Source organism: Patiriisocius sp. (genome assembly GCF_051252435.1).
In the GTDB taxonomy this organism is placed as follows: domain Bacteria; phylum Bacteroidota; class Bacteroidia; order Flavobacteriales; family Flavobacteriaceae; genus Patiriisocius.
Window position 1 is genome coordinate 1 of sequence record NZ_JBPOFW010000003.1, and the last position, 57,035, is coordinate 57,035.

Annotated in this window: 62 protein-coding genes and 1 tRNA gene; 45 read left to right on the forward strand and 18 right to left on the reverse strand. The window is 35.9% G+C overall.

Annotated elements, in window-relative coordinates; genetic code table 11:
* Positions 1-254 precede the first annotated feature (254 nt).
* The 8 genes from ACSHW7_RS07445 (at position 255) to ACSHW7_RS07480 (ending at position 4,854) form a co-directional block, all read left to right on the forward strand.
* Entirely contained in the window at positions 255-713 is a 459-nt protein-coding gene (locus ACSHW7_RS07445; RefSeq protein ID WP_435678715.1) for a transposase, read from the forward strand.
* Positions 659-1,507 carry an IS3 family transposase gene (locus ACSHW7_RS07450; protein ID WP_435679126.1) on the forward strand — a complete coding sequence of 283 codons (849 nt, stop codon included), beginning with the start codon at positions 659-661 and terminating at the stop codon, positions 1,505-1,507. Before ACSHW7_RS07445 ends, ACSHW7_RS07450 begins: the two co-directional genes overlap by 55 nt.
* 142 nt (positions 1,508-1,649) lie before the next feature.
* Positions 1,650-2,012 carry a transposase gene (locus ACSHW7_RS07455; RefSeq protein ID WP_435678716.1) on the forward strand — a complete coding sequence of 121 codons (363 nt, stop codon included), beginning with the start codon at positions 1,650-1,652 and terminating at the stop codon, positions 2,010-2,012.
* Between the two features lie 4 nt (positions 2,013-2,016).
* Entirely contained in the window at positions 2,017-2,709 is a 693-nt protein-coding gene (locus ACSHW7_RS07460; RefSeq protein ID WP_435678717.1) for a transposase, read from the forward strand.
* Positions 2,694-2,870 (forward strand): integrase core domain-containing protein, encoded by a 177-nt coding sequence (locus tag ACSHW7_RS07465; protein ID WP_435678718.1) that lies wholly within the window; start codon positions 2,694-2,696, stop codon positions 2,868-2,870. Before ACSHW7_RS07460 ends, ACSHW7_RS07465 begins: the two co-directional genes overlap by 16 nt.
* A gap of 39 nt (positions 2,871-2,909) precedes the next feature.
* Positions 2,910-3,728: a toxin-antitoxin system YwqK family antitoxin gene (locus ACSHW7_RS07470; protein WP_435678719.1), complete on the forward strand. Its 819-nt coding sequence runs from the start codon at positions 2,910-2,912 to the stop codon at positions 3,726-3,728.
* A gap of 279 nt (positions 3,729-4,007) precedes the next feature.
* Positions 4,008-4,448, forward strand: coding sequence for an aldo/keto reductase (locus ACSHW7_RS07475; RefSeq protein ID WP_435678720.1), 441 nt, complete (start codon positions 4,008-4,010; stop codon positions 4,446-4,448).
* Between the two features lie 19 nt (positions 4,449-4,467).
* On the forward strand, positions 4,468-4,854 hold the full coding sequence (locus ACSHW7_RS07480; RefSeq protein ID WP_435678721.1) for an aldo/keto reductase: 387 nt from the start codon (positions 4,468-4,470) through the stop codon (positions 4,852-4,854).
* A gap of 264 nt (positions 4,855-5,118) precedes the next feature.
* Here ACSHW7_RS07480 and ACSHW7_RS07485 read toward each other — a convergent pair whose 3' ends face one another.
* Together ACSHW7_RS07485 and ACSHW7_RS07490 are read right to left on the reverse strand one after the other, a co-directional pair.
* The gene (locus ACSHW7_RS07485) at positions 5,119-5,541 is read right to left on the reverse strand and encodes a hypothetical protein (RefSeq protein ID WP_435678722.1); all 423 of its coding nucleotides are present in this window, start codon (positions 5,539-5,541) and stop codon (positions 5,119-5,121) included.
* A 135-nt stretch (positions 5,542-5,676) separates the two neighbouring features.
* The gene (locus ACSHW7_RS07490) at positions 5,677-6,351 is read right to left on the reverse strand and encodes a class I SAM-dependent methyltransferase (RefSeq protein WP_435678723.1); all 675 of its coding nucleotides are present in this window, start codon (positions 6,349-6,351) and stop codon (positions 5,677-5,679) included.
* A 144-nt stretch (positions 6,352-6,495) separates the two neighbouring features.
* Between ACSHW7_RS07490 and ACSHW7_RS07495 the strand changes: the two genes are divergently transcribed.
* The 7 genes from ACSHW7_RS07495 to ACSHW7_RS07525 all read left to right on the forward strand — a co-directional run bounded on the left by ACSHW7_RS07495 (position 6,496) and on the right by ACSHW7_RS07525 (position 12,697).
* Complete coding sequence (locus tag ACSHW7_RS07495; RefSeq protein WP_435678724.1) at positions 6,496-6,951, forward strand: tRNA (cytidine(34)-2'-O)-methyltransferase; 456 nt, start codon at positions 6,496-6,498, stop codon at positions 6,949-6,951.
* Positions 6,952-7,080: 129 nt separating this feature from the next.
* Positions 7,081-7,665: a tRNA-(ms[2]io[6]A)-hydroxylase gene (locus tag ACSHW7_RS07500; RefSeq protein ID WP_435678725.1), complete on the forward strand. Its 585-nt coding sequence runs from the start codon at positions 7,081-7,083 to the stop codon at positions 7,663-7,665.
* A gap of 29 nt (positions 7,666-7,694) precedes the next feature.
* Complete coding sequence (locus tag ACSHW7_RS07505) at positions 7,695-8,219, forward strand: CIA30 family protein (RefSeq protein WP_435678726.1); 525 nt, start codon at positions 7,695-7,697, stop codon at positions 8,217-8,219.
* Positions 8,220-8,486: 267 nt separating this feature from the next.
* Complete coding sequence (locus tag ACSHW7_RS07510) at positions 8,487-8,963, forward strand: hypothetical protein (protein WP_435678727.1); 477 nt, start codon at positions 8,487-8,489, stop codon at positions 8,961-8,963.
* A gap of 75 nt (positions 8,964-9,038) precedes the next feature.
* The gene (locus tag ACSHW7_RS07515) at positions 9,039-9,770 is read left to right on the forward strand and encodes an SIMPL domain-containing protein (RefSeq protein ID WP_435678728.1); all 732 of its coding nucleotides are present in this window, start codon (positions 9,039-9,041) and stop codon (positions 9,768-9,770) included.
* Positions 9,771-9,794: 24 nt separating this feature from the next.
* On the forward strand, positions 9,795-10,133 hold the full coding sequence (gene arsC / locus ACSHW7_RS07520) for an arsenate reductase (glutaredoxin) (RefSeq protein ID WP_435678729.1): 339 nt from the start codon (positions 9,795-9,797) through the stop codon (positions 10,131-10,133).
* Between the two features lie 86 nt (positions 10,134-10,219).
* Positions 10,220-12,697 carry a TonB-dependent receptor domain-containing protein gene (locus ACSHW7_RS07525; RefSeq protein ID WP_435678730.1) on the forward strand — a complete coding sequence of 826 codons (2,478 nt, stop codon included), beginning with the start codon at positions 10,220-10,222 and terminating at the stop codon, positions 12,695-12,697.
* 70 nt (positions 12,698-12,767) lie between these two features.
* Here ACSHW7_RS07525 and ACSHW7_RS07530 read toward each other — a convergent pair whose 3' ends face one another.
* Entirely contained in the window at positions 12,768-13,010 is a 243-nt protein-coding gene (locus ACSHW7_RS07530; protein WP_435679134.1) for a hypothetical protein, read from the reverse strand.
* A 52-nt stretch (positions 13,011-13,062) separates the two neighbouring features.
* On the opposite strand from ACSHW7_RS07530, the gene fumC reads away from it, so the two are divergent.
* The 10 genes from fumC (at position 13,063) to ACSHW7_RS07580 (ending at position 23,223) form a co-directional block, all read left to right on the forward strand.
* Positions 13,063-14,457: a class II fumarate hydratase gene (gene fumC, locus ACSHW7_RS07535; RefSeq protein WP_435678731.1), complete on the forward strand. Its 1,395-nt coding sequence runs from the start codon at positions 13,063-13,065 to the stop codon at positions 14,455-14,457.
* Between the two features lie 140 nt (positions 14,458-14,597).
* Positions 14,598-15,836 carry a 7TM diverse intracellular signaling domain-containing protein gene (locus tag ACSHW7_RS07540; protein ID WP_435678732.1) on the forward strand — a complete coding sequence of 413 codons (1,239 nt, stop codon included), beginning with the start codon at positions 14,598-14,600 and terminating at the stop codon, positions 15,834-15,836.
* Between the two features lie 206 nt (positions 15,837-16,042).
* The gene (locus tag ACSHW7_RS07545) at positions 16,043-16,696 is read left to right on the forward strand and encodes a TrmH family RNA methyltransferase (protein ID WP_435678733.1); all 654 of its coding nucleotides are present in this window, start codon (positions 16,043-16,045) and stop codon (positions 16,694-16,696) included.
* Between the two features lie 84 nt (positions 16,697-16,780).
* The gene (locus ACSHW7_RS07550; RefSeq protein WP_435678734.1) at positions 16,781-17,194 is read left to right on the forward strand and encodes a hypothetical protein; all 414 of its coding nucleotides are present in this window, start codon (positions 16,781-16,783) and stop codon (positions 17,192-17,194) included.
* Positions 17,195-17,199: 5 nt separating this feature from the next.
* Complete coding sequence (locus ACSHW7_RS07555; protein ID WP_435678735.1) at positions 17,200-17,574, forward strand: VOC family protein; 375 nt, start codon at positions 17,200-17,202, stop codon at positions 17,572-17,574.
* A 44-nt stretch (positions 17,575-17,618) separates the two neighbouring features.
* On the forward strand, positions 17,619-18,188 hold the full coding sequence (locus ACSHW7_RS07560) for a non-canonical purine NTP diphosphatase (RefSeq protein WP_435678736.1): 570 nt from the start codon (positions 17,619-17,621) through the stop codon (positions 18,186-18,188).
* A gap of 320 nt (positions 18,189-18,508) precedes the next feature.
* Positions 18,509-20,368 carry a DEAD/DEAH box helicase gene (locus ACSHW7_RS07565; RefSeq protein ID WP_435678737.1) on the forward strand — a complete coding sequence of 620 codons (1,860 nt, stop codon included), beginning with the start codon at positions 18,509-18,511 and terminating at the stop codon, positions 20,366-20,368.
* 285 nt (positions 20,369-20,653) lie between these two features.
* On the forward strand, positions 20,654-21,421 hold the full coding sequence (locus ACSHW7_RS07570) for a carboxypeptidase-like regulatory domain-containing protein (RefSeq protein WP_435678738.1): 768 nt from the start codon (positions 20,654-20,656) through the stop codon (positions 21,419-21,421).
* Between the two features lie 100 nt (positions 21,422-21,521).
* Complete coding sequence (locus tag ACSHW7_RS07575) at positions 21,522-22,883, forward strand: aldehyde dehydrogenase (RefSeq protein WP_435678739.1); 1,362 nt, start codon at positions 21,522-21,524, stop codon at positions 22,881-22,883.
* A 28-nt stretch (positions 22,884-22,911) separates the two neighbouring features.
* Entirely contained in the window at positions 22,912-23,223 is a 312-nt protein-coding gene (locus ACSHW7_RS07580) for a DUF6122 family protein (protein WP_435678740.1), read from the forward strand.
* A gap of 54 nt (positions 23,224-23,277) precedes the next feature.
* Here the strand turns inward: ACSHW7_RS07580 and ccsA are convergent, their stop codons facing one another.
* Positions 23,278-26,448: a cytochrome c biogenesis protein CcsA gene (ccsA, locus tag ACSHW7_RS07585; protein ID WP_435678741.1), complete on the reverse strand. Its 3,171-nt coding sequence runs from the start codon at positions 26,446-26,448 to the stop codon at positions 23,278-23,280.
* A gap of 91 nt (positions 26,449-26,539) precedes the next feature.
* On the opposite strand from ccsA, the gene ACSHW7_RS07590 reads away from it, so the two are divergent.
* From ACSHW7_RS07590 to ACSHW7_RS07625, 8 genes are all read left to right on the forward strand, one after another.
* Positions 26,540-27,295 carry a Rossmann-like and DUF2520 domain-containing protein gene (locus ACSHW7_RS07590; protein ID WP_435678742.1) on the forward strand — a complete coding sequence of 252 codons (756 nt, stop codon included), beginning with the start codon at positions 26,540-26,542 and terminating at the stop codon, positions 27,293-27,295.
* A gap of 32 nt (positions 27,296-27,327) precedes the next feature.
* Entirely contained in the window at positions 27,328-27,855 is a 528-nt protein-coding gene (locus ACSHW7_RS07595) for a KdsC family phosphatase (protein WP_435678743.1), read from the forward strand.
* A gap of 9 nt (positions 27,856-27,864) precedes the next feature.
* Positions 27,865-28,773 carry a geranylgeranylglycerol-phosphate geranylgeranyltransferase gene (locus tag ACSHW7_RS07600; protein WP_435678744.1) on the forward strand — a complete coding sequence of 303 codons (909 nt, stop codon included), beginning with the start codon at positions 27,865-27,867 and terminating at the stop codon, positions 28,771-28,773.
* Between the two features lie 9 nt (positions 28,774-28,782).
* On the forward strand, positions 28,783-29,376 hold the full coding sequence (locus tag ACSHW7_RS07605; RefSeq protein WP_435678745.1) for a Maf family nucleotide pyrophosphatase: 594 nt from the start codon (positions 28,783-28,785) through the stop codon (positions 29,374-29,376).
* 97 nt (positions 29,377-29,473) lie between these two features.
* Positions 29,474-30,391 carry a septum formation inhibitor Maf gene (locus tag ACSHW7_RS07610; protein WP_435678746.1) on the forward strand — a complete coding sequence of 306 codons (918 nt, stop codon included), beginning with the start codon at positions 29,474-29,476 and terminating at the stop codon, positions 30,389-30,391.
* A 199-nt stretch (positions 30,392-30,590) separates the two neighbouring features.
* Entirely contained in the window at positions 30,591-33,083 is a 2,493-nt protein-coding gene (locus ACSHW7_RS07615; RefSeq protein WP_435678747.1) for a PIG-L family deacetylase, read from the forward strand.
* Positions 33,084-33,104: 21 nt separating this feature from the next.
* Positions 33,105-33,233: a hypothetical protein gene (locus tag ACSHW7_RS07620; RefSeq protein WP_435678748.1), complete on the forward strand. Its 129-nt coding sequence runs from the start codon at positions 33,105-33,107 to the stop codon at positions 33,231-33,233.
* Positions 33,233-34,936 (forward strand): sodium:solute symporter, encoded by a 1,704-nt coding sequence (locus ACSHW7_RS07625; RefSeq protein ID WP_435678749.1) that lies wholly within the window; start codon positions 33,233-33,235, stop codon positions 34,934-34,936. The genes ACSHW7_RS07620 and ACSHW7_RS07625 overlap by 1 nt, the downstream gene beginning before the upstream one ends.
* 54 nt (positions 34,937-34,990) lie before the next feature.
* On the opposite strand, the gene ACSHW7_RS07630 is transcribed toward ACSHW7_RS07625, so the two are convergent.
* Positions 34,991-35,413, reverse strand: coding sequence for a hypothetical protein (locus ACSHW7_RS07630; RefSeq protein WP_435678750.1), 423 nt, complete (start codon positions 35,411-35,413; stop codon positions 34,991-34,993).
* A gap of 95 nt (positions 35,414-35,508) precedes the next feature.
* Positions 35,509-36,351 (reverse strand): DUF2911 domain-containing protein, encoded by an 843-nt coding sequence (locus ACSHW7_RS07635; protein WP_435678751.1) that lies wholly within the window; start codon positions 36,349-36,351, stop codon positions 35,509-35,511.
* Between the two features lie 124 nt (positions 36,352-36,475).
* Here ACSHW7_RS07635 and ACSHW7_RS07640 point away from each other — a divergent pair, with 124 nt between their 5' ends.
* From ACSHW7_RS07640 to ACSHW7_RS07660, 5 genes are all read left to right on the forward strand, one after another.
* Positions 36,476-37,141, forward strand: coding sequence for an MIP/aquaporin family protein (locus tag ACSHW7_RS07640; RefSeq protein WP_435678752.1), 666 nt, complete (start codon positions 36,476-36,478; stop codon positions 37,139-37,141).
* A gap of 349 nt (positions 37,142-37,490) precedes the next feature.
* On the forward strand, positions 37,491-37,952 hold the full coding sequence (locus tag ACSHW7_RS07645; RefSeq protein WP_435678753.1) for an SRPBCC family protein: 462 nt from the start codon (positions 37,491-37,493) through the stop codon (positions 37,950-37,952).
* Positions 37,953-38,053: 101 nt separating this feature from the next.
* Entirely contained in the window at positions 38,054-38,749 is a 696-nt protein-coding gene (locus tag ACSHW7_RS07650) for an SDR family NAD(P)-dependent oxidoreductase (protein WP_435678754.1), read from the forward strand.
* Positions 38,750-38,765: 16 nt separating this feature from the next.
* Complete coding sequence (locus tag ACSHW7_RS07655) at positions 38,766-40,091, forward strand: cryptochrome/photolyase family protein (RefSeq protein WP_435678755.1); 1,326 nt, start codon at positions 38,766-38,768, stop codon at positions 40,089-40,091.
* A 137-nt stretch (positions 40,092-40,228) separates the two neighbouring features.
* Positions 40,229-40,831 (forward strand): tRNA (guanine-N1)-methyltransferase, encoded by a 603-nt coding sequence (locus tag ACSHW7_RS07660; protein WP_435678756.1) that lies wholly within the window; start codon positions 40,229-40,231, stop codon positions 40,829-40,831.
* Positions 40,832-40,928: 97 nt separating this feature from the next.
* Here ACSHW7_RS07660 and murA read toward each other — a convergent pair whose 3' ends face one another.
* The 3 genes from murA to ACSHW7_RS07675 are packed head-to-tail and all read right to left on the reverse strand — an operon-like array spanning position 40,929 to position 43,279.
* Positions 40,929-42,239, reverse strand: coding sequence for a UDP-N-acetylglucosamine 1-carboxyvinyltransferase (murA, locus tag ACSHW7_RS07665; protein WP_435678757.1), 1,311 nt, complete (start codon positions 42,237-42,239; stop codon positions 40,929-40,931).
* A gap of 18 nt (positions 42,240-42,257) precedes the next feature.
* On the reverse strand, positions 42,258-42,929 hold the full coding sequence (locus tag ACSHW7_RS07670; protein WP_435678758.1) for a DUF4290 domain-containing protein: 672 nt from the start codon (positions 42,927-42,929) through the stop codon (positions 42,258-42,260).
* 59 nt (positions 42,930-42,988) lie between these two features.
* Entirely contained in the window at positions 42,989-43,279 is a 291-nt protein-coding gene (locus tag ACSHW7_RS07675; protein ID WP_435678759.1) for a DUF493 family protein, read from the reverse strand.
* Between the two features lie 167 nt (positions 43,280-43,446).
* Between ACSHW7_RS07675 and ACSHW7_RS07680 the strand changes: the two genes are divergently transcribed.
* The 5 genes from ACSHW7_RS07680 (at position 43,447) to ACSHW7_RS07700 (ending at position 48,131) form a co-directional block, all read left to right on the forward strand.
* Positions 43,447-43,989, forward strand: coding sequence for an AAA family ATPase (locus tag ACSHW7_RS07680; RefSeq protein ID WP_435678760.1), 543 nt, complete (start codon positions 43,447-43,449; stop codon positions 43,987-43,989).
* Entirely contained in the window at positions 43,990-45,888 is a 1,899-nt protein-coding gene (locus tag ACSHW7_RS07685; RefSeq protein WP_435678761.1) for a RecQ family ATP-dependent DNA helicase, read from the forward strand.
* Positions 45,889-45,976: 88 nt separating this feature from the next.
* A complete protein-coding gene (gene fmt / locus ACSHW7_RS07690) occupies positions 45,977-46,990 on the forward strand; it encodes a methionyl-tRNA formyltransferase (protein WP_435678762.1) in 1,014 nt (337 codons plus the stop codon).
* A gap of 156 nt (positions 46,991-47,146) precedes the next feature.
* Entirely contained in the window at positions 47,147-47,419 is a 273-nt protein-coding gene (locus ACSHW7_RS07695; protein WP_151673570.1) for an HU family DNA-binding protein, read from the forward strand.
* 148 nt (positions 47,420-47,567) lie between these two features.
* Positions 47,568-48,131, forward strand: a complete 564-nt coding sequence (locus ACSHW7_RS07700) for a YqgE/AlgH family protein (RefSeq protein WP_435678763.1) — start codon at positions 47,568-47,570, stop codon at positions 48,129-48,131.
* 2 nt (positions 48,132-48,133) lie between these two features.
* Here ACSHW7_RS07700 and ACSHW7_RS07705 read toward each other — a convergent pair whose 3' ends face one another.
* The 3 genes from ACSHW7_RS07705 to ACSHW7_RS07715 all read right to left on the reverse strand — a co-directional run bounded on the left by ACSHW7_RS07705 (position 48,134) and on the right by ACSHW7_RS07715 (position 50,960).
* On the reverse strand, positions 48,134-48,979 hold the full coding sequence (locus ACSHW7_RS07705; protein ID WP_435678764.1) for an aminotransferase class IV: 846 nt from the start codon (positions 48,977-48,979) through the stop codon (positions 48,134-48,136).
* A 57-nt stretch (positions 48,980-49,036) separates the two neighbouring features.
* Positions 49,037-49,423 (reverse strand): START-like domain-containing protein, encoded by a 387-nt coding sequence (locus ACSHW7_RS07710; protein WP_435678765.1) that lies wholly within the window; start codon positions 49,421-49,423, stop codon positions 49,037-49,039.
* Positions 49,424-49,655: 232 nt separating this feature from the next.
* A complete protein-coding gene (locus ACSHW7_RS07715; RefSeq protein ID WP_435678766.1) occupies positions 49,656-50,960 on the reverse strand; it encodes a DEAD/DEAH box helicase in 1,305 nt (434 codons plus the stop codon).
* Between the two features lie 332 nt (positions 50,961-51,292).
* Here ACSHW7_RS07715 and ACSHW7_RS07720 point away from each other — a divergent pair.
* A tRNA-Met gene (locus ACSHW7_RS07720) sits at positions 51,293-51,366 on the forward strand.
* A gap of 228 nt (positions 51,367-51,594) precedes the next feature.
* Here ACSHW7_RS07720 and ACSHW7_RS07725 read toward each other — a convergent pair.
* The gene (locus ACSHW7_RS07725; protein WP_435678767.1) at positions 51,595-52,032 is read right to left on the reverse strand and encodes a hypothetical protein; all 438 of its coding nucleotides are present in this window, start codon (positions 52,030-52,032) and stop codon (positions 51,595-51,597) included.
* Between the two features lie 256 nt (positions 52,033-52,288).
* Positions 52,289-53,662 (reverse strand): histidine--tRNA ligase, encoded by a 1,374-nt coding sequence (gene hisS / locus ACSHW7_RS07730; RefSeq protein WP_435678768.1) that lies wholly within the window; start codon positions 53,660-53,662, stop codon positions 52,289-52,291.
* A 315-nt stretch (positions 53,663-53,977) separates the two neighbouring features.
* Between hisS and ACSHW7_RS07735 the strand changes: the two genes are divergently transcribed.
* Entirely contained in the window at positions 53,978-55,222 is a 1,245-nt protein-coding gene (locus tag ACSHW7_RS07735) for an ABC transporter permease (RefSeq protein ID WP_435678769.1), read from the forward strand.
* A 30-nt stretch (positions 55,223-55,252) separates the two neighbouring features.
* On the opposite strand, the gene ACSHW7_RS07740 is transcribed toward ACSHW7_RS07735, so the two are convergent.
* The 4 genes from ACSHW7_RS07740 to rpsF all read right to left on the reverse strand — a co-directional run bounded on the left by ACSHW7_RS07740 (position 55,253) and on the right by rpsF (position 56,933).
* Positions 55,253-55,723, reverse strand: coding sequence for a DUF6495 family protein (locus ACSHW7_RS07740; protein WP_435678770.1), 471 nt, complete (start codon positions 55,721-55,723; stop codon positions 55,253-55,255).
* Between the two features lie 98 nt (positions 55,724-55,821).
* A complete protein-coding gene (gene rplI, locus ACSHW7_RS07745; protein ID WP_435678771.1) occupies positions 55,822-56,277 on the reverse strand; it encodes a 50S ribosomal protein L9 in 456 nt (151 codons plus the stop codon).
* Between the two features lie 14 nt (positions 56,278-56,291).
* The gene (gene rpsR, locus ACSHW7_RS07750) at positions 56,292-56,588 is read right to left on the reverse strand and encodes a 30S ribosomal protein S18 (protein WP_435678772.1); all 297 of its coding nucleotides are present in this window, start codon (positions 56,586-56,588) and stop codon (positions 56,292-56,294) included.
* Between the two features lie 3 nt (positions 56,589-56,591).
* Positions 56,592-56,933 carry a 30S ribosomal protein S6 gene (rpsF, locus tag ACSHW7_RS07755; RefSeq protein WP_435678773.1) on the reverse strand — a complete coding sequence of 114 codons (342 nt, stop codon included), beginning with the start codon at positions 56,931-56,933 and terminating at the stop codon, positions 56,592-56,594.
* Positions 56,934-57,035 lie beyond the last annotated feature (102 nt).

Below are 57,035 nucleotides of genomic sequence, written 5' to 3' on the forward strand. Positions count from 1 at the left end.
TCTCTTTTGTTCTTTCTGATTAATGACTTAAAGTTATGTAATTATTAAAAATCAAACTTAAGACGTATATAAAAAATTGCTAGTTTAGGCTAAATTTAAAGGTCGTTGCACGTTTGCTACGTCTGATTTTCCTTCGGAAAATCCTCGCAAGCAAAAACGCAACTTTCCATATACATAAACGTTGTACTGCATTTTGACCCTGTACTTTCCTGAAATAGGTTGACTAAAAATTAATCATTTAATTACAGTCACTTATGAAAACGCAAAAAGACCACTGGCTAAAAAAAAGCTACCAAAAGACAACTTTAGAGACTAAACTTTTAGTCGTTGACCAAATCCTAAACGGACAACTATCCACAAACTTCGCCTCTAAAAAATATGACGTTCCCAGAACTACCATTAACTATTGGCTGAGAAAATACAGTACCTTAGTACAACAAAACACAGGTATGGGTAAAAACGATGAAATAAAAAAGCTTAGGGAACGTATTGAAGAACTAGAGTTTGTAAAGGACTTCCAGCAAGATATCATTGCTGAGATGGAACTCATTACAGGCGTCGACATGTCAAAAAACTCGTTGCCCAAATCATTAGCAAAAGAGATAGAGCTAAAGAAGAAAAACCGTTCAAAAGAAAATGGCTCTATCAATGCTTTGGGATCAGTAAACAAGCCTTCTACAAAAGAATCAAAACCCAACAAAAACAACAACTAGACCATCAAAAACTGATCATAATGGTCAAGGACTACCGTAAAAAAGTAGGGTCCAAAACTGGTGGTATCAAGCTCTATGATGCTCTTAAAAAAGACTTTATAAACGCTGATATCAAAATAGGCAGAGATAAGTTTTACCGCTTTTTAAGGCTAAACAAGCTGTTGGTACCTAAATCGAAAAATTACATCACAACAACAAATTCAAATCATATGTACAAAAAATATAAAAACCTGGTAAAAGACAAAGTTCCCACTAGACCGGAACAGCTCTGGGTAAGCGATATCACTTATATCAAAACTGAAAATGGACATAACTATCTAGCACTGGTCACGGACGCCTATTCAGAGCAGATTATGGGTTATGACCTAGACAGCCATATGAGAACGTCTCTTTGTACAAAGGCGCTCGCCATGGCCATTAAAAATAGAAAATTCCCTGACCAAGAGCTGATCCACCACTCGGACAGAGGTTTTCAATACTGTAACCCTAAATACACAGAGTTTGCAGAAAGTAACGGGATTACAATGAGTATGACCGAGCAATATGACCCTTATGAAAACGCTGTTGCGGAACGTATGAATAGAACTCTCAAATACGAATACGGCCTTAAGAAAACTATCAAAAATACCCAGCTCGCCCAACAAATGACAAAGCAAGCTGTCTATATTTACAATAACCTAAGAACGCATTTTAGCCTGGATCTAAGAAAACCGGCAGATGTCCATTTAAACCCAAACATCAAATACAAGTCCTATCGAAAAAATAAAGTAAATTTACCTGAACTGACAATTTAAAAACAGACCCAGTTCAAATTATTTTTTGCCTTCTAAACGGCTAAAAAAATCTTTTGAACGTGCAAAATTAACCTGAAAAAAGGTCAACCTATATCAGTATAATACAACCGTCCTGAATAAAGGCTACATAATTTTAAACATTATGTACAGAAATGACAAAGTAATTAGACGTTACAGTGAACCTTTTAAATTAAAAATCCTAGCAGAACTTAGTACTGGAAAGCACACAAAGAGCGAACTTTGCAAGCTCTATTCTATTGCACCAACAACAGTCAATGTATGGGTTAAAAAGTACAATCGTACTGACTTAATGAACACCAGGGTAAAAGTGGAAACAAAAGACGAGATATCTAGAATTAAAGAACTGCAAAAAGAGATTGAACAGCTTAAAAAACTACTGCTCAAAAAGGATCTGGATGCGCTGGTAGAAGAATCCTATCTAGAGGTGGCTGCAGAAGATCTCGGTTACAAATCTATTGCCGAACTAAAAAAAAGTTACGTATAAAGCCTTGATAAAGGCCAAGGGAAAATCTAGGGGATTTGCTTCTTTAACCACCATAACCCATTGTTTCGGGTTAAAACGTGATGCTTATTACAAGTATAAAGACAGGGCCGATACGAATTTAAAGCTAGAACAACAGATTATTGACATCGTTAGAAAAAGACGCAGATTCCTTCCTAGAGAAGGCGTACGGAAACTTATAAAATCATTAGATGTGGATTTCAATAAAGCCAATATTAAGGTAGGTAGAGATACTTTATTCAATGTTCTTAGAAAACATCAAATGCTGACACTCAGAAAGAAAACCACTGCCAGGACCACTAACTCCTATCATCGCTTTTATAAGTACAGCAACATTATAAAAGACATGGAAGTGACTAGGCCAAACCAAATTTGGGTCTCTGACATTACATACATCAGAACGGTAAAGTGCTTTTGCTATCTGGCGCTTACTACGGATATGCATTCCCGTAAGATTGTGGGTTATGACTTAAGTAACAGTCTGGAAATCAATGGCTGTGTGAGGGCTTTGAATAAAGCACTGTATCAAGCTAAAAACATTGAACAGCTTATCCACCATTCCGACAGGGGCATACAGTATTGTAGCAATGTGTACACGCAGATTCTAAAGAGAAACAACATAGGTATCAGTATGCAGAAGAAAACCATTGCTATGAAAATGCAATGGCCGAACGTGTAAATGGCATACTGAAAGATGAGTTCTATCTCGACCAGACCTTTGCTAACGTGCAACACGGAAAGAGAGCCACAAAAAGTGCAATTAAATTGTACAATGAAATAAGATTACATTTATCTTTAAACTATCGTACACCAAATATGGTATATAAATTAACAGCGTAAATCAATTTTAACCTGTAGCATATTTCAGGACAAGACATTATGAAAAAAAGCTTTCCAATTATAATATTGCTTTTATTTATTATCAGTTGCGACAAAAAAGCTGATAATAGAAAATATATGTATAACGGAAAATTAGTTACTATTCAAAAAGTAAAATTAAACGATACTTCATTTAGCGGTTATGGAGGAGAAAGTTATGAAAGTGGTGTCTTAAAATCTCTTACAATCTTTGAAAATGGCAAAATTGTAGACACACTAATTCGTTTTTATGAGAATGGCAATATCAAGAAAAAAGGAATGGTCAAAAATAATATGGAATATGGATGGTGGATATACAATAACGAAAATGGTAAACTAATTAAAAAGATTGAATGGTTTGGTATTAATGACAGTATTTATCCAAATCAAGAAATTTATTTTGATGAGAATGAGAATATTAAAATCAAACCAAATACATCTTTCGAATTACAAATTCCCGATACATTGCAGATTGGGAAAAATATTGCAAGGATAAATAATTACATAAGTGATGATAATAATATTGACACAAGATATTTATTCGTTTTAATTGAAAATTCATATTCAGATTTAGGCAAAAGAATGGACACTTTTACTTATGGTTCGCAAAATCCATTTTTCGGAATTAATGCAGAAAAAGTAGGGAGGAAATTAATTCAGGGAAGAATCAAAGAACAAACTTTAAAGACAGATACTATTGATGGAGACTCTCTTTCACTTGTGATAAAAGAACATTATAAATATTTTAAAAAAGAATTTTATGTTTCGGATAGTGGAAAAAGGTCCGCTTTAGATAGCATTTTACGTGCTGAATTTAAAAAGATGGCGAAGAATAACTAATCACAACAAAGAACAGAGATAAAAAACAACCTTTTTCTTCATTAAATTTTGACATTATTTTTGTGGGGCAAAATTATACTTTAATGCTCCCGCCCCTTATCTTAAAGATAATACGCTTAAATATTTCAGTTGGGAAACACAAATTGAATATAATTGAATATAATTGAATGGTAATAAATGATATAAAACAGACTTCGTTAGGATATATCATTAACAATTGAAAAAATAAATCATGGCAAATTTCCGAAGTCATTAAACATTATTTGTAATTAAAAAAATATGGGAAAATTGACCTTAAATGATGGAAATAAAATTCCTCTTATTGGATTTGGAACCTATAAATCCAAAGGGAGTGAGGGGATTGAATCTATAAAATCTGCCATTTCTAGCGGGTATTCTCTCATCGATACAGCGGCCATTTACGGAAATGAAGAAGAAATAGGAAAAGCAATAAAAGCGAGCGGAGTTTCAAGAGAAAGTCTATTTATTACAATCAAATTATGGCGCGAAAATTTAGGATACGAATCGACTAAAATAGAATTTGAAAAATCTCTAAAAAGACTTCAATTAGAGTATATTGACCTATATTTAATTCACTGGCCAGCTAACGATAAAAATTATGAAAACTGGCAAAAAACAAATGCTGAAACTTGGAAAGCGATGGAGGAATTGCAGGCCGAAAGCAAAATCAAGTCCATAGGTGTGAGCAATTTTTTTTGAAGAACATCTAAAAGCGTTATTGCAAACAGCCCATGTCGTTCCGTCAATCAATCAAATAGAATTTCACCCCGGTTATTGGCAACCGGCATTGACTGAATATTGCAAAAAACAAAATATTGCCGTTGAATCTTGGTCTCCATTAGCAAGAGGAAAAGTATTTGAAAATTATGTGCTTCAAAAAATTGCCAAAAAACATGAAAAATCTGTCGCACAAGTTTGCTTGAAATGGATTATGCAACACAAGGTGATTGTGATTCCAAAATCATCATCGCCTAAGCGAATAAAAGAGAATATCGACATATTCGATTTTCAACTTACTAATTCTGAAATGGAGCAAATCGACAACCTCCCACAAATGGGATTTAGCGGAGAACACCCAAACTTTTGGCCAGACAGAATTAACTAATTAAAGAGACTACCAAAATATTTATAAAATTATTTAGAAATATTTATTTTATGTCGCCTAAATCACTAGAAAATAACTTCTTGGCTTCGGCTAGTTTGAGATTAAAAAACATACTTACACCACTCCCCTTTCTAAGTTTTTTGAAATTTCACCAACATTAGTTAGAATGGTAGAATGGTAGAATGAAAAAGAGTTTTAAAGATTGATAATTATCAATCTTTAAAACTCTATAATTCAATTATTTGAAAAAAAAAAAAAATGATCTTAATCCACCGTTACATTTAGCGCTAAATTATTTGCGACTTGATTAATATCACTCATACAGTAATTCCATTCTGGCGAGCCTACTTCAAAACCAAAAACCTCTATTCTTACAGCATCATAATTATTTGATGCCGCGTTACCAGGATTCAAAAAAGTCCAAAGATCATCAGTTGCGGTATAGCCATAAATATCTGTGTATTTGTCAAATTGCCATCCATTAAAAAAAGCATTTTGCACATCTATTCCCTTTATATTTTTATGCTTGATAGGTGTTAAATAAATTGTAGGATTCGCGTTGATGCATACTTCCATACTTGACTTTTCTGGATGTATAATTGTTGATAAAGTTTCAACGGTTGAGTTTTTACCTGTTACTAATAGTACGTTGAAAACAATAAATGATAAAATGATTTTAGTTCGCATAATTTTAAAGTTTGGTGAGTGATAAAAATAAAATTTAATTTGAACCTAAGCTATGCGAAATCAGTCTGTTGACTAAAAAAAACGTTCGTTCACTAAAAAAATATTAATTTGAGTGCAATTAGAAGAATTTAAAGCTCAAACCAACCAAAAAACCGATGTTAAAATTACCCCATTTCCATCTCTTAAAACAATATCTAACAACTTCTTTTGCTTTACAATTTTCAAATTAAAAGGTGCTGCTAATAAGTCCACCCCGCTCCCCTTTTTCAACCTAGTTCCCTGTCCCGAAATAATATCAACATTAGGCCTAAAATCTTCATTGGGAAGATGCTCTGTTAAGATTACCAATTTATAATCAACCAATTTTTCAACAATGTTTAAAATTTCAGCATTAGAGAGATGTTGCAACACTTGTCTAAGAATGATACAATCGGCTACCGGCAAAGTATCTTCTGCAATATCCAAACAATGAAACTCTAAGTTTTCTTGCTGAAATTTTAATTTATTGTAATCTATTAGCTCAGGAACGATATCTAAAGCGATGTACTTTTCAGTAAATTCAACCAGCTCCTTCCCAATATTAAAATCTCCGCACCCCAAATCGCAAACTACCAGTGGTTCTTCAAAAGAAGATAAAAATGTTTTTACAGTATCAAGATACGGTTGCACTATTTCATCATTGTGAGAACCCTCGCCAGAATAAAAAGAAGCATCACCACCCCAAAGTTTAAGTGCATACACTTGCGCCATGGCATCTTTTGTGGGCCACGCTTTTTTCTTTTCTTTCGGCACATATTCTTTCTCTTTCATAATCCTAAAAATAAATTATTTATACTAAATCAAACCATAAAAAAGCTGTAAGATTTAATAGGAATTAATCTCTCATAAATTTATTAAATCCTGTTACTTTACCTTTGCAATTAATACAACGTAGAAATTTTAAATATAAAATCAATGCCCCTAAACATCGTTCTCATTGAACCTGAAATACCAAATAACACAGGTAATATTGGCAGGTTGAGTCTTGGCACTGGCTCGCATTTACACTTGGTGAAACCCTTTGGTTTTGAGATAGATGACAGCAGATTAAAACGCGCCGGACTTGATTATTGGAAACATTTAAACGTGACTTATTACGATTCGGTTGCGGAGTTTTTCTCACAGCATAAGGATGCCAAAATGGTATTTCTATCGAGCCACGGCACAAAGGAATACACTACAATCCCTTTTGAGGACAATCTTTTTATATGCTTCGGAAAAGAGTCGGTCGGGCTTTCTTCTGCTATTGTTTCAAAATACGAGAATTCGTTATATAAAATTCCGTTATTTAGTGAGCACATCCGTAGTTTGAATATTGCTAATGCAGTGGCGATTGTAGTTTACGAAGGAATTAGACAGTTGAAACTGTAGTCTTGAAATAATCTTGATTGTTATCATTCCTTAAAATTTCCGAAGCTACGCTTGAACTAATTTAAAGTTTGTTTTCCCTCATTATCTGTATCTTTAAACAAAAATTAAAGACGCCATAAAACTTTTGCTATGCTCAATTTAAAACTCGCCACAGACCCGAGATGGGTCACTATCGTTGAAAGTAATCTTGAAGAAATTTTGACAGATCACGCGTGGTGTGAGCAAAAAGCCGCTACAAATGCTATAACGATTATCACCTTAAATAGCGAACATGTTGAACTTGTTACGGAGCTTTTAAAATTGGCCCAAGAGGAATTGGAGCATTTTGAAATGGTACACGAAATCATTAAAAAACGTGGCTACAAATTGGGTCGCGAACGTAAGGACCATTATGTAAATCAATTGTTCCAATTTACCCGCTCCAAAACAAATAACCGCAAGGAAGCAATGGTTGATAGACTGTTGTTTTCGGCAATGATTGAGGCACGTAGTTGTGAGCGTTTCAAGTTATTGAGCGAGCGGATAAACGACAAAGAACTTTCTGAATTTTACAGAGAATTGATGATAAGTGAAGCTGGCCATTACACAACATTTTTAGGCTTCGCAAGGCAATACGGCGAAGGAGTTGATGTGGAAAAACGATGGAAAGAACTCATTGAATTTGAAGGCGAACTCATCAAAAGCTATGGAAAAAAAGAGACCATTCACGGCTAATGTAACGTTTGAAAATAAATTAAACAATAATGAAACTAATCCTAATTTTAATAACCATGGCACTGGTATCACAACCTCTTTTCGACTTTAATAAAAATGCAGATATTTCAAGCTGGACCATTGTCAATGATGGCGTAATGGGTGGTTTGTCAAAAAGTACCATTTCAATAAATGAAAACGGTCACGGCTTTTTCAAAGGTAAAATCTCTTTGGAGAACAATGGCGGTTTTGCTTCGGTGAGATTTGATTGCGGTAAGGTAAAAGTGAACAACCATAAATTTATCGCTCTCAGGATAAAAGGAGATGGCAAAAAGTACCAAATGCGAATAAAAGATGACAAAAATGCTCCAGAATCTTACATCAGTTTCGTCGAGACTACGGGAGATTGGGAAACTGTCAAAATAAAATTGAGTGATTTTTATCCCAGTTTTAGAGGGCGCACGCTAGACAAACCCAATTTTCAAGCAACTTCTTTTGAGGAATTTGGTATTCTCTTCGGAAATAAAAAAGAGGAAAGTTTTGAGCTTTTGATTGACCGTATCGAATTAGAATAACTTTCAATTGCACATTAGTTTCTATAATTTAACGTCACGATGAAAAACAAACTATCGCTAATAATTGCCGGAATTCTCGTTATACTTTCGGGGGTTTATGTGTCTTTGGGGATTTTTATTTATTCGGGAAAGCAAAGTGATAATTCTGGTTATTATTATTTAATACTCACGCTTTCAATCGTTATTTCTGGGATATTCATGTTAAGAAAAGGAATTATTACAAAAAAATAAAGCCTTATAATAATAACTTTATATAAAACTATTCTATTGAAAGCAGCAACGCTCGCACAAATTAAGAAAGAATTAAAACTTCGCTCGCCAGATGAAATTGAAGCGCTGTGCCTTCGTTTGGGTCGGTTTAAAAAAGAAAACAAGGAACTCCTCACCTACTTATTATTTGAGGCAGATGATGAGGAAGGATACGTGCAGCATATTAAAGAATATATCGACGAATTGTTTGATGGTATTACGAATACTAATTTCTACTACCTCAAAAAGAGCGTTCGGAAAATTTTAAAAGAGACAAAAAAATGCATTCGCTACTCAAACAGTAAAGAGACTGAAGTGGCACTACTCTTACATTTTTGCGATAGGCTTATTTCGTTCAAACCCTCCATAAAACGTAATACTACTCTGGTTAATTTGTACGAAAGACAGTTAGAGCTTGCAGATAAAAAGATTAAAGGATTACACCCAGATTTGCAATTGGATTATGAAAATGAGCTCGAAGAATTAAAGAATTGATTTTCTACGAATACTCGTTTAATTCATTTTTGTAGTTGCTTATTTTTTAACTTTGTGTCAATAAAACGAACTACTATGAAAGCATCTATCACCGCCATTATTTTTGGACTTGCAATTGTTATTGCATCTGCAGTATTGGGTAACGCATTTATGAACCGCAACAAATCACAGCGAACCATTGCCGTGACAGGACTTGGAAAAAGTGACTTTACGTCTGACTTGATTGTGTGGGAAGCACGATTTACCCGAAACAACACCAATCTTCAACAAGCGTACAAAGACCTTGAAAACGATAAAAATAAGGTGACACAATACCTTGCCGCAAAAGGTGTTCCTGCCGATAATGTGGTATTTAGTGCAGTAAGCACCAGTGAAAATAACGAACCAAATTATGGCCCTAACGGCAATTACATAGGCACCACATTTACAGGCTACAATTTATCCCAATCGGTTGAAATTAACTCTACGGATGTAAAAGGAATTGAAACAATTTCAAGAGAAATTACCGAGCTTTTAAACCAAGGCATTCAGTTGTATAGCTCTGCTCCGCGTTATTACTTCACAAAAATTGAAGATTTGAAAATCGAAATGATTTCGAGAGCAACAGAAAATGCTCGATTGAGAGCTGAGAAAATTGCAGAGAATTCAGGTTCCTCTTTGGGAGAACTCGTTGAAGCACGCATGGGTATTTTTCAAATTACGGGTCAAAATTCTGGTGAAGACTATTCTTGGGGAGGCGCTTATAATACGTCCTCAAAAGAAAAGACCACTTCGATTACTATGAAATTGACGTATAATGTGGATTAATTCTATTAATATATTTTCGGAAATATGACTACCCTCTACCACAATCCCCGCTGTTCAAAATCTCGTCAAGCCTTGCAATTACTTCAGGAAAAAGGTGAAACTGTTGATGTTGTTTTATATTTAAAAGATATTCCTTCGGTTGCCGAAATTAAAAATCTGTTGTCTTTGTTAGAAATTTCAGCAGAAGAACTTTTGAGAAAAGGAGAATCCATTTGGAAAGAAAAATTTAAAGGCAGAGAAATTTCCGAAGAAGAAATCATTCAAGCCATGCACGAACATCCCAAATTGATTGAGCGCCCCATTGCAATTAAAGGAACAAAAGCTATCATTGGCAGACCCCCAGAAAAGGTACTCCAACTTTAACTTTAGGATATTTTTGTTTAACATAACTTTGGCTTCTTTAGCATGAAACCTTATGGATCTTTGTGTGTCAAACTCAAAAAAAATTCATGAGAGTATTATTCACATTTATCTTGTTAGTGATTTCATTAACAACCTTCGCGCAGCAGAGCGATAAAGAAATCACAGTTAAAGGAAAAGTTCTCGAAAGCTCATCATCACTACCCTTAGAGTTTGCTACCATAGTTTTTGTAGATCAAAGCGGCAAAATTGTCACGGGAGGAATTACAGACCAAAATGGTATGTTTTCCATAGACTTGCAGGCAGGAACATATACGGTGCGTTACGAATTTATTTCTTTTGAAACCAAAGAACTTCCCAATCAAAGATTAACATCTAACATTACATTACCACCCGTTACTCTTAGTGAAAGCGACAATGTTTTAAACGAAGTTATTATTAGAGCCGAAACGACAGAAGTTCAAGTACGGCTTGATAAAAAGATATATAATATAGGTAAAGATTTAACCACTAGCGGTGCCAACGTGGGTGATGCTTTAAATAATGTACCGTCAGTAACAGTAGATGTAGAAGGTGCAATCGCGCTTCGCGGAAATGAAAATGTGCGTATTCTTATTAACGGAAAACCCTCTGCGATTGCAGGCTTTGGTTCTACAGATGCATTACGACAATTACCTGCCGATGCTATTGAACGTGTGGAAGTAATTACATCGCCATCGGCTCGCTATGACGCTGAAGGAACTGCTGGAATATTGAATATCATTCTTAAAAAAGAAAAGACTTTAGGAGTTAACGGATCCATAAATACGAGTGTGGGAGTTCCAACTTCGAGTAATGTCTCCGGAAATATTAATGTAAGAACAGATAAATTCAACATTTTTAATACCACGGGATATCGTTATAGAAATGCACCTGGGAATGCTTTTTTCTCTAATTTCTATAAAAATATAGACTCGATTGCCACTCCGGACAGAAATCCTTTGGTAACGGAAAAAAGAATTTTTGAAAGAGAGGACAAAGGCTTCAATACAAATCTAGGTATTGAATATTTTTTGACGGATGCTTCAAGTATCACAGCAACAGGTTTTCTGCGCATTGGGAAAGATGATGATATCACAACAAACACAGCGAACGAATTTGGTTTCAACAACGATTTGGCCATCTCTCGTCTTCGTATCGAAAATGAGTTGGAGGATGATGTTAATTATCAATTTTCACTAAATTATATCAATAATCTTGATGAAGATGGACACAAACTTACCGCAGATGTGCAATACGAAATAGGAAGTGAAGAAGAAATGTCTTTAATTACCGAAGAAAATACATTTCCATCAAGTGAACTTTTACCTTCTGAAATGATAACAAATCTAGAAGATGAAACCGAATTTTTGGCGCAAGTTGATTATGTAAGACCAATAGGAGAAAACGCTCAATTTGAAGCGGGTGCAAGAGCTAATTTTGAAGAAACAATTACAGATTACACGTTATTGGAAGAGGATGTTGCAGGTGGAACTTTTATTATAGACGATGGATTGACAAACGTTTTCACGTATAATGAAAATGTACTTGCCGCTTATTCTCAATACGGAAATAAATTTGGGAAGTTTTCTTTTCTATTAGGTCTACGTGTTGAAAATACGCAACTTAAAGGTAAAGTTGATGCTATTGATACTTCAGACAACACAAATAGCGATTTTAATATTGATTTTGACAAAAACTATACTGGTCTCTTCCCTACTGTAAATTTAATTTATGAATTGGGCGAACGAGAAAATGTAACACTTGGTTATAACAGAAGAATCAACCGCCCTCGTGGTCGTTTTATCAATCCGTTTCCTAGTCGCTCAAGTGAAGCAAATGTGTTTCAGGGAAATCCAAATTTAGATCCTGCGTATGCAAGCGCTTTTGATTTAGGGTATATAAAGAGATGGGATAAACTAACATTGACATCTTCTATTTACTATCAAAATGAAACAAATGCTTTTGAAAGAATTCAAGAAGATACAGGCGAATTAACAGGAAATGGTATTCCAATTATTAGAACCTTACCTATTAATCTTTCTACAAATGAACGCTACGGTGCCGAAGCTGGAGTACTATATAATCCAGCAAAATGGTTAAGACTTAATGGTAGTTTCAATTATTTTCTATTTAAAACTGTGGGAGAATTCAACAACGTTGACTATGGAGCCGAAAATAGTAGTTGGTTCGCTCGTGGTAGCGCAAAAGTATCTTTGCCCGCTAAGATTGACTGGCAGACAAATGCGTTTTATCGTGGCCCAAGTAATAACGCACAGACCGAGACCGAAGGAATACTCTCTGTAGATCTTGCATTTAGTAAAGATATTATGGACGATAATGGTACAATTGGATTGAATGTGAGTGATCTTTTTAATACAAGAAAAAGAATGTCAATTACCGATACTGACACATTTACAAGTGAAAGCGAATTTCAATGGAGACAGCGCCAAGTAACAGTAAACTTTACGTACCGATTTAATCAAAAGAAGAAAAGAGAAAGAGGAAATCGTGATGGTGGAGATGATGACGGCGATTTTGAAGGATAAGATTGAAAAAATTTAAAACTAAAAAAGGAAGCTCATTGAGCTTCCTTTTTTTATAATAGAATAAATTAAATTATTTCTTCTCGTTTTTCTTAGCTTCACGCTTTAGCTTAATACTCTCAATCAATGCGCCACCAATCCAATAAGGAATAATTGATACTAAAAATATCATCAACCAAAATCCGATAGTTAAGATGGTTAAAAATGCAAGAAATCCTAGGTATTGGTCAAAATCGAACATAATAGCGTGTTTAGTTTCCGCAAAGATAAAATGAATTTTTGTTTTTAAGAATACTTCCCAATAGTTTTTCAACAAATTATTAACGAAAGAAATCTTACTTTTGCATCACTAAAAAATACTACGAAACATGACAAAATTCAGAATAGAAAAAGACACAATGGGCGAGATTCAAGTGCCTGCTAATGTGCTATGGGGCGCACAAACTGAACGTTCTAGAAATAATTTTAAAATTGGTGCTCCGGGATCAATGCCTTTAGAAATTGTATATGGATTTGCTTATTTAAAAAAAGCAGCAGCATATTCGAATTGTGAACTTGGTGTCCTTTCAGAAGAAAAAAGAGATTTAATAGCAAAAGTTTGTGATGAGATTTTAGAGGGGAAACATGACGACCAATTTCCATTGGTCATTTGGCAAACTGGAAGTGGTACCCAAAGCAATATGAATGTCAACGAAGTGATTGCCCATAGAGCGCATCAATTAACTGGTCATACTATAGGTGAAGGTGAAAAAACGTTACAACCCAATGATGACGTAAATAAATCACAATCTTCAAACGACACCTTCCCTACGGGAATGCATATTGCGGCGTACAAAAAGTTGGTTGAAAATACTATTCCTGGCGTTGAAGCGCTACATAAAACATTGGCGAGCAAATCAAAAGAGTTTGCTTCTGTGGTAAAAATTGGAAGAACACATTTAATGGACGCTACACCTTTAACACTTGGACAAGAGTTTAGTGGGTATGCCTCTCAATTGGCACACGGTTTAAAAGCACTAAAAAACACATTACCACATTTAAGTGAGTTGGCACTTGGCGGAACTGCAGTAGGAACAGGAATCAATACACCAAAAGGATATGCTGAAAACGTAGCTGGATACATTGCTAAGTTTACAAACTTACCTTTTGTTACTGCTGAAAATAAATTTGAAGCCTTAGCGGCTCACGATGCTATTGTTGAAAGCCATGGAGCACTGAAACAATTAGCTGTTTCATTAAATAAAATAGCAAACGACATTAGAATGCTAGCAAGTGGACCTCGAAGCGGAATCGGCGAAATAACCATTCCTGCAAATGAGCCAGGTTCTTCCATTATGCCAGGAAAAGTAAATCCTACTCAATGCGAAGCTTTAACGATGGTGTGTGCACAAGTAATAGGTAATGACGTTGCAATTAGCGTAGGTGGAATGCAAGGACACTATGAATTAAACGTATTTAAACCTGTAATGGCCGCAAACATATTGCAAAGTGCTCAATTGATTGGTGATGCATGTGTGTCTTTTGACGAACACTGCGCACAAGGAATTGAAGCAAATACTGAAGTAATAAAAAACCAACTCAACAACTCGTTAATGTTAGTGACTGCATTGAACCCAAAAATAGGTTATTATAAAGCTGCTGAAATTGCAAATACAGCGCATAAAAATGGTACTACTTTAAAAGAAGAAGCTGTAAACCTAGGCTATTTAACCGAAAGTGAATTTGACCAATGGGTAAAACCTGAAAATATGGTAGGTAATTAGTATTCAAAATTTCTGATAAATGTTAACGCCTTTTTTATAAAGGCGTTTTTTTTTATGCATTTCATCGATTAAATGCATTTTTTTAAGGTTAAGTGTATTTATTTTGTATCTTTCCAGTCCCAAATAGAAAATGCTTATTTATGAAACTTAGAAAATTACCCCCCGCGCTTCTACTTGCTCTATTTTTTACCATTGCTCAAACTTCAGCAACCAATGTAAAGACTAAAGCTTTAGATACCAATTTTCAGCAACTCATTAAAGTTGAGAAAATAGACAGTGAAAAACAAACCATCACTAATTCTTCAAATTCAACAGATAGCAACACAGCTATTCAAGTAATTGAGACACATCCAGAAAATAGTATTCAAACAACAGCAATTTCAGAAAAAGAAATTGTAACAGCAGATTCTAAATCTGTAGTTTTTGATAGTTGTATCTTTTCATCTGGATTTTTCTACGGAATTATGTCAATGATTATACTCATTAATCTATTATGCTTCTTACTATTTAGCGACAAGGTTTTTGGATATTTTGCCCTTTCGGTAACTACTATCGTAACTTTAATATTTAGTACAGATAGTTTAATTCCACTTCTTTTTGAAAACTTGACTTCATTTAGCACACAGATTGAGACAACTCTATTAGTAATATCAACTGTTACATTATCGGTATTTTCTTCAAAATATTTAAATCTAAAAGATTCTTATCCAAGGCTTAAATCTATAACGCTTCCATTGCTTATTATCGCTGGATTGCTCACTACAATATCTTGGTTTGTAAAGGACACAACAGTAATGATGGCGGCTTCCTTTATTTCATTCACGGTGATGCTAGCTTATTTTGCCGCAGGAATTATTCTTTTTTCAAGTAAAAATTACGCAAAATTTTATGTTATTGCTTCTAGTATTCCTTTGTTATTTAGTATCGATTATTTTCTATTAGGAGGAATGGGAATTGACTTTCTAGGCACCCAAACAATCCACATTAAAGTTGCCGTTGGCATTCAAATGTTATTGATGACATACGCCATTGTGTACCGCATGCAAGCATTAAAAGATGAATTAATTTTAAGACAAACCGAAATGAAAATATTCCTAGCCCGCGAAGAAGAAATGTCAAGAAGCAGCTTATCGCAAATGATGAAAGATGAGTATTTAGAAAACCTTATCATGCAATATGATTTGGATGGCATCGAGATTAAATTGTTGCAATACATTTCAGAAGACAAAACCAACCAAAAAATTGCAAAAAGATTCAACACCACCGTGAGTGAAGTTGAAGAGATGACAAAAGACTTATACCGTAAATTAGAAATCAGTGAAGCTATTGAGCAGGACCATCGCATGCTAGAAGCTCAGCCCGATTATCTCTATAATTAAACGAACTATCCCCAATTTGTAAAAGCCATCTTTAGAAATAAAGATGGCTTTTTTTCTGTGGAAAAGTGACCAAAATTAAATCTCGCAGTATTTAAATACACATGCAACAAACTATATAACTAAGTAATATTTAAATTTTAAAGACTCCCCATCCACAGCTCGTCACTTAAACTTTTTGAGTATTTTCGCCTAAAGAAAAAACATCATTGGATTTAGCACTTTTAGAACATTTACAAGAATATTTGACCGAGCGCAGAATACAACGTTTTGAGTCAATCTTAACCGAGCGGACACGGCATTTTCATGTGGTTACCGAAGACGTCTATCAATTGCACAACACGAGCGCGGTGATGCGCACTTGCGATGTGTTTGGCGTGCAGGACCTGAGTATTGTCGAAGAAATTAACTCGAAGGATATAGATAAAGAAATTGCTATGGGTGCGCAAAAATGGGTCAACCTCAATAGGTATAATTCCATAAAAACCTGCATGAATGACCTTCGCGAACAAGGCTACCAAATTGTCGCAACATCGCCGCATGAAGAGTCTGTAGAATTACATGATTTTGATGTGACAAAAAAGAGTGCTTTTTTCTTCGGAAAAGAGAAAGAAGGACTCAGTGACGTTGTCTTAAAAAATGCCGATGTATCCCTAAAAATACCAATGTATGGCTTTACCGAAAGTTTAAATATTTCAGTTTCCGCAGCTATTATATTGCAACATGTAGTTACAAAGCTTCGGAAAAGTGACATTGATTGGCAAATTTCCGAAGAAGAAAGAAACGAATTGCGAATAGAATGGGCAAAAAATACAATTAAAAGCAGTGACGAAATTGTAGAACGCTTTTATGAAGAAAAATAAGCGTATCAGTTTGAGCGCCCGCCAGTATGAAAATTTCTTTCGGGCTTGAAGTCGAAGCTAAACAGATATAAAATAACAACTCACATGAAATTTATTATAATCATTCTTTTAGCGCTCACCACAGCAAAAAGTTGTGACACAACAAAAATAGAAGCCGTAACCTACGAAGCTTCCACCCGCGGATTCTACAAAAAGATAGTTGCGACGCAAGACGCCTTGATTATTTCCAATACTAGGAATGAGAAGGATAATATTCAAAATCCAATGGCGGCCTCCACTTGGGAAACAATAAATACTAAGATTAGAGAAATTGAACTCAAAAAAATGGAGAGTCTGCAAAGACCGTCAACCGACAGCTATTTTGATGGTGCGGCTTCGGCAACATTGAACATTGCTACGAAAGAAAACGACTACACCTCTACCCCATTCGATGCAGGAAATCCGCCGGAAGAATTAAAACAACTTATTGTATATTTAGAATTATTAGCAAAAGACTAAAAATTATGGAAATGAATACGTTCAGTTGGGTGGAAATACCCGTAGTAAATATGGAACGTGCTATTTCATTTTATGAAAAAGTGCTAGATGTAAAAATTGTTCTTAAAGATTTTGGCGAATTAAAAATGGGATGGTTTCCTTCAAAAGGTGAGGCTTACGGAGCCACAGGAACATTAATTCAAAATGATAATTACGTACCTAGTGAAACTGGTACTCTCGCATATTTTGGGTGTAAAAATCTTCAAAAAGAACTAGACAAGGTTGAAAATGCTGGAGGAAAAATCTTAAAACCAAAAACACAAATTTCCCCAGACCATGGCTACATGGCAGTGATTATGGATACCGAAGGAAATCGTGTGGCATTGAATTCGAGAGCTTAAACCCTAAAAATTCTATTCTCAAAACAAAAATCAAAACCTCTAAGATGAAATTAGTCTTCGCAACTCACAATCAGAACAAATTCAACGAAGTAAAATTATTGCTTCCTAAGACAATTGAATTATTAAGTTTGACAGATATCAATTGTCACGAAGAAATCCCTGAGACAGCCGACACCATTAGTGGAAACGCTATTTTAAAAGTAGAGTTTATAAAAGATAAATACGGCTTGGATTGTTTTGCAGATGATACCGGTTTGGAAGTAACATCACTCAATTATGAACCCGGAGTTTATAGTGCACGTTACGCAGGTGAACCAAGCGATAGCGAAGCAAATATGAAAAAATTATTAGAGAAATTGGCCGGCAAAAAAGACCGTAGTGCCTGTTTTAAAACGGTAATTGCATTATCGTATAACGAAGTTGATGTTCTATTTGAAGGGCTTTGCGAAGGCACAATTACAAAAACAAAACGAGGTGAAAAAGGTTTTGGCTACGACCCCATCTTTCTCCCCAATGGAAAAATACAAACTTTTGCCGAAATGTCTCTAGAAGAAAAAAGCGAAATCGGTCACCGTGGAAAAGCCATGCGGCAGTTAATTTCTTATTTTAGTTAAACATTTTTTTAAAACACGACTAAAGGGAATCAAGAGACAATACAAAATGTTTTGAATGAAAAATATTCTAAATGAATCTTGTTTACCAAAATGAGCTAAGCGAGTGCTACTGTTTCTTAGTTCTTATTTCCGCTTTTGTATTTCTAATTTTTACTATAAAGTATCCAAAAATTAATATTTCCGAAGAACGCTAACAAATCCATAAATTAGCAGTACTTTTGCACCTTGAAAATCCTCAGGGTGAGGTAGTGCTCAAGTGAAGTAATACGTTATTTGTCAATCACTTCCCATAGCACACAAATAATTTTATTACATATTACATGACAGCATTTAAAGCGTTGGGCCTAGACGAGCAATTACTTCAGGCAATTACAGACATGGGATTTGAAACTCCCAGTGAAGTTCAAGAACAAGCAATCCCCATTTTATTAGAAAAAGATACAGACCTTGTGGCACTTGCACAAACAGGTACTGGAAAAACGGCAGCATTTGGTTTCCCAATGTTGCAAAAAATAAATTCAGAAAGTAGAACGACGCAAGGACTTATCCTTTCTCCCACTCGTGAATTGTGCATGCAAATCACAAACGAAATGAAAGCCTACGGAAAATACAAAAAAGGCTTAAACGTAGTAGCTATTTATGGTGGAGCAAGTATTACGGATCAAGCCAGAAATATAAAAAAGGGAGCACAAGTTATCGTTGCTACGCCCGGAAGAATGAAAGATATGATCAGTCGTAATATGATTGACATTTCAAAAATTGAATATTGCGTACTCGATGAGGCGGATGAAATGTTGAACATGGGATTCTATGAAGACATTACCGAAATCCTTTCACACTCTCCAGAAGACAAAAGTACGTGGCTCTTTAGCGCTACAATGCCTTCGGAAGTAGCTTCGATTGCAAAAAAGTTTATGCATGACCCTGCTGAAGTTACGGTAGGTTCAAAAAACATAGGTGCCGAAAACGTATCTCACGAATATTTTGTCGTGGGTGGGCGTGATCGTTATTCAGCTTTAAAGCGTCTTGCAGATGCAAATCCTGATATATTTTCAGTAGTATTCTGCAGAACAAAAAGAGATACACAAAAAGTAGCCGAGCAATTAATTGCAGATGGTTACAATGCAGGAGCAATTCATGGCGATTTGAGTCAGAATCAACGTGATATTGTGATGAAGCAATTCCGTAGCCGTCAAATTCAAATGATGGTCGCGACCGATGTTGCCGCTCGTGGAATTGACGTCGATAATATTACACACGTTATCAATTATCAATTACCAGACGAAATTGAAACGTACACACACCGTAGTGGTCGTACCGGACGTGCTGGAAACACAGGTATTTCAATGGTAATTATCACCAAGAGTGAAATGCGTAAGATTAAAAGTATTGAGAAAAAAATACAGCAACAATTTATCAAAAAAGAAATTCCTTCTGGGATGGAAATTTGCGAAAGACAATTGATGCATCTTGCAAACAATATTAAAGACACGGAGATAAATCATGACATTGACGCCTATCTTCCGAAGATAAACGAATCATTGAAAGATTTCACAAAAGAAGAATTAATCAAAAAATTCTTCTCTGTCGAGTTCACGCGTTTCTACAACTATTACAGCAAAGCAAAAGACATCAATCAAAATGCCCCTGAAAGAGATTATAGCGATGACACAGGAAGTGTGCGTTATTTCTTGAACGTAGGTGGAAAAGATGATTTCGACTGGATGAGCCTTAAAGATTTCTTGAAGGATTTATTGAATTTAGGAAAAGATGACGTTTATAAAGTAGATGTAAAAGATAGCTTCTCATTTTTTAATACAGATGAACAGCACAAGGATTTAGTACTTGCAGCTTTTGAAGATTTTAAATTAGACGGACGCAGTGTCAACGTTGAAGTTTCAACCGAAAAAGAAAATCGTGGCGGAAGAGGTCGCGGTCGCTCTGGCGGTGGAGGCGGACGCAGTAACAGAAGCGGTGGCGGAGGTTACAAAGGCGGCGGCTCTGGAGGCGGTGACAGAAAAAAACGTAGCAGCGGTGGCGGTGAACGCTCTGGCGGTGGAGGTTACAAAGGACGTAGCGGAAGCGGTGGAGACAAACCAAAATTTAGCGGAAAACGTCGTGGAAGCGGCGCTTCAAAACCTTCAGGTGGAGGTACTGGCGGACGCAGAAGAAGAGGATAAAATAAATTTCACGTCTTTAGACAAAAGACAGTAGAGTACTTTTAAATATAGAGAGTGGTATAATGATTCATTTCATCTGTACCACTCTTTTTTTGTTTTAGCTTCCACGAAAATGTGCTGGAAATTATAAATCCATTAATCATTTATAAAGCACAAAACAACCGAGAAATCACTCAGCGTTAAAGATTTATAAAATATCTAACGCCTATCACCTAAAAACTATCGACTTGATGAAACTTTGGCACGGAATTAACGTCTATATATGTACATTTGTAACTTTAGCGTATGAAACAGTACCTACTACTCATTTTTACCCTACTTATTACGACTTTTTCTTGGTCGCAGGACGATATTGTGCCCATTCGTGGTACTGTTGAAAACGCAGCGGATGACAAAGAACTTGAAAACGTGAACATCGTAAACCTCAATAAGGTTTGGGGCGCAACAACAAACGAAAAAGGTGCTTTTGAGATTAGAGCAGCCGTTAATGACACACTATATTTCTCTTATTTGGGATTTAAGTCAATCCGCGTTCGTGTTACAAATGACTGGTTAAAGTACGGAGAAATTAAAGTGAAAATGACTGAACTCGGTATCGCACTAGAGGAAGTCATTATTAAACCTGTAACACTTACAGGCTATGTAGAAGTAGATGCGAAAACAATCCCAATCTACGATAACTATCGCTATCGTATTGACGGAATAGGCAGTGGGTATGAAGGAGGACAATCCCAACCGGGAGCAGTAAACAAAGCCCTAAGTGCAATTTTTAATCCTGCGGATTTCCTGTATCAAATCTTCGGAAAACGGCCGCGGCAGATGAAAAAACTTCGCCAAATGAAAAAGGACGACGAAATCAGAAATCTACTTCAGTCTAAATACGATAGAGAAACACTACAAACCATACTACAAATAGAGCGTATTGATATAGACGAAATTTTAAATAATTGTAGCTACTCTTCAGATTTTATCAAAACTGCAAACGACCTACAAATCCTCGATGCCATTAGTGAGTGTTACGAGGAATATCGTGTATTAAACAGGGATAAATAATATTTCTGCTAACAAATAGTCGTTACACTGAGCTTGTTCAAGGGCTTCATTAAATAATGTAATAAGTTGTATTTTTAATGAAAATAAGTTCCAAGTTCTCATGAAACAAATCATCTCTGCTCAACGTAAATTCTTCACTACGCACCAAACAAAAGACATTTCATATAGAGTTTCGCAACTCGATAAGCTTTCAAAAACATTAAAAAATAATCAAGATGCTTTAGATAAAGCTATCTACGATGATTTCAAAAAATCTAAGTTTGAAACTTATATTACTGAAATGGCGTTGCTTTTTAATGACATTGAAGAAGCAAAAAAGAATTTATCTCATTGGGCTCGAAAACAAAAAGTAAGTACAAACATTACAAATTTTCCAGCGAGTAGTTATATTATTCCAGAACCCTTAGGCGTTTGTTTGGTTATTGGTGCTTGGAATTATCCATATCAATTATCCCTTGCCCCTCTCATCGCTGCAATCGCTGCAGGAAACACAGTAATTTTAAAACCTAGCGAATTGCCTTCGAGAACTTCGGCAATTATGGCGAAGTTGATTAATGACAATTTTGATCCTTCTTTTCTAAAAGTGATTGAAGGAGGCGTTGAAGAAACTACAGAGCTCCTCAAACAAAAATTTGACAAAATATTTTTTACAGGCAGTACAAAAGTTGGCAAGATTGTGTACAAAGCAGCTGCCGAACACTTAACACCATTAACGTTAGAAATGGGCGGAAAGAGTCCCACATTTGTTACAGAGGATGCTAATTTAAAGATGACCGTAAAACGTTTGGTTTGGGCAAAATTCTTGAACGCAGGACAAACGTGCATCGCGCCAGATTATATAATGGTGGACAAAAACGTAGAAAACAAATTCTTAGAACTTTTAATTGCTGAAATTTCCGAAGCTGACTATAGTTTTGAAAATGGAAATTATCTTCAGATTATCAATGATGCTAATTTTGAACGGTTGTCTTCCATGATAATTGAAAACAAAATTTGCTATGGCGGCGATACTCAAAAAAGCAAACGCTATATTCAACCCACGGTTTTGAAGGATGTCACATTTGAAGATGCTGTAATGCAAGAGGAAATTTTTGGGCCCATTCTTCCTGTTATTTCTTATGAAACTTTAGATGAAGCAATAGCCAAAGTAAATAATTTGACCCGACCATTATCGTGTTATGTGTTTACTTCAAGCTCTAAAACGAAGAAGAAAATTTTAAAAGAAATTTCATTTGGTGGCGGTGCTATAAATGAAGCGGTAATGCATATCACAAACCCTCGATTGCCATTTGGTGGCGTGGGACACAGTGGTATGGGCAACTATCATGGCAAAGCTGGCTTCGACGCTTTTACACACTATAAAAGTATTCTCGACAAACCAACGTGGTTAGAATTACCCTTAAAATATGGGCCGTATTCCAAAAGAAAACTTGCCTTTTTAAAATGGATCATGAAATTCTAGGGATTTCACACATTATATTTCCGAAGTCATGCTACAAACCATTACTCACTATTCGCTACACTTAATTTTTCCGGCGCTAATCGCTTGGGTCTTTTTTAAAGATAATTGGAAAAAGGCTTACCTAATTTTACTAGCAACTATGCTGGTTGATTTAGACCACTTATTTGCAAATCCCATTTTTGATCCTGACCGATGTAGTGTCGGGTTTCATTTTTTGCATAGTTATGTTGCCATTGTAGGTTACGCCCTGCTCCTATTTTTTAAAAAATTTAGAATTGTCGCAATCGGATTACTGTTTCATATGTTGACAGATTTAATAGATTGCTTTTGGATGAAATAAAAAGCATCTCCCTACCGTGGCAAAGAGATGCTTTGAAGTCTTAAAATAAAAATCTTATTTCTTCTTTAAATAATATTTTCGGTAAGGAAAATACGAAATCAGCATGAGTAAAAATGCACCACCCACAATGTAACCTACAAATGTTGGGGTAACCGGTACATCACCGCTAGCATACGAGTGAAGTCCCGTAAGGTAAAAGTTTACCCCAAAATACGTCATCATTATTGAAGCATAAGCAATGATTGAAAGCATATTGAACGTCCATTTTCCACGAAGCCCAGGCACCAATCTAGCGTGGATTACAAAGGCATATACCATAATGCTAATCAATGCCCACGTTTCTTTAGGGTCCCAACCCCAATAACGCCCCCAACTTTCGTTTGCCCATTGTCCACCTAGGAAATTTCCTATGGTTAACATTACGAGTCCAACGGTAAGCGCCATTTCATTAATGGTGGTAATCTCTTTGATGTTGAGCTCCATTTTGGTTTTGTTCTTTTCGTTTGTGAGCAACATTAAAATCAATGCCGTCACACCAAGAATCATTCCCAGGGTAAAAGGTCCATAACTCGCTACAATTACCGCAACGTGAATCATCAACCAATAACTATCCAATACTGGAACCAAGTTTGAAATCGCTGGATCTAACCAATTTCTATGCGCCACCCAAAGGATAATCGCAGCAACAAATGCCGTTGAAGCAATCGTTAAATCACTTTTACGTCCAAAGGCCAGTCCAAAGAAAACCGTAGCCCAAGCAACATAAATAATAGACTCGTATGCATCACTCCAAGGTGCGTGACCACTCACATACCATCGAGCAATCAAACCAATAGTCATTGCAATAAAAAATGCCCAAATTATATACTTACAGGTTTTTATGAGTCCGTTGACCACTTTTCCATCTCTGAAAATCTGAACAATAATCCCAATAAACATTAATATTCCGAATACCGTGAAATATTTATAAAGCCTATTGAAAATATCAACTTTGTTGTATAAGATTTCCGCAGTTACTTTTTCTTCGGAAGGCATTACTTCACTGCCTCTGTTTTCTTGGTATTTTCTAATCAAGTCTAAAACTTCATCTGCTTTAGAATAGTCATTATCTTTTGTCGCAGTTCGAAGACTTTCAAAATAAAGAGGCAACACCGTTCTTGAAAATATAGAATCCTGCCCTTTAATATTCGCTTCGTTTAATTCAGGAAAAGAAACCCATTTATTTCCAGGATCATTGGGAATAGGGAATATTTTAAGAATAGAACCACTTAATGCTTGGTTCAATAAATAGAAACTTTCGTGTGCTTTTATAAAATCTTTTTGAAACTGATTAGGCGTATTTGTTGATGTTGCCGCATTGAGATACGGTTCTAATTTATAGTTCGCATCCTTGTCAAATAAATCTAACAATGTAATTTGCTCTGTTCCTTTTGGAACGCCAGCAACCTCGCGAATACTATCATTTCCTCGCTTTAACGCAATCAATGGAACTTGCGTCCACAAGCGTGGATATTGCGTCATTGAGATAAATACCTGATTAGCATCAAGACCATTGTAAGAATTACTTCCACTCACTTTTCTAATCAACTCGCTGGCAAATGTACCAATGGGCTTCATACGCCCATTATCTTGTATTACCAAACGTGCAAACTTAGCAGCATGCTCTTTTGAAACTGCCGTCGCATTAATGATAGAATCTGCCTGCCCTATCGCAGTATCATTATGTTCATGGCTATCTTGTGCGAATCCGCTGGCAGCAAAAACCAAAAGTGCAATGGTTGTCAATGCGGCCTTCTTCTTTTTAATTTTCTTCAAATATTTTTCAAGGAAACCGAAACGTGACCCTTTATCAAACAATATCGCCATCAACCCAAAATACAACAGAAAATAACCAATGTAAGTTATCCAAGTACCCCAAAAGTCGTGATTCACAGAAAGCACCGTGTACGCCTCTTTATCTTGGTCAAAACTAGCTTGAAAAAAACGATATCCGTCTTTGTCGAGAATGTGATTCATATAAATTTCCTCTTCGGCAAAAGAGCCATCTGCATTATTCACTGTTACTTCACTTTTAAATGATTTATAGCCCTTTTGAGTTCCGGGATATTTTTCAGCAATAAAATCTTTTAAGGTGATACTAAAAGGAAGTTCGTATTTCTTGGAACCGTAAGTCAAATAAACATCTAAGCCATTCACAGTAACTTTTTCCGGGTCTGGAAATGTTCCTTTTCCGCCTAGCAGTTCTATTGTTTCAGTTTCGTTTCCAGAGGAAACCTCAACAATCAAAGCATCAGTCACAGAAGGGTTTTCTTTTGTTCCTTTAATCATACCGCGTCTTCCGGTTGTTACAGGCTCGGGAATTACGAACGCCATTTCGCCAAAATTATACAACGAGCGCAACATCAACGGCTGCAAACTGTCTGCAACTACAGCACCCTCCATTCTATCTGCCATACGCATAAACGTACCTTCAAAAGGGCTGTCAATAGTAAACTCCTCAGTGGCGTTATCAAAACCAATATTAATTGCACCTTTTGTAGGTTCATTAAAAGCAAAAAGCACATTATGAATATTTGAAACTTCACCTTCTTTTACCCAGTGGTCATGTCGAGTTCCGTCTCCCGCTTCCACTATTTTTATAAATGATTCTCCCTCTTCGGTTTCAATCAATCCACTTGTGGCATTATCGATAAAGTCCTTGTAGGTAATGGTTACGGGGATGTTATTATAGTTAGTACTGATGCTAAAATCGTTATCCAAACGTTCAGATAAATTCAATTTTTTAGGGCTCAATTTTAATCGTTGTTGCTGTCCATCGACTACATAATCTCCATCAATAAATCCGTTTAAATAAATATCGTCCGACAAAAAAGAATTTGAGGTGTCTCCTTCATAAATCTGCATGCGTCCTTCATATCCAATGTAACGCGTCACTCCTGCTCCAACGAGAATTAAAATGAACGAAAGATGCAAAATTAATGTCGTCAATTTCTCGCGGGTCCAAAGGCGATATCGTGCTATATTTCCGAGGAAATTGATGACAAAAATTAGCATTATAGCTTCAAACCACCATGCCTTGTAAATCATCTCGTTTGAATAGGGTGTGGGCGAAGTTTCTGACGAAGCGTCCATAAACGTCCCGACAGCCATGGCAACGGCAAAAGTGATAAATAAAATGGCGGTTAATCGGGTAGAAAACAGGATGGAAGCGAGCTTTTTTTGCATGCTATAATTTTTTTGCAAAAATACGACATAAAGCCGTTTTGCTACAACAAATGCATTTATTAATGCCAAAATTTTAACGTATTTTTACCCTATGATACGCGTCGTTATTTTAGGCTTCGGAAATGTGGGTCAACATCTACATAAAGTTTTCCATGATACAAAGGAAGTCCACGTGCTACAAGTGTATAGCCGAAATACAACCAAAGCTTCCCTCAACAATACCGAAACTACTTTTACATCAAAAATTACGGATATTGACAAAACAGCCGATGTCTATATTATTGCCATCCCAGACGATGCAATCAAAACTTTTACAGCGCAATTACAGTTAAAAAATAAATTGGTTGTGCATACTTCGGGAGGTGTCGCGATGGATGCTATTTCTAATAAACAAAGAAGAGGTGTTTTTTATCCTTTACAAACATTTTCAAAAGAGACAGAAGTTGACTTCAAAATCATCCCCATTTGCATTGAAGCGGAAGAAGGAAATGACTTAAAATTGCTTCGGAAATTAGGTAAATCAATCTCAAATAAAGTGGTCGATATTTCTTCAAATGAACGAGCACAAATTCATTTAGCAGCAGTTTTTGTGAATAATTTTGTGAATGAATTGTATCACATTTCCGAAGATATCTTAAAAGAAAAAGGCTTGGATTTTGAATTATTAAAACCGCTAATTTCTGAAACCGCAAAGAAAATTAAGACGCTCTCTCCATCAAAATCACAAACCGGACCGGCAAAAAGAGGTGATACTGCTACTATTGAAAAGCATAAATCAATGATTAAACATAAACTTCAAGAAGAAGTGTATAAATCATTGACTAAAAGCATAGAAGAAAGAAAATAAACTAACTATAGACTAAATCTATATTACGAATTATGAGCTACAAACAACTTTTAAACAACGTTACGACCCTCGTTTTTGACGTTGATGGTGTACTCACAGACGGCACTATAAATATCAACACCGAAGGCGAAATGTTTCGCACGATGCACACTAAAGATGGCTTTGCTTTAAAGGAAGCTTTGAATAAAGGTTTAAACATTTGTATCATTTCGGGAGGGACCAATGAAGGGGTACGAAAAAGACTCGCCGGACTCGGAATTAAAGACATCCATTTAGGCGCTCACCACAAAACTGAAACACTCGAAAAATACATTGCAGATAACAACTTAAATCGCGAACAGGTTTTATACATGGGCGACGATATTCCAGATTATCATGTGATGCAAACTATAGGTCTCCCCTGCTGCCCACAGGATGCTGTACAGGAAATTAAAGCATTGAGTAAATATGTTTCCCACAAAAATGGTGGACACGGTTGCGTGCGAGATGTTATAGAACAAGTGCTAAAAGTGCAAGGCAAATGGGATTACAGTGGGAATGTGAGTGCGAAATATGATTAGAATTTTAAAATGCATTACCTAAAACTAACCCGACCCATAAACCTTTTGCTCATAGTATTACTATTGGCAGTAGTCAAATACGGGTTTCTAGAAGCGATGCAATTCCCCACTACGTTGGACGGATTCACTTTTTCACTATTAATAATAGCTACAATTTGTATTGCCGCAGGCGGAAATGTAATAAACGATATCTACGACGTTGAAACAGATAAGATTAACCATCCAAGTCGGATTTTAATTGGGACTAAAATTTCAGAAAAAAACGCCTCTACTTTTTATATAGTTCTCACATTTACAGGAGTCTTATCGGGGTTTATTTTGAGCAACTTAATAGGTCACCCTTCGTTAGCAGCTGTATTTGTAATTATTGCGGCGATGTTGTATGGTTATTCAGTAAGTTTTAAGTCGGTACTTTTATTTGGAAATATAGTAGTTTCTTTGCTTGTTGCAATCGTACTTATAATGCCTATTATTTTTGATTTGTACCCCGCCATTGGAGAACGAGTAACCGAAGAAACCTTAACAGCGACGACCCTATTATTGCAATACGCATTGTTTGCTTTTGGCATTAATTTTATTCGAGAAATCATTAAAGACCTACAAGATATCAACGGTGACCAAAAAGGCGAAAGAAACACCTTACCTATTGCGATTGGCCGTCAGCGATCGGTTTATGTTGCTTTTGGACTCACAATTTGTTTATTGGGTGGTCTAGTTTATCATGTTTATATGCATATTTATAGCGCCAAATCGTTAGTACTCTATTTCCTATTTCTAATTATTGCGCCCCTATTATTTGTATTAGTAACTATTTGGAAAGCCGAAAAGAAATCAGATTTTTCAAAAATCTCAATCCTTTTAAAAATCATTATGTTTTTGGGTATCTGCTCGCTCGCTTTATATCCATTCACTTATTAAAATTTAGTTATGCTTAGAGAAAAATTAAAAAACTACAATATCATTCTTGCTTCGGGAAGTCCACGAAGGCAACACTTTTTTCAAGAATTAGATTTAGATTTCACCATTGACGTAAGAGAAGTTGATGAGGTTTTTCCTTCGGAAATGAAACGAGAACAAATCACTAATTACTTGGCACAATTGAAAGTTTCGGCATTTACAGATTTGAAAGAAAATGATATTGTCATTACGAGCGATACCATAGTTTGGCACAAAGATGAAGCGCTTAACAAACCCAAAGATTTTGAGGATGCAAAAGCAATGCTCAAAAGCCTTAGCGGACAAATGCACGTAGTTTTAACTTCGGTTTGTTTTACTTCGAGAGATTGGCAAAAAACGGTCTATGATGTTACCAAGGTTTATTTTAAAGAAATTTCCGAAGCACAAATTGAATATTACCTACATACCTGTAAACCCTTTGATAAAGCCGGAAGTTACGGAATACAAGATTGGTTGGGTTATGTTGGAATTGAAAAAATAGAAGGTTGTTTCTTCAACGTCATGGGGCTACCCACGAGACTTGTTAATGAAACGTTACTGGAGCTAGCTTCCGAAAAGAAATAACGTAACTTTAAATAATTCTTAAAAAAAGCTTCCCCCTCTCATTTGAAGAAGAGGGCTGATCTGAGGATGTTCAACAATTTATTCTAAAAATGCCTTTATGAAAAAAATATTTCTTCTATTAATCACATCACTCCTCTTTTTTACAAGTTGCGAAACTAAAAAAGACCAAAAGCAGGCTGTAGATACTTCGGAAATTTCAAATTCTGAAAACAGCGTCGATGCAATGCCACGAACGCTTCCCAAGGAATTTAGTGATTATTGGTTTGCTGGCACTGCTGAAATTTCAAGCTATACATTAAGTCAGTCTCGATATGGCGAAATTAGAGAAGGAACTGCAGTAACCGTTTTTGTAACCGAAGATTTCAACCCAAAATTACAAGTAAAAGCGGATAGCCAAGCAGAGGAAAATATCTCAATGCTCAAATTGAATCTCACAAAAAAATTCAATACCGGAATCTATCCTTATAGCATTATGACCAGCACCTTCAATCCTATTAATGATAGCAGACACGCATTGAAAATAGCCAACTCGGTCCAAGAATGGTGCGGACAAACCTATATGCAACTAAACAATAAAGCGAATTTTGAGATTAGCGCACACTCCTATTTTGAAAGTGAAGCCGACCAAGAATTATCATTAGAGAAAGTGTGGTTAGAAGATGAACTTTGGAACATCATTCGTTTAAATCCGTCAGAATTACCTGTGGGAGAATTCAAGGTTATCCCAGCTTTTGAAACCATACGGTTAGCGCATAAAGAAATTAAAGCATATAACGCCATTGCAGATACAAAAAGAGCGAAAAGAGATAATATTTATACACTCACCTATCCAGAACTTAATAAAGAAATACGCATTACATATCGTATTGATTTCCCTCACACCATTGAAAGTTGGGAAGAAACACATGCAGACGGAACCATAACAACTGCAAAATTGATGAAACGTATTCAGTCTCCATATTGGAATAGAAATAGCGAAAAGTATAGTGAACTCAGAGAGGAATTGGGTTTGTAAAAAATTTAATTGGTTTATTTCAATAATTCTTAGTTTGAAACTAGCTTTCGATTCTCAACCGGACGTAGCTTGCGCTTTTTAAATTTAACTCTCAACCAAGAACTTTAAACACATCCGCAAACGTTAAAGAACTCTTAACATATTTAACCCACGTACCATTTTAGGTATATTTGAGACACTAAGATAAAATAGTAGCTCAATGATAAAATTACGCTTTGCCTCAATTCTTTTTTTATTCGGAATTGTAGCAACTTCTTTCGGGCAACAGCCTAAAAAACCTACCAGTTCACAGATATATCACGAATTACAAAACCTCAATTTTTTAGGGAGCGCACTCTACGTAGCAGCGCATCCCGATGATGAAAACACACGGTTAATTTCATACCTCGCAAATGATTTGCATGCGCGGACAGCCTATTTATCTCTAACGCGTGGTGATGGAGGACAAAATTTAGTGGGCCCCGAAATTAGAGAACTTTTAGGCGTAATTCGTACGCAGGAACTTTTGGCTGCTCGTCGCACCGATGGGGGACAGCAACTATTCACTCGTGCCAATGATTTTGGATATTCAAAACACCCAGATGAAACGTTGGCAATTTGGAACGAGGAAGAAGTATTGAGCGATGTAGTTCGTGCCATTCGTAAATTTAAGCCAGATGTAATCGTAAATCGTTTTGACCATCGCAGTCCGGGAAGCACACATGGGCATCACACCTCTTCGGCAATGTTGAGTTTTGATGCGTTTGATTTGGTGAGCGATGCTTCAAAATATCCTCAAACAGCAAAAGAATATGGTGTTTGGCAACCCAAAAGATTGATGTTTAACACCTCGTGGTGGTTCTACGGAAGTAGAGAAAAATTTGAAGCTGCAGACAAATCAAAATTAGTGACTGTTGAAACTGGAGGCTACTACCCTGCTCTAGGGCTTTCCAATGGCGAAATCGCATCATTGAGCCGAAGCATGCACAAAAGCCAAGGTTTTGGAAGTACAGGTTCCCGCGGAAATGAAAAAGAATATTTAGAATTTTTAAAAGGAGATTTCCCATCAGATAATACTAACCTTTTTGATGGCATTAATACAACGTGGTCACGCATTGAAGGAGGAACTACCATTGGAAATATTTTGAACCCTTTAGCCGAAAACTTTAATTTCAAAGACCCTTCGGCAATGATTCCACAATTGTTACAGGCGTATGAATTGCTGAAAATTTCAAAAGATGAACACTGGAAATCCATTAAACTTCCGCAGTTGGAAAAATTGATATTGGACTGCGGCGGAATCTTTTTAGAAGCCATTTCAGAAACCGAAACCATCAATCCGAAAGCTTCTTTTAAGGTAAATATTGAAGCCATCAATCGCAGCGGTCAGCCTGTGGTTTTAAATAGTATTGAAACTGTTTCGGGAAAAACCTTAAACAACAACGTTATTTCTTTATTGAACAATGAAAAAACGGAACTTGAAGTGCAGCTCGTTTCAGAAAACGATATGCCCTCAACTGCATATTGGTTGAACAAAAAAGGAACATTAGGCATGTACAATGCACCAAAAGAGATGATTGGATTGCCAGAAACGCCTGCGCCAGAGCAAGTGGTTTTTAATTTACAAATAGGTCGTTCTACGTTGAACATCATGAAAGATGTGGTTTATAAATTTAACGACCCTGTGGATGGCGAAGTGTATCGCCCATTGCAAGTATTGCCCGAAGCAACATCCAGCATTGCTGAAAAAGTACTTATTTTTGCTGATGAAAATTCAAAGGTGATTCCTGTGACAGTTCGTGCGGGAAAGGACAATGTGAGCGGGACAGTTTTACTGAATGCTCCCAACGGATGGAACGTTAATCCTGCTTCTCAAGTATTTTCTTTGGAACGTTCGGGAGAAAGTACAACGGTTAATTTTACAATTACACCACCAAAAAATCAAAGTGAAGGATTATTGAAACCCGTGGTTCAAGTGGGCGACTCTTATTATGATAAAGAATTGGTTTTAATGGATTACGACCATATTCCGTATCAGTCGGTTTTATTGCCTTCGGAAGCTAAAGTGGCTCGAATTTCGATTGAGAAAAAAGGACAGAATATTGGATATATCAATGGCGCTGGAGATGCCATCCCGGAGAGTTTAAAACAAATTGGGTATGATGTTACGACGATTTCAGCAGCAGAAATTTCCGAAGAAAATTTAAAACAATTTGATGCCATCGTTGTAGGAATAAGAGCCTACAATACAGTGCCCGAATTGGCATTTGCTAAAAAAGCACTCGACGGCTACGTTGAAAATGGCGGGACGTTAATTTTACAATACAACACTTCGCATAGATTGGTGACAGAAGATTTGGTGCCTTATGAATTAAAACTTTCGCGAGACCGCGTGACAGATGAGTTTAGCGAGGTCAAATTATTAGAGAACGATCATCCTATTTTAAATTCGCCAAACAAAATAACAGAAGCCGATTTTGAAAATTGGGTGCAAGAGCGCGGATTGTATTTCCCAAGCGAATGGGGAAAAGAGTTTACACCTATTTTAGGGATGAAAGATAAAGGCGATTCTATGTCAAAGGGTTCATTACTCGTTGCCAATTATGGTAAAGGCTATTACATCTACACAGGACTCAGCTTTTTTAGGGAGTTACCAGCGGGAGTGCCTGGAGCCTATAGATTGTTTGCTAATTTGATTTCGATTGGGAAGTAAAAAACACAACTAATAATAATTATGGAAGTAGATAAAGTAGTTGAAGAAGTAAAAGACAAATTTGTCTGGAAAAAGAAGTTCACACTCGTTCTTTTACTTAACGCTGGATATATCCTCCTTTTTTATCTTTTAATGAAACACTACGCCTAATGGAACAAATAGACTGGTATATCCTCATTGGTACGTTAGTTTTTATTGTTCTCTACGGAACGTATAAAGCGCGCGGAAGTCAAAATGTAACCGACTACTTAAAAGGTGGTAGTGACTCTCGTTGGTGGACCATTGGATTGAGTGTTATGGCTACCCAAGCGAGTGCGATTACATTTCTTTCCACTCCGGGACAGGCATTTCATAGTGGGATGGGTTTTGTACAGTTTTACTTTGGATTGCCCATTGCGATGGTCGTTATTTGCCTTGTTTTTATTCCCATTTATCATAGGCTTAAAGTATTTACGGCATACGAATATTTAGAGACGCGTTTCGATTTAAAAACGCGCACACTTACTGCAATTCTCTTTTTAATACAACGTGGTCTCGCAGCTGGAATTACCATTTTTGCACCCGCGATTATTTTATCTGCCGTGTTGGGTTGGGATTTAATCCAATTGAACGTTATTATTGGAGTTCTCGTGATTATTTATACCGTAAGTGGCGGTACCAAAGCTGTGAGCGTTACGCAAAAGCAACAGATGGCAGTCATTTTTGGTGGAATGTTTCTTGCTTTTTTAATCATTCTCAACTATCTACCACTTGATATCAACTTTGATAAAGCACTTCAAATTGCAGGAGCAAGCGGAAAATTGGATGTGCTTGATTTTTCATTTAACCTTGATAATAAATATACATTTTGGAGTGGAATCATTGGTGGAAGTTTTTTGGCGCTGTCTTATTTTGGAACAGACCAAAGCCAAGTGCAACGTTACTTAAGTGGTCGTTCCATGAAAGAAATGCAAATGGGAATGATTTTCAACGGACTTTTAAAAGTACCCATGCAGTTTTTTATTTTGCTAGTGGGTGTTATGGTTTTTGTTTTCTACCAATTTAACAGCTCCCCCTTGCATTTTAATCCAAGCTCTGTAAAAGATGTTATGGAATCTGAATTTGCACAGGAATATCAATCCTTAGAAGCTGAGAAAACGCAATTAGAAAAAGAGATTAGAGCCAAGCAACTTACATTTTCTGTGATGGAAGATGATGCGGATAAAAGTGGGATTCTTTCTGAAATTTCTGCTTTAAACACTCAGGAAGCAGCATTAAGAGAACAGGCGAAAGAAACTATTATAAAAGCAAATCCAGATGCTGAAACGAATGATAAAGATTACGTTTTCATTCATTTTATTTTAAATAATCTACCCAAGGGATTGATTGGATTGCTACTCGCGGTTATTTTGAGTGCGGCGATGTCTTCCACAGCTTCAGAGCTAAATGCTTTGGGCTCTACCACTACGATTGACCTTTATAAACGAAACATTCGAGGCAAAGGTGACAAACATTATGTAAATGCTTCAAAATGGTTTACCATGCTCTGGGGCGTCATTGCAATATGCGTCGCATGCGTCGCCAATTTATTTGAAAACTTGATTGAACTCGTTAATATTATTGGCTCTATTTTCTACGGAAATGTACTGGGCATTTTCCTTCTTGCTTTCTTTTTCAAATACGTTAAAAGTAAAGCCGTATTCATCGCAGCGATTATTACACAAGCGATAATTTTTTATGTTTGGTGGATTGATTTAATGCCTTACTTATGGTTAAACCTTGCAGGCTCTGCTTTAGTTATTTTTATTGCTTTTGTGTTGCAGGGAGTGATTGGAAATAAAGATACCCAGAATATCCTTTCAAATATTGAATAGTGGCATTATGAAAATCCTACAGATATCGTTTAAAATTTGCTATCAATTAATATTTTAATTATAACAATTGATTGAATCTGCCTTTTTAAAAAATGTTTTAAAATTACCTTCCGGAAATTGAATTTTATTTTTTTTTAATAATTTTCCATTTCTATATTGAGAGATTATTTTATCATTAGACTCGTTAATAACTATAGAATCTCCTACTTCTAATTGATAAGTAATAACAATTAGTTTTGCCTTATTCTTATATAATTTACAGAAATATTTATTGTCAATCTCTTTAACATAACTCTCTTCATTCGAAAAAACATCACTAAGACAAACAACCCCATAAGAATATTCAATTGTTTTTATTTCAGAAATTATACCTGTCATTTCCAAATTAAACTCTTCATTAATATATTTATCATACTTAGAATTTAAAATTCTATTACATGAAATACATAATATAAATATTAGGAAGAAAAATTTCATTTTATTAAAATTAAATAAGAAATATGGTTTGAAATTTACAATAAAAAACGCCCCTTATAAAATAAGAGGCGTTTTGAAATTTATAAAAGAACAGATTATATTGCTCCCCACTCTTTCAATGATTTTTTGTTCAATGCAACATAATCCATATTACCTTGCTCTTGTGCCTGTGCCATTGACTCTTTTGCCGCCTTTATAGCACCTTTTTTATCACCAGCTTTTGCATAGATCAACGATTGTTGTCTTTTGTACCAAAACGCTTTATCGTTTGATGCAACCGCCTTGTCAATCCACTCTTTTGCTTTGTTGATGTCTTTTCCGTTTTCAAGATAGTACACAGCTGCATTGTAGTAATCACCACCACTTGGGCCGTTCATTACAGTTTCTATGCTAGAAGTTACCATTTTGTCTGTCATAGTAGTAAAAGGAACTGCTACGTATGTCTTGTCCCACATTATTCCTAAACTTGCACCATCATTTTTAAGGTCGTCAAAAGAAAGTGTAAATGTTTCAACTGGCATTGGCATTGCATATGTCTTTGCATTTAAAGTTGCCGCAACTTTGCTGTCATCCCATTTTTCTGGAGTTCCCCAGTTTTCAGTATCGGTATAAAAATATACATCCCAGTTCACTGCCCCAGGCTTTGTGAATACTGAGTAGCTTCCTGCTTTTAATTCTTTTCCACCAACTATTACATCATCACTAAAAGTTATAATAGTGTTTTTATTTGCACCCGTGCGCCATAATTTATCGTAAGGTACTAAATCACCAAATATAGTTCTACCTTTCATCGATGGTCTTGAATATTCAACTGTTACATCTGTCAATCCCACTTTTTGTTCTATCTCTTGAGACGGACTTGCTGCTGGAGTTTTAATTTGAGCATAAGTACCCATCGTTAGGGTCAACATTGCTGCGTAAAAAAATGTTTTTTTCATTTTATTTGTGTTTTATTTGTGTTAATAAGGTTATAAGATTCTTCGTGCAATTTACAAATACGTAGGTGGCAAAACAGTTAATAAAACCTTAAAATGAAACATTAATAAAACACTCTATTTCCCTATGCAAAAACGTTTTATAGCCGAATTTATAGCAACTTTCGCACTGGTATTTTGTGGCACAGGAGCCATGGTAATAAACGATTTCACGGGAGGTACCGTAAGTCATGCTGGAGTTGCCATCACATTTGGACTCATCGTTATGGCAATGATATATGCCTACGGCGACATTAGCGGTGCTCACATGAACCCAGCCGTTACCATAGGTTTCGCTTTTGCTAAAAAATTTCCGTGGAAAGAAGTTCCTTATTACGCCGTGGCACAAATAGGAGGTGCTTTTCTGGCAAGTGGAATTCTCTATTATTTATTCCCCGAAAGCGAAACCTTAGGTGCTACTCTACCGCAAATTGACGTATTCAAAGTTTTTATTTTTGAAATCATCCTTACATTTTTCCTCATGCTAGTTATCATAAATATTTCCACGGGTTCTAAGGAAATTGGAGTGATTGCTGGGATTGCCATTGGTAGCGTTGTTTTGCTCGAAGCTATGTTTGCTGGCCCAATTACCGGTGCATCCATGAATCCCGCGCGATCCATTTCGCCAGCGGTTGTATCAGGTAATATGCAGCATCTTTGGCTTTATATTATTGGTCCTATCATTGGCTGTATTATTGCCGTTCTGTGTGCTAAACTCGTCAAGCCAAAAGACTGTTTTAAAAAAGAATGTTGATTTTTTCATAGCTTCTGAAATGTAACAGCACCCAAATAATTGTATCATTTGTGATTTTTTGAAAATATCTTTTCCGGAATTTAAATTTCAGAATAACTGTATCAAACTGTTAATGTTTTGTTTAAGTTAATTGATAAACTTTCAAACAGTAATATCTTTATCTGAAAAAATCAAAATGAAAAAGAACATCAATTTTTTAAAATCCCTTTTTAATTTCCGAAGGAGAAAAAACGAAGCTACAAATGCAATGTATCGTTTAATGAAAATCAACGGAAATAGATTAGCCAGTTAATTTTCAGACGATAATTGACTTTTAAATACTGAAATTAATTTCAGTTAAAAACGTGGTATGAAAATTTATACATTACACGCCAAACAACGCGTGCCTATTACATTACAACAAGCATGGGATTTTCTATCAAACCCTAAAAATCTGAAGACCATAACACCAGATTATATGGGTTTCCATATTCTATCTGGTGCTGATAGACCTATGTATCCCGGCCAAATTATCCAGTATATCGTAACTCCAGTTTTAGGAATCAAAACAAAATGGGTCACCGAAATTACGCATGTTAAGGATTTAGAATATTTTGTAGATGAGCAACGCTTTGGGCCCTATTCCCTTTGGCATCACAAGCATTTTATCAATGAGATTGATGGCGGCGTAGAAATGGAAGATATTGTTGATTATAAAGTGCCTATGGGGATTTTAGGTCAATTGGTTCATCCCATTTTAGTAAAACCAAAACTCGACGAAATCTTTGAATACCGAAGAAATAAACTCATTGAGCTCTTTGGTGAAATGTAATATTTGCGCCTTTTCAAACCGAGTTTTTTGAAAAACAAATAACACATTTTGAGGCTCATAATAATGGTCTTTAGGAGAATCAGAATTTTAAAACTAACACCATGAAAAAAAATATACTATTAATAGGAGGTTCCTACGGAATAGGAAGAGAAATTGCAAATCAATTAAAAGACTCGCATAATATTATCATTGCATCACGCACCAATGACGATTCGCTAGAAGGAGTAACGCATCATACTTTTGATGCACTTGAAGACGATATTACATCATTAGACCTTCCTGAAGCGATTCACGGCTTAGTTTACTGCCCAGGAAGTATTAATTTAAAACCATTTAAACGACTAAAACCAGAAGCTTTTCTAGAGGATTTAAACGTCAACTTTATCTCTTTGGTCAAAGTGGTTCAGGGATTACTGCCCAATCTCAAAGCAGGTGAACAATCCAGTCTAGTTTTTTTTAGTACGGTTGCCGTTAAAGTGGGAATGCCTTTTCACACTAGTGTAGCCGCGGCAAAGGGAGCTATCGAAGGTTTCTCAAAAGCGTTAGCGGCCGAAAATGCTCCGAGCATGAGAGTGAATGTCATAGCACCTTCATTGACTGACACTCCCCTAGCAGAAAGACTTCTTTCAAACGATGACAAAAAAGATGCGATGGGTAAAAAACACCCGTTAAAAAGAGTTGGGACGACTAAAGATATTGCCAATATTGCCTCGTTTCTTTTAAGTGAAGAAAGCTCTTGGATGACAGGACAGATAATTGGTGTTGATGGCGGGATGTCAACATTGCAAACTCAGTAAAATTTCATTAAATAGTATGTCAAAACAAGTAAATATATTTTGGTTTCGCAGAGATCTTCGGCTAGATGACAACATAGGATTTTATAAAGCCCTTCACGGAAAATTTCCAGTACTTCCCATCTTTATTTTTGATTCTGAAATTTTAGACAAATTACCCAAAGACGATGCCCGAGTAAGTTTTATTTTTGACACACTACAAAAAATGCGAAATGAACTACAAGAAGAAGGAAGTAGTTTAGCCATGTATCATGGAAAACCTTTAGAAATCTATAAACAACTTATTAAGGATTTTGATGTTCAAAACGTAATAACAAATAGAGATTACGAAGTTTATGCACAAGACAGAGATACTGTAATTAAAGAATATTTAGCCTCGGTTAAAACTGGAAATGATGATGAAACCATAGGGTTTTACACGTATAAAGATCAAGTAATTTTTGAAAAAGACGATGTTATTAAAGACGACGGAGACCCTTATGTAGTCTACACTCCTTTTAAAAATAAGTGGAAGGCAACGTTTGATGCGGATAAAGATTTAAAGATTTATTATACAAGTCAGCACTTAGAAAATCTGTATCAAAATAGCCGGCTGCCCAATCTTACATTAAATGATATTGGTTTTGAAAAATCTTCTATTGAAGTTCCTGAGTACGATGTTACTCCCACGCTAATTCAAGAGTATGAAAAAACCCGAAATTTTCCAGCTCAGGACGGAACGTCACATTTAGGACCTCATTTACGTTTTGGAACGGTGAGCGTTCGTAAAATGATGAAAAAAGCAATTTCTGAAAACAACGAAGTTTTTTGGAACGAATTGATTTGGAGAGAATTCTTTATGCAAATTTTATGGCATTTTCCTGAAACGCAAGAAAAAGCATTCCGAAGCAAATATGACCGCATCGATTGGCGCAATAACGAAGAGGAATTTGAAAAATGGAAAACGGGAACAACTGGTTATGCCTTAGTTGATGCTGGAATGCGGCAGTTGAATACATCGGGATATATGCACAATCGAGTGCGCATGCTGGTTGCTAGTTTTTTATGCAAACACTTGTTAATAGATTGGCGCTGGGGAGAAACATATTTTGCTGAAAAATTGTTAGATTATGAACAATCGAGCAACGTGGGCAATTGGCAATGGGCCGCTGGAAGTGGTGTAGATGCTGCGCCTTATTTCAGGATTTTCAACCCAATGACACAAGTTGATAAATTTGACAAACAACACAAATATATCAAAAAATGGGTACCAGAATTTGGTACCGATTCCTACCCCGAAATGATGGTTGATCATAAAGAAGCACGCGAGCGTTGTTTAAAAACGTATAAAGAGGCTGTTTCTTAAATTTTCTGAATTTAATAATCACACCCATTTCAGTTGGCTTCAGCATTTTTAAAATTGATTTTAAACCAAATTTAGAGCGTTCTACTACAATTTTTCTTTGTTCGAAAAGTTATATTTGCACAAACCAAACTAACATCATGAATTTTAAAGTAGCATTACTATCTTCCCTATTATTTATTTCAATTTCATTAAACGCACAAACATCAGATGAAACTGAGAACCAACCAAATACTATCGAAAAACAATTTGTTGAAATCTTTGAAGGATCTAATAATTATAAAGGGGAACGAGGACAAAGATATGAAGTAGTGAAGGTTGATAAACTTAACCGTTTAAAGAAAAGTATTTCTGATAGTATATCAACACTCAAAAATTCAAATGCATCGAAAGATGTGACTATTGGTCAGCAAGAATCTGAAATTGCCACTCTCGAAAGTACATTGAAAACTACCCAAAACGAGCTTTCCGCTTCTCAAGAAAAGGAAGATGGAATAGAATTATTTGGTATACTAATGTCTAAAAGCACCTATAACACGCTAATGTGGTCCATTATTGGTATCTTATTAATCGGATTAATTATTTTCATTTTCAGATTTAAAAATAGTAACACCGTCACTAAAGAGTCAAAAGAAAAGCTCGCAGAAACCGAAGCAGAATTTGAAGACTATCGTCAGAAAAAGTTAGAAGAATTACAGCAAACAAGACGTAAACTTCAAGACGAGATCAATAAGAATAAATAGTCTGCGTTAAACTTCAATAGAACTTAAAAAGGTTCAATGAATTTCCAACAATTGGAAATTCATTGAACCTTTTTTAATAATTGATTTTTATCTATAATTATTCTGTTCTTGTAATTTTTGCGCCAATCGCTCTCAATCGCTCATCGATATTTTCGTAACCACGGTCAATTTGTTCAATATTATGAATCGTACTTGTTCCTTTTGCAGAAAGCGCTGCAATCAATAACGAAATTCCAGCTCTAATATCTGGAGAAACCATTGTTGTCGCTTTAAGCATAGACTCAAAATTATGGCCAATTACTGTAGCTCTGTGTGGATCACATAAAATAATACGTGCTCCCATGTCAATTAATTTATCAACGAAGAACAATCTACTTTCAAACATTTTTTGGTGAATCAATACACTCCCTTTTGCTTGTGTACAAACAACCAGTACAATACTCAATAAATCTGGGGTAAATCCTGGCCAAGGAGCATCTGCAACGGTCAATGTAGATCCATCGATATACCCTTGAATTTCGTAATGTTCTTGTTTAGGAATATAAATATCGTCTCCTTTTTTCTCTAATTTAATTCCTAGTTTTCTAAAGGTATTTGGAATCAGTCCTAAATTTTCCCAGCTAACATCTTTGATAGTGATTTCGCTGCGCGTCATTGCCGCGAGCCCAATCCAGCTTCCAATCTCAATCATATCAGGCAACACACGGTGTGAGCAACCTCCAAGTTTTTTAACACCATCAATGATAAGCATGTTTGAACCAACACCTTTAATGTCCGCTCCCATGGAGTTCAACATTTTACAAAGCTGTTGTAAATAAGGTTCACAAGCTGCATTATAAATAGTAGTGGTACCTTTTGCAAGTACAGCAGCCATCACAATATTTGCTGTTCCAGTTACTGAAGCTTGGTCCAGCAACATATACGCCCCTTTTAAACCTTTTGGCGCTTCAACACCATAAAAACGTTCTTCTTTGTTATATCTAAATTTTGCCCCAAGATTGATAAACCCTTCAAAATGCGTGTCCAAACGACGGCGACCAATTTTGTCACCTCCCGGACGTGGAATATATCCTTTCCCAAAACGTGCTAACAAAGGTCCAACAATCATAATAGAGCCTCTCAATGAGCTTCCTTCTTTTTTGAATAACTCACTCTCTAAATATTCTAGATTGATATCGTCACTCTTAAAAGCAAACTTCCCTTGTCCTAATTTTTGGATTTTTACACCTAGATTTCCTAGAATACCAATCAATTTATTGACATCTACGATATCAGGAATGTTTTCGATGATTACCTCTTCGGCAGTTAAGAGCACTGCGCACAAAATTTGCAAGGCTTCGTTTTTGGCTCCCTGCGGGCGAATTTCACCTTTTAGTCTGTGACCGCCTTCAATTTGAAAAGTTCCCATAAATCTTGGTAAGAAATGTTAGTAGCGCTTACGGCTCCTATTATTGTTATTATTGCTTTTATAATTTTTCTTGCTACTACCACCGTTGCTGGTGCTGTTAGTACTATTAAAGCGCTTTTTATTTTTCATCAAACTACTAGCGTTACGAAGGTCTTCATCACTTTCGCGAAGATCTAGTTTTCCATCACTTAATTCATATAAGTGCTTAAAAATCACATCGTCGTCCACCGTATCTTTGTTCCAATTAAGGAAACATTTTTTCATGTGGTTGGCGATTGTCAAAACAAGTCCCTCTTTCATGTCGCCTTCTTCCCAGCTGTTCGCAACATCAATCATTCGTTTGATGTTATTACCGTAAAATCTATATTTAGGGAAATTTTGTGGATACGCCAAAGGCTCTGGAGCCTCTGCTAATCCTTCGGGAGTTGGTTTCTCGTAAGGGGAATCTACGTCAAGCTTAAAGTCTGAAATAATAAACAATTGATCCCAAAGCTTGTGTTGAAAATCTGCCACATCACGTAAATGCGGATTCATATTTCCCATCACAGCGATGATGCTTTTTGCTTGTTTGTTGCGTTTTTCTTTGTCTTCTTCTGCAATGGCTTGATCCACCATTTTTTGAATATGTCTTCCATATTCCGGAATAATCAAATGCGGGCGCTCCGTGTTGTATTCTATGTCTGTAATCAAAATTGTATGTTTAAATTGGGGGTACTATTATGAAGTATATACTTGCAAAATAACACTTTTTATAAAGAAATAACACCTTCGATGGCAGAAACTTCTTTATATTTTGCAATGACCGCTTCTGGCGAATCCATTGTCACTCTTATAGATACGCTCGTATAGGTTCCTTTAGAGGAATCTCGTGTTTGTATTTCGGCGTTTATACCATCAAATATTTGTTCTATTTCAGCAATCTTTTCATTGGAGGCCGGAACGATAAATTTGTATAAATATGGTGCGGGCCATTCGGTATCCCCTTCTAGCTGTTCTTGGAGGCGGGTGTAAAACTCTTCTACTTTTTTTTCTTCTGCCATTTTCTTCTGAAATTTTATTACAAAGATACTTTATTGCTTCGGAAATATATAACAACTAAAACTTGAACAACTTGTAATATTTCCAAAGTAAAGCACAAATAGCACTCTTTAAAATTTCTCATTAAAAAACCCGAACTTTGCATTTTTAGAAGCAATAAAACATCGCATTGAAACCAAAAAGAATTGTTATCACCGGAGGCCCCGGTTCAGGTAAAACTGTTGTTATCGAACACCTTGAAGCACTTGGGCAAACCTGCATGCCCGAAATTTCGCGAAGCGTCATCAACGAAGCGCGCAAAAATGGGATTAACCAACTTTTTTTAACTGACCCTCTGCTATTTAGCCAAAAATTATTGGAAGGCAGACTCGCCCAATTTAAAGAAGGAGAAAATTACAAAGGACCTCATTTATTCTACGACCGTGGTATGCCAGATGTTACTGCTTATATGGATTTCATAGGTTCGCACTATACATTTGACTTTGAAAAACCCTGTTTTGATCACAAATATGATATAGTGTTCCTCATGCCCGCTTGGGAGAAAATTTACATCACCGATAATGAACGTTACGAAACCTTTGAGCAAGCACAATTAATACAAAATCATTTGCACGATGGCTATAAAAAATACGGGTACGAGGTAATTGAAGTTCCTTTTGACACTATTGAAAATAGAGCCCAATTTATACTAAATAACACCAAACATTTTTAAGTGAATTCGCCCCAAAACATATTAGAAAAGTACTGGGGCTACACATCGTTTAGGCCTAAGCAAGAAGAGATTATCAATTCAGTTTTAAATGGGATTGACACGGTCGCTTTGTTACCTACGGGCGGTGGTAAATCGGTTTGCTTTCAAATTCCTGCGTTGATAAATGATGGGATTTGTATAGTCATTTCACCTTTAGTTGCATTGATGACAGACCAAGTAAATGCGCTGAACGAGAAGGGTATTAAAGCAATGGAAATTAAAAGCGGCACCTCGTTTCAGCAATTAAATATATTGCTCGATAATGCTTGCTACGGAAATTTTAAATTCCTCTACCTCTCGCCAGAACGTTTACAACAAGAAGTGGTTCAAAATGCCATAAAACGCATGCCCGTTAATTGCATTGCCATTGACGAAGCACATTGTATTTCGCAATGGGGTAACGACTTTAGACCAGCCTATAAAAACATCACTGTTTTGCGTGATATTCATCCATTGGTTCCTTTCATCGCCCTAACAGCCACAGCCACTCCAGAAGTTTTAGAGGATCTCACAAAAGAACTCAAGCTCGAACTACCAAACATTGTAAAAAATAGTTTTGTAAGAGAAAATCTTTCGTATCAAGTTCATAAAGTAGATGACAAATTATACAAAATAGAACAACTCCTAAAGGACAACAAAGCTGCTGCAATCGTGTATGCACGAACTAGAAAAAACACCATTCAAACAAGTAAAGAATTAAATACTATTGGCATTAAGAGTGATTTTTATCACGGCGGAATATCTTCGGAAGAAAAAACTGCGAAACTCGGAGCTTGGAAAAATGGCATAACGCCTACTATAGTTGCGACGAATGCCTTTGGGATGGGGATAGATTTGGCTCATGTGCGTCATGTTATCCACATCCAACTCCCCGAAAGTATTGAGAGTTATTACCAAGAAGCTGGACGTGCTGGACGCGACGGTGAATATGCGATAGCCACCATATTATATAATGAGTATGATAAAAAATTGGTGAAAAATCAATTTATAGATTCGCTTGCAGATGCTACGGCAATAAAATTAATCTACAGAAAATTGAGCAGTCATCTTCAAATCCCTTACGGCGAAGGACTCAACGAGGAATTCTCATTTGATTTTAAAGAATTTTGCACCACGTACTCGTTAAATACACTCAGGACTTTTAATGGATTGAATACACTGGATAGATTAGGAATCATTCAATTATCAAAACAATTTGGACAGACTTCAAAAATGCGATTTCTCGTTTCTTCCAATCGGGCGTTGGAATACTTCAATGATGACCCATTGCAAGCTGTGATTGGAAAAACGATACTAAGATTGTACGGTGGTATTTTTGAAACGACCACAAATATCAACCTCCAACTCGTAAAATCGAAAACCAATCAATCTATTAGCACTATAATTTCAGCTTTAAAGAAAATGGAAAAGTCTGGGATAATAGAATTAAAAATCCACACGACCGATGCGAGTTTGTCCTATATACTACCGCGCGAAGATGATAAAACCATCAACCGTATTGCCAAAGAAGTCAATCGCCACAACGAAAAGAAAAAGCAACAAGTAGCTCAAATGATTGGCTATATTGAAAATGACAATACGTGCCGCAGTGTTCAATTGGCTACGTATTTTGGCGACAATAGCGCAAACCCTTGTGGGATTTGTTTCGTTTGCTCAAAGGAGTCGGTATTAGTTAGCAAAGCTGAAATGAGGTTGATTTCAGAAAAAATAATGCAGCAATTAGAAACATCGCAAATGACTTCAAGAGAACTCACCGAAACTCTTACTTTTACCGAATCAAAAATTTTAAAGATTTTACAAGTATTAGTTAATGCTGGAAAATTGGGAATTGGAATTAGAAATGAGTATTATTTAAAATGAAGTCGAAGTCGTAGCCGAAATCGAAAATTATAAATTAAAACAGCCCTACAATACTCCCTCTCCCTTGGAGAGGGCTGGGGAGAGGATTATGAAAAAAGATTTAAGAATAGTTTTTATGGGAACCCCCGAGTTTGCGGTGGGCGTTTTGAATGCGCTGGTTGAGGCGGGCAAAAATATTGTAGGTGTCATTACTGCGCCAGACAGACCTTCGGGGCGCGGACGTAAATTAACTGCTAGTGCGGTAAAAGAATATGCGGTTTCACATAATATTCCCGTATTGCAACCTACTAACCTTAAAAATATGGATTTTCTCAATGAATTGAGAGCGCTCGATGCCAATCTACATATTGTGGTTGCATTTAGAATGTTACCAAAAGTGGTATGGGAAATGCCAGAATTCGGCACCTTTAATTTACATGCTTCCCTCCTGCCGCAATACAGAGGTGCCGCACCTATTAATTGGGCGATTATTAATAAGGAGCAAAAGACAGGAGTAACCACTTTCTTTATTGATGAAAAAATTGACACGGGTGCCATTATATTAAAGGACGAAATAGCTATCTCAAAAAAAGAAACCGTTGGGACGCTCCACGATACCTTAATGGAAATGGGCAGTAAACTCGTTGTGAAAACAGTTGATGCAATCTCAAGTGGTGAAGTAGAAACGGTAGAGCAGCCCAAAGGACTTTCGGGAGAAGCTGATACATTAAAGGATGCGCCAAAGTTGACTCCTGAGAATACGTATATTGATTGGAATGCTTCGGTAGAAACCATCGATGCTTTTGTAAGAGGCTTAAATCCATATCCTGGGGCGTGGAGTTTTTTAATTCAGAAAGATGAGAAGCAAAAAGTAAAAATCTTTAAGGTTTCTGAAATTTTAAGTTCCGAAGAAATTTTTTCTGAAATTAATATTTCCGAAGAAAAAGAAGTAGGTACTCTTTTTATTGTAGGAAAAAGATTATTTGTAAACTTAAAAGATGACATGCTCGAAATTCTCGAAATCCAATTGCCTGGGAAACGTAAAATGATGACAAAAGACTTATTAAATGGTTATTCATTTGAGGACAGTTCTAAAATGATTGTAAACCCTCATTCTCATTGATTTCGTTAATTTTGGTCAAATTTTGATCAGGATTATTAACAATAGGGAGTAGTTATCAACAAATAAGGGGTTTTAGCCCGTCAATCCTTGCCTGTGTTGAATATCCGTTTAAATTTGTAAAGCAATTAATCAATTTATTTAATTTAAACACACACTATGAACAAATCAGATTTAATCGACGCAATGGCAGAAGATGCTGGAGTAACTAAAGCAGCAGCAAAAAAAGCATTAGAGTCATTCTTGGGTAACGTACAAGGATCATTGAAAAAAGGAAACAGAGTTTCTTTAGTAGGTTTTGGATCTTGGTCAGTTTCTAAAAGAGCTGCAAGAGAAGGAAGAAACCCACAGACTGGAAAAACTATTAAAATCGCTGCTAAAAACGTAGTGAAGTTTAAAGCAGGTTCAGATTTACAGAGTTCTGTAAACTAAGCATCTTTTTACCATTTTAAAGTGCTCATTACTTGATGTTTATCTTGTATTGAGCACTTTTTTTATTTCTACTGTTCTACTTAATGGTAGTAATGTGTTGGTCGTTATTAAAAATTTGGTTAGATTTAATCAACTAAACTACCAAAAAATGACTACGCTCAAACCAGCTAAAGGAAGATTACTAGTCGCCGAACCCTCCATTATTGGGGACGTTTCGTTCAATAGATCTGTTGTACTACTTGCAGAGTACAACGACAATAAAGGCACAGTAGGATTCATCCTCAATAAACCTCTAGGCTACACGCTCAAAGATTTTGTTCCAGAAGTTAATTCAGATTTACCAGTTTATAACGGTGGTCCTGTAGAACAGGATAATCTTTATTTTATTCACACTATTCCTGAACTCATACCCGGAAGTATTGAAATAAGCAATGGGATATATTGGGGTGGCGACTTTAATACAATCACTAAACTGCTAGTCAATGATACCCTAAACGAAACTCAAATACGTTTTTTTCTTGGCTATTCTGGTTGGGCGACAGAACAGTTAGAACAAGAATTAAAAGTGAATAGTTGGGTTGTTGCGCCAAATGTTTATGAGAACAAAATAATTGGCAAGCTCAACGAGGATTTCTGGAAAGAAAAGATGTTAGAATTTGGTGGTGACTATATGTTATGGAGCAACGCACCAGAAAACCCTAGCTATAATTAAGACTATCCCAGCCTCGCTTTTAAATTTAATTTTCCTAACAATTCTTTCGCAACAGTATTCTCATATTCTTTTTTGCGATACTTCGTTATGGATTGAATTCCGGCAATCACATTTGTTGTAAAAAGTTCATCTGCCTTTTGAAGTTCAAATGGAGAAATGCTGGCTTCTTCAATGGTATAGCCTTCTAGTTTTTCGCAAATTGCTAGAAGTTGCTTCCGCAAAATTCCTTTTAAACAGCCATCTGCTAAAGGTGGGGTTTTTATGTTTTTGTCTTTGACCAAAAAGAGGTTTCCATTTAAGGTTTCAACCACTTGCTTCTTTTCATTGAGTAGCAAACAGTTGTGATATTCGTTTTCTTTCGCAAAAATACTCCCCAATACATTGATAATCTTATTATTAGTTTTTAACGTACTCAATAAACCAGAAGTTATGTAGTGGTCCTTAAACAATTCAACTTCATAATCTCCCTCGTTGTTAATATAAAATGGTTGCGCTAATTCATTACAGGTTATCGCCCATTCCACATCATTTGTAGCAGGTGTGTAAAGTCCTCCTTCTTTTCGCCACACTAGTATTTTCGCTCTAAATGTTTTACTATCACTTTTTGTAGCTTCAATCGTAGCGAGTATTTGCTCTTCTAGATATTCTTGCGTAAAATTCATAGGAATTTCCATTCTTAAAATACGCATAGAAGACATCAATCTAAAATAATGGTCTTCCCAAAAAAGAATCTTACCTCCTGAAACTCGCAACGTTTCAAACACGGCATCACCATAATTTAAACCTCTATTTTTTATACTGCTTGTTGCTTCTGTTGAAGCCATTATTTTTCCGTTACTGTTGACCATAAAAAAACCGCTTTAAAGTAAGTTTAAAGCGGTGCAAAGATAATTGATATTGTAAGATTAGGACGAACCTAATATTTGTTTTAATTCACTTACCATATTTTCCCATAACATTTTTCCTTCTTCTACTTCGTCTTCCTCCGCATAATCGGTAATCATCAAAGAAACATCTCTTGTTATCCCGTCAACCTGAATTCTAAGCTCAAAATAATAGTCTGTACCTTCATCGACCATCCATCTAAATTTAATACGCTCATTACTCTTTTTACCAAGTAACATTGCTTTTTCTTCACTTCCATCCCAGATAAAAGTAAAAAATTCGCCGCGAGAATTTACATTGTCCGCATACCATTCAGACAATCCTGAAGGCGTTGAAATGTAAGTATATAGCAATTCTGGCGATACCTGTATAGGTATTTCCATTTCGTATTTAACCTTGTCTTCCATAGTTGTTTGTTAGATGCCCAATATAGATATTTCAATCAAATTGCAAAAGAAAGCAAGAAGATTTTTGTTTGTAGGAAAATGACGGCAATAATATTTTTACAATAAGGTTATTTGTTGACTTCGGAAATTTGACTCACTGAAAAAAGATTGTATAATGAACCTTTGTCTTTTTTAAATATGTGTCGAGAAAATCTAAAAAATAGCTTATTGTTTAAAATTTCCGAAGTAAAAATTATCTACTGTTTCTAGCACGTCCTCGATTTCGGTTTCCAGAGTTTCCTGAACCGCTTGCACTTGAGCTACTTTTTCCTTTGCTTTCAGAATTGCGGCTCTTATTACGGGGATTACTACGCTTATGTGCAGCCTTATTTTCGGCTTTCTTATCTAGAATGTCTTGCAAATTATCTGTTGGCTCAAAGCCTTCTAGAATAATGCTATCTAATTTTGAACCGAGTAATTTTTCAATCCCCCGTACATATTCAAACTCATCCACGCTCACTATAGAAATAGCATCTCCACTAGCTCCTGCTCTTCCGGTACGTCCTATTCTATGCACATAATCTTCAGGAATATTGGGGAGTTCGTAGTTGATAACATAAGGTAATAATGGAATATCGAGTCCGCGAGCGGCAATATCTGTCGCTACCAAGACCTTTACTTTACCACTTTTAAAACCCGCAAGTGCCTTTGTACGGGCACCTTGACTTTTATTACCGTGTATTGCGGCCGATGATATTCTAGCCTTATCTAGTTTTTGTGCCAATTTATTAGCACCATGTTTTGTTCTTGTAAAAATGAGCACTTGCTCCCAGTCACCTTCAGTAATTAGTTTTATGACCAAATCAGTCTTCGCACTTTTATTTGTGCGATAAATGGTTTGGTTTACTTTTTCGGCAGTGGTGTTTTCGGGTTCTGCTTCAACCATTACTGGATTGTTAAGAAAACTTCCAGCCAGTTTTTTAATATCCTTTGAAAATGTAGCCGAGAATAATAAATTTTGTCGTTTCTGCGGAAGCAATGCGAGTATCTTTTTAATATCGCGTAAGAATCCCATATCTAGCATTCTATCTGCTTCATCGAGTACTAAAAATTCGGTTTTTGAAAACGAAATATATCCTTGATTGTGTAAATCCAATAATCTTCCTGGCGTTGCGACAAGCACATCCACTCCTTGTTTTAAAGAACGTATTTGCGGATTTGCATTTACTCCACCAAAAATTACCATCGATTTGATATCTGTAAACTCCCCGTAGGCTTTTACATCTTCCAGTATTTGTGCAGCGAGTTCTCTGGTGGGTGTTAAAATTAAAGCTCTAATAGGCCTTTTGTGCAATGATGGAGAAGATATCATCTTCTCTAACATGGGCAATGTAAAACCTGCAGTTTTTCCCGTTCCAGTCTGCGCAGAAGCTAAGACGTCACGGCCTTCTAGTATTTTTGGGATTGCTTTTTCTTGAATGGGACTAGGTGTAGTGTATCCTTTTTTGCTAATTGCTTTTAGCAGGGCGTCAGAGAGCCCGAGTGATTTAAATGACATATATTATTGTTGAGAAACAACAACCCTAAATTTTTGGTGTCATTTCTTTATGAGCGGCAAAGGTACGTTTAATTTCTTCGGAAATGTTAAAAGCATGAATAATAGGAGTTATAATTGAAATTGGCGGGAATAAATATCGTTTAATGGAGCATTACAAATAGTAAATCAAAAAACTTAAAATGTGATGAATCAATCGTTTCCGAAGCGTTATAAAATTTTATATCAATATCGTTGAATAAAAAACAAACTAAAGTTTGCCCCACACTATTTTGTTTTTATCTTTGCACCCGCCTGTAGAAAAGTATTTTCAATAGGAATAACCAGGAATTTATGGCGAGGTAGCTCAGCTGGTTAGAGCACTGGATTCATAACCCAGAGGTCGGCAGTTCAAGTCTGCTCCTCGCTACTTTTAAACGCTTCTTTCGGGAAGCGTTTTTGTTTTTAGTTTTTTTTTAAACAAGTGACAGATGATAGGTAAAGTCTTCGCCTCGAGGTTTAAAAAGTTTTTCAACAGAATACTTTGATTAAATATTCTAGATTACTGGTAAAAAACTTCTTTTTAATTTCATCAAATCTTGTTCTTAAATAAGCATTCCAATTAAGATTATTAAATCAATTCTACCTAATTAGATTTCTATAGAACTTTGTGTATGTAATTGAGGAATAGAGATGAAAGTATTGATATAAATGTTAACATGCTGTAGTACTGCATATTTGTAAAATCCTCTATAGAAATAAGGGTATATGCTAAATAAAAACAACCTATAAGTACAGAAATCATTGATATGATTGTGAGTACTTTCCTGTTTTCTTCTTGGAGTCTTACTGAGAAAGAAAGTAATCCAAGTCCAATAAATAAAGGGAACATAGCCCATCCTAATGAATCTAAAAAAGAGGACATCCACTTCCAGTGTAAGACGCCCTCTTGATTTGTCTTTGCAAATAAATGCAGGAATGGCCCAAAAAATGCCATAACAAAATATATTCCCCCGTTACTCTTGATTATCTGGAACACCGTTACAGTTTGTGTCATTCGGTGGACAATTTTTTGATTTTTCTGTTTGTTGCTCATTTTGATCTAATGTTGACTCTGGTGTACAACTTGCGAATAAAGCTAATGCTGCGAATACTAAAAATACATTTTTCATAATAATATAAGTTATTTGGTTTATAATGCCGTAAAACTATATATTACTATTTATGATATTCTTTATAAAAGTTATTGTTATCAACTAAGTTATTAACAATAATTCAAAGAAATATGTTTTGTCTTAATATATCTCTAAAATATTCAATTATAATTACAAATATATCAATTCGATTTGAAGTTAATATTTTGCAAGCTTGTGGATAATATTTTCTAGAATCATAGTCTCCTGCTCCCCACTCTTCATATTTTTTAAAGTATAGGTTCCAGCCTCCATTTCATTACCACCGGCCAAAATTGTAAATGGAATATCTCGCTTATCTGCGTAGCCCATTTGTTTTCCCATTTTTGCGTTGTCTGGATAAAGTTCTGCATTGATGCCTTTTGAGCGAAGTTGTTTTATAGCCTTCATTGCATAGAGACTTTCGGCCTCTCCAAAGTTGATAAATAGCACCTTCGTATTTGCTGTTACCCTGCTTGGGAATAATTCGAGTTCTTCGAGCACTAAATAAATCCTATCCAAACCAAAAGAGATTCCCACGCCACTCACATCTTTCATTCCAAAGATGCCCGTTAAATCATCGTAACGACCTCCGCCGCCTATACTTCCCATAGAAACACCCTCAGGTGCCGAAACTTCAAATATGGCGCCTGTGTAATAATTTAATCCTCTTGCTAATGTTACGTCTATTGCCAATTCTGCGGTCTCTAAACCTAATTGGGCCACATGCTCGATGATAAAAGTGAGTTCTTCAATTCCCTGCAAGCCAATTTTAGAAGAAGCCAACAACCCTTTTAAATTTTCTAATTGTTCATTGGCATTTCCTTTCATAGAAAATAACGGCTGTACTTTTTCAATCGCAGTTTCCGAAATTTGCTTTTCGCCCATTTCTTTTTTAACGCCTTCCTCTCCTATTTTGTCTAGTTTGTCTAACGCAACAGTAAAGTCAATTAATTTATCTTCCGCACCGATGACCTCCGCGATACCGCTCAAGATTTTGCGGTTGTTCATTTTTATGGTGACACCCTCTAATTGCAATTTTGAAAATACAGCGTCATACAATTGCACGAGCTCCACTTCCTGCCACAACGATTTGCTTCCCACCACATCTGCATCGCACTGGAAAAATTCTCTAAACCTTCCTTTTTGCGGACGGTCTGCGCGCCAAACGGGTTGGATTTGATACCTCTTAAACGGAAATGTGATGTCATTTTGATTTTGTACTACGTATCGAGCAAAAGGTACTGTTAAGTCATAACGAAGTGCTTTTTCTGAAATTTTTGAAGTGATTTTTAAACTGTCTTTTTCAGTCATCATCGTATCATCAACTTTCCGAAGAAAATCGCCACTATTCAAAATCTTAAAAATCAATCTGTCCCCTTCTTCTCCATATTTTCCCATAAGAGTTTCGCTATTTTCAAAACTCGGAGTTTCGATGGGCTGAAATCCGTAGGTGGTAAAACAACTTTTAATTACGTCCATTATATAATGGCGTCGTGTAACTTCGGCGGGTGAAAAATCTCTGGTTCCTTTAGGGATGGATGGTTTTTTCAAGTTTTATTAGATTTGAAATGTTAGAATTGAGATGTTAGAATTTTACATCTCATTCGCGTTACAAATATCTTATTTATTGAGAGAATTTCGAAGGTTTTTTTAGTGTCATTTAAAGATTTGTATTTCTATCATATTTCGGAAAGTTGTCTATTTCAATTTATCTTCTGAAATTTTAACCATCGGCACTATGTGTCATTTCATTAACATTTTCGCGTAAGTTGAAAAAAGATGCTTTTTGTAGTACTTTAAGTTTTCATGCTTTAACTGTAACTTTGGGACGCTTTGATAGTCTTATGAGCAACCAAACGAGAAACTATGTTTTCACTTTTTAGAGAGAATGTGCGCATTGCACTGGATTCCATCAAAACACAACTGTTGCGAACGATTTTGACCATCATTATTATGGGGATTGGTATCTGGGCGCTCGTTGGTATTTTGAGCGCTGTGAAGGCACTCGAGACCAATATTGCTGGCAATTTTGCATCGATGGGGAGCAATACTTTTAATATTCAGCGGTATGAATTTGGCGTAAATCGTGGCGGTCCTCGAAACGAACGCAAAAAAATTAATCCAATTATTAGATACGACGATGTTCGTCAATTTGTAGATACATACGAATATCCATTTACCAGCACATCGGTTTCTTTTCAAGGAACGAGTAGTGCCGAAGTTAAATTTGAAAATAAAAAAACAGACCCGGAAGTTCAGGTTTTTGGAGTAAATGAAAATTATTTAGAAAATACCGGAGTCAAAATTGACCAAGGAAGAAACTTGAATGTTTTTGATGTTAAGAACAACAACAATGTTTGTGTTATAGGCTCAGACTTTTTAAACGGTCTTTTTGAGAATGAGAATCCGCTGGACAAAACTATTAGTATTAGAGGAGTGAAGTTTAAAGTTGTTGGCGTATTGGAATCAAAAGGTTCAACCTTTGGGAATAATCAAGATTTAAAAGTTCTTATCCCTATCCAAGTAGCGCGTGGTGTGTTTACACAGCCTAATATTGATTATACTATTAGTATTAAAGTAGATGATAAAGCAATGATGCAAGGCGCGCAAGACCAAGCTACCGTTACGTTTAGAAATATTAGAGGTTTATCTCCTGTGGAGGATAATGATTTTGGGATTTTGAGAAGTGATGATTTGTTAGCACAAATTTCTACGATTAGTGGTTATTTAGCAACTGCTGCTTGGATTATAAGTATTATTACAATTCTCGGCTCTTCTATTGCATTGATGAATATCATGTTGGTTTCAGTTAGTGAACGTACACGAGAGATTGGAGTTCGAAAAGCGCTTGGAGCAAAAAATTCAACAATTTCCACTCAGTTTTTTATTGAGACGATTGTTATCGGGCAGTTTGGTAGTATTTTAGGAATTATTCTAGGTGTAAGTACAGGCATTGCTTTTGCCGAAATATTTGATTTTGAATTCACTTTACCTATTGCCGCCATGGTTTGGGCTACAATAATTACTTTTGTAGTTGCAGTAATTGCCGGTTCATACCCAGCTACAAAAGCGGCAAGACTTGACCCTATTGAAAGTTTAAGGTATGAGTAAAGTGGTTGGTAGTTTTTTGAAACTTATCCACTATGCGTTTAAAATCTTTTCAAAGAAACCATACAACTCACCTTTTGTGATTACCGCTCCTTGTTGGATTAATTTAAAGATATCAGCATTTCTGTCTTCGTATTTTTTTGTTGCTGTAAAAAATTCTACGTCATCATTCATGTAGTTTTTTTGAAGCCATGCATAGCCTTTTGGCGTAGTAATGTCTTTAGATTCATCTAGGATTTTTAATGAAATGAGTTTCATTTCGGCTTCGCCTAAACTGAAAAGAAATAATAGTTTGGGAGAGATATTCTCTAAAAATTTGGCTTGCGTCAAAGCTCCTTCCCAAACTAAGTCGCTAAAGATGTCTATTTCTTCTTCGGCTACTTCGGGTTGTTTTTCTTTAATTTTTGCCCATTCATCGCCCGTGATAGATTGTGTGGCGAGGAAGTTTATAAATTCATCTTTAAGGCTTTCTAATTGTTCTTTTGTAAGTCTTGCGTATTTCATACAAAGGATAACGGATGATACCCGTTACTATAATTTAATTTTAATAAAAAAACCTTCCTTATAAATAAGGAAGGTTTTGAATACTATGTTGAGTGAAATTATTTAGCTTCAGCTACCACATCAAAAGTGAAGTTTGAAACAACTTCTCTATGAAAACGGATGCTTGCATCATATTGCCCAGCACGTTTTATGGTACCACCGGCAACAGAAATAAATTTCTTTTCAATTTCAATTCCTTCTTTAGCTAATGCTTCAGCAAGGTCACCATTTGTTACAGAACCGAATAATTTATCACCTTCGCCAGTTTTAGCAGTGATTTTAAATTCGCTCAATGCAGCTAGTTTATCAGCTTCAGCCTGAGCACTTTCGATTACTTTTTTCTCTTTATATGCACGTTGCTTCAATGTTTCAGCAAGTACTTTTCTAGCAGATGGCGTTGCCAATACGGCGTGACCTCTAGGTATTAAATAGTTTCTTCCGTAACCATTTTTTACAGATACTAAATCATCTGCAAAACCAAGATTTTCTACGTCTTTCTTTAATATAAGTTCCATTTCTTATCTTGTTTTTATTTTAATAAATCGGCTACGTAAGGTAATAATGCCAAGTGACGTGCTCTTTTTACAGCAACGGCAACTTTACGTTGGTATTTCAAAGAAGTACCAGTAAGTCTTCTTGGTAAAATTTTACCTTGCTCGTTCACAAAACCTAATAACCAATCTCCGTCTTTGTAATCAACATACTTGATACCAGACTTTTTGAAACGGCAATATTTCTTTGTTTTAGAAGTCTCTATATTAAGAGGAGTTAAATATCTAATCTCTCCGTCTTTCTTTCCTTTTGCTTGTTCTTGAATAGTTGCCATGTCTTATGCTGTTTTTTTGTTATCACGTACTCTTCTTCTCTCTGCCCAAGCAATAGCATGCTTGTCCATAGCTACAGTAAGGTAACGCATTACACGTTCATCTCTTCTAAATTCAACTTCTAAGTTGTTGATTACTTGTCCATCAACAGTATATTCAAACAAGTGGTAAAACCCACTTTTTTTGTGTTGAATGGCGTAGGCTAATTTTTTTAGCCCCCAATTTTCTTTTGATACCATCTTAGCTCCTCCAGAAATAAGAATATCTTCAAATTTCTTTACTGTTTCCTTTATCTGCTCTTCAGATAAAACGGGATTCAAGATGAAAACAGTTTCGTAATGATTCATATAAAATCTTTTAAAAATAATAATAAACTCTCAGCGCTTTGCCAAGAGCGTGCAAAAATACTACATAATTTACTATTTTCAAACGTCAAAACCGAAATAAAT

What these genes read in the sequence shown, in the direction of transcription:
- ACSHW7_RS07560 (WP_435678736.1), top strand. Translation starts at nt 17,619, where the DNA reads ATGAAATTAGTCTTCGCAACTCACAATCAGAACAAATTCAACGAAGTA.
- fumC (WP_435678731.1), top strand. Translation starts at nt 13,063, where the DNA reads ATGACAAAATTCAGAATAGAAAAAGACACAATGGGCGAGATTCAAGTG.
- ACSHW7_RS07500 (WP_435678725.1), top strand. Translation starts at nt 7,081, where the DNA reads ATGCTCAATTTAAAACTCGCCACAGACCCGAGATGGGTCACTATCGTT.
- ACSHW7_RS07645 (WP_435678753.1), top strand. Translation starts at nt 37,491, where the DNA reads ATGAAAATTTATACATTACACGCCAAACAACGCGTGCCTATTACATTA.
- ACSHW7_RS07695 (WP_151673570.1), top strand. Translation starts at nt 47,147, where the DNA reads ATGAACAAATCAGATTTAATCGACGCAATGGCAGAAGATGCTGGAGTA.
- ACSHW7_RS07570 (WP_435678738.1), top strand. Translation starts at nt 20,654, where the DNA reads ATGAAACAGTACCTACTACTCATTTTTACCCTACTTATTACGACTTTT.
- ACSHW7_RS07600 (WP_435678744.1), top strand. Translation starts at nt 27,865, where the DNA reads ATGCATTACCTAAAACTAACCCGACCCATAAACCTTTTGCTCATAGTA.
- ACSHW7_RS07620 (WP_435678748.1), top strand. Translation starts at nt 33,105, where the DNA reads ATGGAAGTAGATAAAGTAGTTGAAGAAGTAAAAGACAAATTTGTCTGG.
- ACSHW7_RS07555 (WP_435678735.1), top strand. Translation starts at nt 17,200, where the DNA reads ATGGAAATGAATACGTTCAGTTGGGTGGAAATACCCGTAGTAAATATG.
- ACSHW7_RS07495 (WP_435678724.1), top strand. Translation starts at nt 6,496, where the DNA reads ATGCCCCTAAACATCGTTCTCATTGAACCTGAAATACCAAATAACACA.
- ACSHW7_RS07725 (WP_435678767.1), bottom strand. Translation starts at nt 52,032, where the DNA reads ATGAGCAACAAACAGAAAAATCAAAAAATTGTCCACCGAATGACACAA.
- ACSHW7_RS07715 (WP_435678766.1), bottom strand. Translation starts at nt 50,960, where the DNA reads ATGTCATTTAAATCACTCGGGCTCTCTGACGCCCTGCTAAAAGCAATT.
- ACSHW7_RS07550 (WP_435678734.1), top strand. Translation starts at nt 16,781, where the DNA reads ATGAAATTTATTATAATCATTCTTTTAGCGCTCACCACAGCAAAAAGT.
- ACSHW7_RS07525 (WP_435678730.1), top strand. Translation starts at nt 10,220, where the DNA reads ATGAGAGTATTATTCACATTTATCTTGTTAGTGATTTCATTAACAACC.
- ACSHW7_RS07675 (WP_435678759.1), bottom strand. Translation starts at nt 43,279, where the DNA reads ATGGCAGAAGAAAAAAAAGTAGAAGAGTTTTACACCCGCCTCCAAGAA.
- fmt (WP_435678762.1), top strand. Translation starts at nt 45,977, where the DNA reads ATGAAAAAAGATTTAAGAATAGTTTTTATGGGAACCCCCGAGTTTGCG.
- ACSHW7_RS07465 (WP_435678718.1), top strand. Translation starts at nt 2,694, where the DNA reads ATGGCCGAACGTGTAAATGGCATACTGAAAGATGAGTTCTATCTCGAC.
- ACSHW7_RS07575 (WP_435678739.1), top strand. Translation starts at nt 21,522, where the DNA reads ATGAAACAAATCATCTCTGCTCAACGTAAATTCTTCACTACGCACCAA.
- ACSHW7_RS07740 (WP_435678770.1), bottom strand. Translation starts at nt 55,723, where the DNA reads ATGAAATACGCAAGACTTACAAAAGAACAATTAGAAAGCCTTAAAGAT.
- ACSHW7_RS07505 (WP_435678726.1), top strand. Translation starts at nt 7,695, where the DNA reads ATGAAACTAATCCTAATTTTAATAACCATGGCACTGGTATCACAACCT.
- ACSHW7_RS07605 (WP_435678745.1), top strand. Translation starts at nt 28,783, where the DNA reads ATGCTTAGAGAAAAATTAAAAAACTACAATATCATTCTTGCTTCGGGA.
- ACSHW7_RS07705 (WP_435678764.1), bottom strand. Translation starts at nt 48,979, where the DNA reads ATGGTCAACAGTAACGGAAAAATAATGGCTTCAACAGAAGCAACAAGC.
- ACSHW7_RS07595 (WP_435678743.1), top strand. Translation starts at nt 27,328, where the DNA reads ATGAGCTACAAACAACTTTTAAACAACGTTACGACCCTCGTTTTTGAC.
- ACSHW7_RS07700 (WP_435678763.1), top strand. Translation starts at nt 47,568, where the DNA reads ATGACTACGCTCAAACCAGCTAAAGGAAGATTACTAGTCGCCGAACCC.
- rpsF (WP_435678773.1), bottom strand. Translation starts at nt 56,933, where the DNA reads ATGAATCATTACGAAACTGTTTTCATCTTGAATCCCGTTTTATCTGAA.
- ACSHW7_RS07485 (WP_435678722.1), bottom strand. Translation starts at nt 5,541, where the DNA reads ATGCGAACTAAAATCATTTTATCATTTATTGTTTTCAACGTACTATTA.
- ACSHW7_RS07630 (WP_435678750.1), bottom strand. Translation starts at nt 35,413, where the DNA reads ATGAAATTTTTCTTCCTAATATTTATATTATGTATTTCATGTAATAGA.
- ACSHW7_RS07455 (WP_435678716.1), top strand. Translation starts at nt 1,650, where the DNA reads ATGTACAGAAATGACAAAGTAATTAGACGTTACAGTGAACCTTTTAAA.
- ACSHW7_RS07655 (WP_435678755.1), top strand. Translation starts at nt 38,766, where the DNA reads ATGTCAAAACAAGTAAATATATTTTGGTTTCGCAGAGATCTTCGGCTA.
- ACSHW7_RS07470 (WP_435678719.1), top strand. Translation starts at nt 2,910, where the DNA reads ATGAAAAAAAGCTTTCCAATTATAATATTGCTTTTATTTATTATCAGT.
- ACSHW7_RS07515 (WP_435678728.1), top strand. Translation starts at nt 9,039, where the DNA reads ATGAAAGCATCTATCACCGCCATTATTTTTGGACTTGCAATTGTTATT.
- ACSHW7_RS07640 (WP_435678752.1), top strand. Translation starts at nt 36,476, where the DNA reads ATGCAAAAACGTTTTATAGCCGAATTTATAGCAACTTTCGCACTGGTA.
- ACSHW7_RS07710 (WP_435678765.1), bottom strand. Translation starts at nt 49,423, where the DNA reads ATGGAAGACAAGGTTAAATACGAAATGGAAATACCTATACAGGTATCG.
- arsC (WP_435678729.1), top strand. Translation starts at nt 9,795, where the DNA reads ATGACTACCCTCTACCACAATCCCCGCTGTTCAAAATCTCGTCAAGCC.
- ACSHW7_RS07635 (WP_435678751.1), bottom strand. Translation starts at nt 36,351, where the DNA reads ATGAAAAAAACATTTTTTTACGCAGCAATGTTGACCCTAACGATGGGT.
- ACSHW7_RS07615 (WP_435678747.1), top strand. Translation starts at nt 30,591, where the DNA reads ATGATAAAATTACGCTTTGCCTCAATTCTTTTTTTATTCGGAATTGTA.
- ACSHW7_RS07540 (WP_435678732.1), top strand. Translation starts at nt 14,598, where the DNA reads ATGAAACTTAGAAAATTACCCCCCGCGCTTCTACTTGCTCTATTTTTT.
- rplI (WP_435678771.1), bottom strand. Translation starts at nt 56,277, where the DNA reads ATGGAACTTATATTAAAGAAAGACGTAGAAAATCTTGGTTTTGCAGAT.
- ACSHW7_RS07445 (WP_435678715.1), top strand. Translation starts at nt 255, where the DNA reads ATGAAAACGCAAAAAGACCACTGGCTAAAAAAAAGCTACCAAAAGACA.
- ACSHW7_RS07580 (WP_435678740.1), top strand. Translation starts at nt 22,912, where the DNA reads ATGCTACAAACCATTACTCACTATTCGCTACACTTAATTTTTCCGGCG.
- ACSHW7_RS07735 (WP_435678769.1), top strand. Translation starts at nt 53,978, where the DNA reads ATGTTTTCACTTTTTAGAGAGAATGTGCGCATTGCACTGGATTCCATC.
- ACSHW7_RS07625 (WP_435678749.1), top strand. Translation starts at nt 33,233, where the DNA reads ATGGAACAAATAGACTGGTATATCCTCATTGGTACGTTAGTTTTTATT.
- ACSHW7_RS07490 (WP_435678723.1), bottom strand. Translation starts at nt 6,351, where the DNA reads ATGAAAGAGAAAGAATATGTGCCGAAAGAAAAGAAAAAAGCGTGGCCC.
- ACSHW7_RS07565 (WP_435678737.1), top strand. Translation starts at nt 18,509, where the DNA reads ATGACAGCATTTAAAGCGTTGGGCCTAGACGAGCAATTACTTCAGGCA.
- murA (WP_435678757.1), bottom strand. Translation starts at nt 42,239, where the DNA reads ATGGGAACTTTTCAAATTGAAGGCGGTCACAGACTAAAAGGTGAAATT.
- ACSHW7_RS07660 (WP_435678756.1), top strand. Translation starts at nt 40,229, where the DNA reads ATGAATTTTAAAGTAGCATTACTATCTTCCCTATTATTTATTTCAATT.
- ACSHW7_RS07475 (WP_435678720.1), top strand. Translation starts at nt 4,008, where the DNA reads ATGGGAAAATTGACCTTAAATGATGGAAATAAAATTCCTCTTATTGGA.
- ccsA (WP_435678741.1), bottom strand. Translation starts at nt 26,448, where the DNA reads ATGCAAAAAAAGCTCGCTTCCATCCTGTTTTCTACCCGATTAACCGCC.
- ACSHW7_RS07610 (WP_435678746.1), top strand. Translation starts at nt 29,474, where the DNA reads ATGAAAAAAATATTTCTTCTATTAATCACATCACTCCTCTTTTTTACA.
- ACSHW7_RS07650 (WP_435678754.1), top strand. Translation starts at nt 38,054, where the DNA reads ATGAAAAAAAATATACTATTAATAGGAGGTTCCTACGGAATAGGAAGA.
- rpsR (WP_435678772.1), bottom strand. Translation starts at nt 56,588, where the DNA reads ATGGCAACTATTCAAGAACAAGCAAAAGGAAAGAAAGACGGAGAGATT.
- ACSHW7_RS07590 (WP_435678742.1), top strand. Translation starts at nt 26,540, where the DNA reads ATGATACGCGTCGTTATTTTAGGCTTCGGAAATGTGGGTCAACATCTA.